Below are 55818 nucleotides of genomic sequence, written 5' to 3'. Positions count from 1 at the left end.
GATCTGGACGAGGCGGGTGGCGCAGCCTGTGCCGAAGCCATCCGCAAGGCGGGGGGAGAGGCAGTGTTCGTGCGCTGCGACGTGACCCGCGATGACGATGTCAAAGCGATGACCGAGCAAGCGGTGGCTGCTTACGGTCGTATCGACTATGCCTTCAACAATGCGGGCATCGAGATCGAACAGGGTCGCCTGGCCGAAGGCAGCGAAGCCGAGTTCGACGCCATCATGGGCGTCAATGTCAAAGGTGTCTGGCTATGCATGAAGCACCAGTTACCGCTGATGCTGGCTCAGGGTGGCGGCGCCATCGTCAATACCGCCTCGGTTGCGGGTCTGGGAGCGGCACCGAAGATGAGCATTTATTCGGCATCCAAGCATGCCGTCATCGGTTTGACCAAATCGGCGGCGATCGAATACGCCAAGAAGAAGATCAGGGTCAATGCTGTCTGTCCTGCCGTCATCGACACCGACATGTTCCGCCGCGCCTATGAAGCGGATCCGCGCAAGGCCGAATTTGCCGCGGCGATGCATCCGGTCGGGCGTATCGGCAAGGTCGAGGAAATCGCTGCGGCGGTGCTTTACCTCTGCAGTGATGGAGCCGCGTTTACCACCGGCCATGCGTTGGCGGTCGACGGCGGTGCGACCGCTATCTGAACCCGTTGACCGCAGCGCTCAGCCCGCAGTTTTGCGCCCATTGACGATCAGCAGCGTCAACACGCCCGCCACCAGTCCCCACAAGGCGGAGCCGATGCCGAACAGGGTCAGGCCCGATGCCGTGACCATGAACGTGATCAACGCTGCCTCGCGCTCGCGCGGCAGTTGCATCGCCTGGGTCAAACCGCTGCCGATCGAGCCGAGCAATGCCAGCGCCGCGATGGATAGCACCAGCGCCGGCGGGAAGGCGGCGAACAATGCGGCCAGGGTTGCGCCGAAAATGCCGGCAATACCGTAGAACAGACCGCACCAGACCGCCGCAGTGTAACGTCGGGACGGATCCGGATGGGCCTCCGGCCCGGCGCAGATGGCCATGGTGATCGCAGCCAAGTGGATGCCATGGGAACCGAAGGGGGCGAGCAGAACCGACGCGATACCCGTGACGGAAATCAGCGGCGAGGCGGGCGCCTGATAGCCCTCGGCGCGTAATACGGCCAGCCCCGGCATGTTCTGCGACGCCATGGCAATAACAAACAATGGTATGCCGATGCTGAATACCGCGGCGAAGGACAACGCAGGCGTGGTCCACACCGGTATCGCAACCTCCAGGCTCAGGCCACCGAAGTCGAGCAGGCCCAACCCACCGGACAGCACACAGCCGACAATCAGCGCCGAGAGCACCGCGTAGCGCGGCAGCAGACGCTTGGCCAGCAAATAGCTGAAGAACATCCCGAGTACGAGCACGGGCTGTACGTTCACCGCGCGAAAAATCTCGCTGCCGATATTGAACAGCACGCCGGCCAACAGTGCTGCCGCCAGCGACGCGGGCACCTTGCGCATCAGGCGTTCGAAGCTGCCGGTGAGTCCGCACAGCGCTATCAGTGCCGAACTGAAGATGAACGCGCCGATCGCTTCGCCATAGGGAACGCCGGGTAGGCTGCTGATCAGCAGCGCCGCGCCGGGCGTAGACCAGGCGATCACCACCGGCGTCCGATAGCGCAGCGACAAGCCGATGCTGCACAGCGCCATACCGATCGATAGGGCCCAGATCCAGGATGAGATTTGTGCGCTGCTGAGGCCCGCCGCTTGGCCGGCCTGAAACATCAGCACCAGCGAGCTGGTATAGCCGGTGAGCATGGCAATGAAGCCGGCCACGACGGTTGAGGCTGAGCTGTCCTTGAGAGGCCGAAGCAAGGGCGTGGTAGCGGTGACGGTCATCGGGTCTGGATCCGGTTCAGGGGCGAAAAGACGCTGTGTATCTGGAGCAAGGGCGGAGGCCGTTGCGCACGATCTTTGCTTGACGCGCAGGCTATGACAGGCAACGCACGGCGTCGCGGTACAGCCGTAAGCGGGATCAGCGTAACAGTGCCGCCGTGCCGAATACCGTTTGTCTCCCGTTTTCGTACCGGCCTGGCTGCTGATCCGAACACTGGCATCGATGTTGCTATTCACATGGTGCTTGCTGCGAAGCGTCAAAAAAACCGCAGCTGTTGGAGGAAGAGATGAGCCAGGGTATTGAATTCAATCGCTTGATGCTGGAAATGCGGGCCATGCAGACCGATGCAATGGCACGCTCAAAGCCCGTGACCGCCACTCCAGAAGTGGGCGCTCCGAGCTTTTCCGACATGCTCGGCCAGGCCGTCAACAAGGTGAACGAAACCCAGCAAGCCTCCAGTCAGTTGGCGACCGCGTTCGAGATGGGGCAGGGCGGTATCGACCTGACCGACGTCATGATCGCGTCGCAGAAAGCCAGCGTTTCCTTTCAGGCCATGACCCAGGTGCGTAACAAGCTGGTCCAGGCGTATCAAGACATCATGCAGATGCCGGTTTAAGGCAGGGTTTGAATAATGGCTGAAGCGCTTAGCAAGGTTCCAGTGCCGGTTGATTCGGACGCTCCGAAAAAGCCCCTGCTGGGTCTGTCTTTCCTGGAAAATCTTTCCGAAATGTCGATGCTGCGGCAGATCGGCCTGCTGGTCGGGCTGGCTGCGAGTGTCGCCATCGGCTTCGCCGTGGTGCTCTGGTCGCAGCAGCCGGACTATCGCCCGTTGCTCGGTAGCCTCGCCGGGATGGATGCCAATCAGGTCATGGAGACCCTGGCGGCGGCCGATATTTCCTACACCATCGAGCCCACCTCCGGTGCTTTGCTGGTCAAGGCCGATGATCTTGCCCGTGCGCGGCTGAAGCTCGCCAGCGCTGGCATTGCGCCGACCGATAGCAATATCGGCTTCGAGATTCTCGACAAGGAGCAGGGCCTCGGCACCAGCCAGTTCATGGAAGCCACCCGCTACCGCCGTGGCCTCGAAGGCGAATTGGGCCGCACCGTGTCCAGCCTCAATAACGTCAAGGGCGCCCGCGTGCACCTGGCGATCCCGAAAAGCTCGGTGTTCGTGCGTGACGAGCGCAAGCCCAGCGCGTCGGTGCTGGTAGAGCTCTATCCGGGCCGCAGCCTTGAGCCGAGCCAGGTCATGGCGATCATCAACCTGGTCGCCACCAGCGTGCCTGAGCTGACCAAGTCGCAGATCACCGTAGTGGACCAGAAGGGCAATCTGCTGTCGGACCAGCAGGAGCTCACCGAGCTGAGCATGGCCGGCAAGCAGTTCGACTATAGCCGTCGGATCGAGAGTCTCTATACCCAACGCGTACAGAGCATTCTGCAGCCGGTGCTGGGCAACGGTCGGTACAAGGCCGAAGTGTCCGCCGACGTCGACTTCAGCGCCGTCGAGTCGACTTCAGAAACCTTCAATCCGGATCAACCGGCGCTGCGCAGCGAGCAGAGCGTCAGCGAGCAACGGCAGAGCAGTCTCGGGCCGCAGGGTGTTCCGGGCGCGCTGAGCAACCAGCCGCCAGGCCCGGCGACCGCACCGGAAAATGCACTAGCCGGACAGGCCGCCGCTGCCGGCGCCATCGCCTCTGGACAACCGTTGCTCGACGCCAATGGTCAGCAGATCATGGACCCTGCGACCGGCCAGCCCATGCTGGCGCCGTATCCGGCCGACAAGCGCGAGCAGGCGACCCGCAACTACGAGCTGGACCGTTCGATCAGTCACACCAAACAGCAGCAAGGCCGCCTGCGCCGTCTGTCGGTTGCCGTGGTACTCGACGACCAGGTGACGGTCTCTGCTGATGGGCAGACTACACGTGTTCCGCGGACCGCCGAAGAATTGGCGCGCCTCACCCGGCTGGTTCAGGACGCCGTCGGTTTCGACGCCAGCCGTGGCGACAGCGTCAGCGTGATCAACGCGCCGTTCGCTACCGACTCGCTGGATGAAACTTTTATCGACGTCCCGTTCTATTCGCAGCCGTGGTTCTGGGACATCGTCAAACAAGTACTCGGGGTGCTTTTCATACTGGTGCTGGTATTCGGGGTACTGCGGCCAGTCCTGAACAATCTGACCCAAGCCGGGAAAGGCAAGGAGCTTCAGGCTGTTGGCGGCGATGCCGCGCTAGGCGAAATGGACGGTATGGATGGTGCGCTGTCCAGTGATCGGGTCAGTCTGAGCGGGCCACAGAGCATCATGCTCCCGAGCCCGACCGAGGGGTACGATGCGCAATTGAATGCCATCAAGAATTTGGTAGCTGAAGATCCGGGCCGGGTGGCTCAGGTCGTCAAAGAGTGGATCAACGCCGATGAGTGATGCACGAGTTCCCGCCAACAAGCTGAACAAGGTCGACAAGGCCGCGATCCTGCTGCTCTCGCTGGGCGAAGCCGATGCGGCGCAGGTCCTGCGTCATCTCGGTCCAAAGGAAGTGCAAAAGGTCGGTACTGCGATGGCGCAGCTGCGCAACGTGCAGAAGAACCAGATCGAACAGGTCATGGGTGAGTTCGTCGAGATCGTTGGCGATCAGACCAGCCTTGGGGTTGGTTCGGATGGTTACATACGCAAGATGCTCACCCAGGCGCTGGGTGAGGACAAGGCTGGTGGCTTGATCGATCGCATCCTGCTGGGCGGCAACACCAGCGGTCTGGACAGTCTGAAATGGATGGAGCCGCGTGCGGTCGCCGACGTGATCCGCTACGAGCACCCGCAGATCCAGGCGATCGTGGTGGCCTATCTGGACCCCGACCAGGCGGGCGAGGTGCTGTCGCATTTCGACCACAAGGTGCGGCTCGATATCGTTCTGCGCGTATCCTCGCTCAATACCGTCCAGCCGGCGGCGCTGAAAGAACTCAACTTGATCCTGGAGAAACAGTTTTCCGGCAACGCCAATACCACTCGCGCTACGCTGGGTGGGGTCAAGCGCGCCGCGGATATCATGAACTACCTCGACAGCTCGGTCGAAGGCCAACTGATGGACGCCATCCGAGATGTCGACGAAGATCTGTCTTCGCAAATCGAAGACCTGATGTTCGTCTTCGACAACCTGGCCGATGTCGACGACCGGGGCATCCAGGTGTTGCTGCGCGAAGTATCCTCGGATGTGCTGGTCATGGCGCTCAAAGGCGCCGACGAAGCGATCAAGGAGAAAATCTTCAAGAACATGTCGAAACGCGCGGGCGAATTGCTGCGCGACGACTTGGAAGCCAAGGGGCCTGTACGCATCAGCGAAGTCGAAGGCGCACAGAAGGAAATACTCACCATTGCCCGCCGCATGGCCGAAGCCGGAGAGATCGTCCTCGGTGGCAAGGGTGGCGAAGAAATGATCTAAATCTAAGTGAGCTGCAATGTCCAAGGAAAACCCCAGCGACGTAATCCGCGCGAAGGACGTCAATGTCTTCGATCGCTGGGCGCTGCCAAGCTTCGATCCGCTGGGTGCGGAGCCGCAAGAGCCTGAGGCGACTGTCGAACCGGCCGCCGAAGACCTGTCGCGCAGCGAGGATGTCCCCGTCGAGGAAGTCAAACCCTTGACACTCGACGAACTTGAGGCGATCCGTCAGGAGGCCTATAACGAAGGTTTCAGCACGGGCGAGAAAGATGGCTTTCATGCCGGCCAGCTCAAAGCTAGGCAGGAAGCCGAAGCGGTGCTGGCGCCCAAGCTGGGCAGCCTCGAGCAATTGATGACGCAGTTGCTCGAGCCCATCGCCGACCAGGATCGTAATCTCGAACACGCCATGGTCACGCTGGTCAGCCAGCTTGCTCGCGAGGTGATTCAGCGCGACTTGCTGATCGATTCGAGCCAGATCCGGCAGGTGCTGCGCGAGGCTCTGAAGCTGCTGCCCATGGGCGCCAGCAATGTGCGCATCGCCATCAATCCGCAGGATTTCGAGCTGGTCAAAGCGCTTCGCGAACGCCACGAAGAGACGTGGAAGATCGTCGAGGACAGCGACCTGCTGCCCGGCGGCTGCCGGATCGAGACCGAGCAGAGCCGGATCGATGCCAGTGTCGAAACGCGCCTGGCTCAGGCCATCAAGCAGCTGTTCGAGCAACAGCGCGAAAACGCCACCAGCCCACCGGAAGCTGACCTGCATCTGAACCTGGATACGGATTCGGAGAGCGCTGATGCGCCTTGAACGAACCAGCTTTGCCAAGCGTTTCGAAGCGTACGGCGAAGCGATCAAGCTCCCCAGCCAACCGATCCTCGAGGGTCGGTTGTTGCGCATGGTCGGCCTGACATTGGAGGCCGAAGGGCTGCGCGCCGCCGTTGGCAGCCGTTGCCTGGTGATCAACGAAGACAGCTATCACCCGACGCAGGTCGAGGCGGAGGTGATGGGCTTCTCCAGCGGCAAGCTGTATCTGATGCCGGTCGGCAGCCTCGCCGGCATCGCTCCCGGTGCGCGGGTCGTGCCGCTGGCCAATACCGGCCGTCTGCCCATGGGCACCTCGATGCTCGGCCGCGTGCTCGACGGTGCCGGCCGCGCGCTGGACGGCAAGGGTGGGATGAAAGCCGAGGACTGGGTACCGATGGACGGCCCGGTGATCAACCCGCTCAAGCGCCACCCGATCAGCGAGCCGCTGGACGTCGGCATTCGTAGCATCAACGGTTTGCTGACTGTCGGCCGCGGACAGCGTCTCGGCCTGTTCGCCGGTACCGGTGTGGGTAAATCGGTGCTGCTTGGGATGATGACGCGCTTCACCGAGGCCGATGTCATTGTGGTCGGGCTGATCGGCGAGCGGGGCCGTGAGGTCAAGGAGTTCATCGAGAACATCCTCACCGAAGAGAGCATCAAGCGCTCGGTGGTGGTGGCATCGCCTGCCGACGATGCGCCCTTGATGCGTTTGCGCGCGGCGATGTACTGCACGCGCATCGCTGAATATTTCCGCGACAAGGGCAAGAACGTATTGCTGCTGATGGATTCGCTGACCCGTTTCGCCCAGGCCCAGCGCGAAATTGCCTTGGCCATCGGCGAGCCGCCGGCGACCAAGGGCTATCCGCCCTCGGTCTTCGCCAAGCTGCCCAGCCTGGTGGAACGCGCCGGAAACGCGGAGGAGGGCGGTGGCTCGATCACCGCGTTCTACACCGTACTGTCCGAGGGCGACGATCAGCAGGACCCGATCGCCGATGCGGCGCGAGGCGTGCTCGACGGGCACATCGTGTTGTCACGTCGGCTGGCGGAGGAAGGGCACTATCCAGCGATCGACATCGAAGCGTCCATCAGTCGGGTCATGCCACAGGTGGTCAGTCCCGAGCATGTCCGTCACTCGCAGCGCTTCAAACAGCTGTGGTCGCGCTATCAGCAGAGCCGCGATCTGATCAGCGTCGGCGCCTACGTGCCCGGCGGCGATCCGGAAACCGACCTGGCCATCGCCCGGCAGGCGGAGATGGTTCGCTATCTTCGACAGGGTTTGGACGAGGCCGAACACTTGGCCCATAGCGAGGCACTGCTGGCCAGCGTATTCAACGCCAAGGCGGCGAGCTAAACCTTGTCGGCGAGCCGTGCCGCGCGCCTGGCGCCCGTAATCGACATGGCTGAGCGCGCCGAGCGCGACGCCGCGAGACTGTTCGGGCAAGGTCAGGCGCAACTGTCCCAGGCCGAAGCCAAGCTGGGCGAGTTGCGCCAGTATTTCGGTGACTACCAGCAGCAGTGGCTGAGTCAGGGCAGTCAGGGTGTCTCCGGTCAGTGGCTGATGAATTACCAGCGATTCCTTTCGCAGCTCGAGTCGGCCATAGGCCAACAGCAGCGCAGCGTCGACTGGCATCGCAACAACCTCGACAAGCTCCGCGAGCAATGGCAGCAGCGCAGTGCACGTCTGGATGGTTTGCGCAAACTGGTCGAACGCTACCTGCAGGAAGCACGAACGGCGGCCGACAAGCGTGAGCAGAAACTCCTCGATGAATTTTCGCAACGGCTGGCGGGCCGACCTAAACAGGATTGAAGCTTGCTGAGCGGGGGTTTGGGTGCTACATCTTCATCAGCCTGTTTGCTACAGCACGCCTGGTTACTGATGTCGCCGGCACCAACGGTCGAGGTGCCGTTTTGACGATGCACCAGCGCCGTCCAGCCAATATGGCAGTCAAGTTCTCGCATTGGATCAGGAGCGCTACATGACCATCAGTTCACAGCTATCGGCAGATGGACAGGAGCTGACTATCACCATTCAAGGGCGCTTCGATTTCAACACTCATCAGGCCTTTCGCGACGCCTATCAGCGTACCGGCAACACGCCCAACCGTTATGTAGTCGACCTCAGCGGCGCGACCTATCTCGACAGTTCAGCACTCGGCATGTTGTTGCTGCTACGCGACCATGGCGGCAGCGACAAAGCCGACATTCGCCTGATCAACTGCAATCCGGATGTGCGAAAGGTTCTTTCGGTTTCCAACTTCGAACAATTGTTCGCGATCGCCTGAATGCCTCGCCGGCTCTCCATACTCATCGCCGAGGATGGCGCGGCCGATCGCATGCTGCTCGCCGCCATCGTCGGTCGCCAAGGGCATCGCGTGACCACCGCATCCAATGGCGCCGAAGCGGTACGGCGCTTCGAAGGCGAACGGCCGCAACTGGTGTTGATGGATGCACTGATGCCGGTGATGGACGGGTTCGAGGCTGCTCGGCAGATCAAGCGCCTGGCCGGCAACGAGCTGGTGCCGATCATCTTTCTCACCTCACTGACGGAAAACGAGGCCTTGGTGCGTTGCCTCGAAGCAGGCGGCGACGACTTCATCGCAAAGCCCTACAACCCGATCATCCTCGAAGCGAAGATCCAGGCCATGCATCGCCTGCGTCGTTTGCAGGCCACGGTGCTGGAACAGCGTGATCTCATCGCTCGGCGTAACCAGCAACTGCTCGACGAGCAGAACGCGGCCAAGGCGATCTTCGACAAGGTGGCTCATGCCGGCTGCCTGAATGCCCCAAACATCCGCTACCGGCAGTCGCCGCGCGCCCTGTTCAACGGCGATCTGTTGCTGGCTGCGCACGCGCCGGCCGGCAGGATGTTCGTGCTGCTGGGCGATTTCACCGGCCATGGACTGCCTGCCGCGATCGGTGCCATGCCGCTGGCCGAGACCTTTTACGGGATGACCGCCAAGGGCTATTCCAGCAACGAGATCCTTCGCGAGATCAATACCAAACTGAAACTGATCCTGCCCGTGGAAATGTTCTGCTGTGCCACGTTGCTGGATATCAACCTCGAGCAAGGCTCGCTGCGGGTATGGAATGGCGGATTGCCGGACGGCTATCTGCTCAGGGCTTCGGGCGGCGAACGCTTGCCGCTGCGCTCCCGACATCTGCCGCTTGGGGTGCTGGACGCATCCTCTTTCGATGACAGCTTCGAGACTTTGCCGCTGGCGATTGGCGACCGCCTGCTGCTGATGTCCGACGGGATTCTGGAAAGCTGCAATGCTGATGATGAGTTGTTCGGTGAGCAGCGGCTGCTGGCCGTCATGGACGCGAACCTGGAGCCCTGCGCACTGTTCGATGAAATTGAGGAGGCGCTGCTCGCCTTTCACGGTCAAATACTTGACGATATGAGCCTGGTCGAAGTGAGCATGATCGATCAGGCCGTCCAGGTTGCGTTTCAGCCGCTCGATATTTATCCGCTAGGTTCGCAACAGCTGCGGGCCAAGGATTGGTCGGTCAGCTTCGAACTTCGCCCGAGCAGCTTGCGCACGGCCAATCCTTTGCCGATGACGATGCAACTGCTGCTGCAGATCTCACCCCTGCGTCATCGTGCCGGCACCATATACACCGTGTTGACCGAACTCTACGCCAATGCGCTGGAGCACGGCGTGCTGTTGCTAGACTCATCGTTGAAGTGCGATGCCAACGGTTTTGCAAGCTACTATCAAGAGCGTCAACGGCGACTGGACGCGCTTACCGACGGCTTCGTGTCCATCGACCTGAGCGTCAAATCCGAAGACGCGAAGGGCTGTCTACGCATCGGCGTGCGTGACAGCGGTCCGGGGTTCGACGTGCAGGGAGTACTGAACAAGCAGTACTGCGCCGAATGCCTGGGAGGGCGGGGTTTGCGCATGATTAGCCGACTGAGCGATCACTTCTGTTGGCAACCGGATGGTAAGGCTTTGAACGTGGAGTTTCACTGGTCCGGTCATGCATAATTCGTCGTTTTTCCAGCCAGGAGCATATCCGTGGTCGATCACCTCGACAGCCGCGTACTGGCGTCCCTCCAGGATGTGATGGAAGCGGAGTATCCGGTACTGCTGGATACTTTTCTCGCCGACTCGGAAGAGCGGCTGCGTCTGTTGCAGAGCGCCGGCCGGAGCGGTGATGCGGAAAATCTGCGTCAGGCTGCCCACAGCTTCAAGGGCAGTTGCAGCAATATGGGTGCGGCGCTGCTGGCGGAACTTTGTCGCGAGCTGGAAGAAACCGCACGGCTCGAACTGCTCGATGCTGCGTGCGAGCTGATCGAACGTATTGAGCGCGAGTTCGCCATCGTACGAATCCTCTACCGAGCCGAACGCCAGCGTTATGGCGGGTCTGGCTGATGTCGTGGCGCGCTGACGCGCTCCATGAAAGCCTTCAGGGAAGCTATCGAGCTCTTTCGTAATTGATCAGCTATGTCGCTGGCCTGGGTTTTGCTTTAGGAGATGCACGTCATCATCCTGAGCGGAAAGACCCATGGCCGTTTCCCCCGATCTGTTACTCAACATCAAGGCACCCCCCGCTGCCGTCAAGGCCGCGAATGCCTCCACCAAAGCTGCCCCTCAAGCCAGTCGGGACGAGCCTTCCAGCTTCGCCAACGTCTATGCCAAGGAGCGTCAGGCCAAGCCGGTCGAACGTCACGAAAGCGCAGCGAAGCCTGTCCGTGACAAGCCGGCAGGCGAAAAGCCGAGTCAGGAAACCGCCGAGGCTAGCGGCACCGAAAAGCCGGTCACGGCTGAGGCCGGCAACGAATTGCCTGTCGAGTCCGAGGACGGGGACTTGCAAAATGCTGAGACCGAACTCGATCCGCTCCTGCTGTTCGGCATGGGCGGGCAAGGGGATATCAGCGCGGAGCCGGCCGCGCCGCCCCTGACCGGCAATGAGTTCCTGGTTGGCCTGGCACAAGCGACGGCAGCGGCTACGGCGACAACGGAGGAGAGCGAAGGGGAAGGTGATACGGCACTGGCCGGGCAGCGTTCGGTGGAACTCCAATCTGCCGCCCAGAAGAGCCCCTTCTCGAATCTCCTCCTGCCGGATGAAGCGTCCGCAGACGTCGATGATGCGCTTCCGGCGAGCTTGATTGCGGGTGAGGAGCTCGGTGAAGATTCTGACGAGCCCTCGCTCGAAGAGGGCTTCAGCGAGCTACTCGACAAGCTTGATGTGCCGAAGGAAAGCCGCACTAGCGCCAGCGACGCTGCGATTAACCGGCTCAATCCACTGACACAGGCGATTGCTCAGCAGAATCAGATGCAGGCACAGCGGCCAGCCATGGTGCCGGGACAGCCAGTGCAGATGCAGCAATCCGGCTGGAGCGAGGCAGTGGTCGACAGGGTGATGTGGTTGTCCAGCCAGAACCTCAAATCGGCCGAAATCCAGCTCGATCCGGCGGAATTGGGGCGTATGGAGGTTCGTATCGACATGCACAAGGACCAGACCCAGGTGACCTTCCTCAGTCCTCATGCGGGTGTCCGTGACGCACTGGAAGGGCAGATGCACCGGCTAAGGGAAATGTTTGCACAGCAGGGCATGACCATGGACGTGAACGTTTCCGACCAGTCCCGCGGCTGGCAGGGCGATCGCGGCGGCGAATCGCGGGGCAGGAGCGTGACCGGCTCAGCCGCTGGCGGGGACGAGGAGAGCGTTCGCGGCACGATGGAAATCAGCACCGGTCGCACCGGTGGCGACCGCGGTCTGGTTGATTACTACGCATGACCGTTGGCGTGGGTGTGGCTAGTTCAGCGAGTCGGTTTCTGCGCTTAAGGCCCAGGTACTGCGTTGCTGCTCCCTCACTATGACTTATCGCAGCGCTTGTCTCGGAACCTCGGTCATCCGAACTTGAGTGGAACCAACTAGCCGTACAGACCGCTAGTCACAGAGAACCGGGCTTCGCGCCCGGTTTTTTTGTATCAGTGGGGCGGTGGGCTCTTGGTCGCAAATTGGCGAGCGGCGCATGGCAATCGTTTACGGCGCGCGCTGCCTGGCCGATACTTTGGCACAGCAGTTGCTCGTAACGCTTTGATGCGAGTGAAAACACTTGTGATGACGGATATTTGGCATGGCTAAGAAACAAGGACCCCCAGACGTAGCGAGTCCTGCAGCTCCAACCGAGGGGAAGGGCAAGCTGAAGCTGATTATCCTGATCGTACTCGGCGTGCTGCTGGCGGTCGGACTGTCGATAGGCGGAACGATCTACTTCATGTCCCGTGGCGCATCCGAACCGGCGCACACGGACGAGGCCAAGCATTCCCAGGCGGCGCCGCAGCGGCAGGCAGCGACCTATGAAGTGCTGGCGCCGGCCTTCATCGTCAATTTCGCAAATGTCGGCGGTCGCCAGCATTACATGCAGGTCAGCGTGGCGTTGATGTCACGTGATCAGGCTGCGCTCGACGCGTTGAAGGAACACATGCCGTTGTTGCGCAATCAACTGGTTATGCTGTTTTCCAGTCAGGAATTCGCCACCCTGGCCACGCCGGTCGGGCAGGAGATGCTTCGACAGCAGGCGACTGCTAGCGTCCAGGAGCTGGCGCAGAAGGAAATCGGCAAGCTTGCGATTGAGCAAGTGCTGTTCACCAACTTCGTATTGCAATAGGGGGCGTTGTAGATGGCTGTTCAAGACCTGCTCTCGCAAGACGAGATCGACGCGCTCCTGCACGGGGTCGACGACGGTCTGGTCGATACCGAAAGCGACGCCGAGCCGGGCAGCATCAAAAGTTACGACCTGACCAGCCAGGACCGCATCGTCCGCGGGCGCATGCCCACCCTGGAAATGGTTAACGAGCGTTTCGCCCGTTATACCCGCATCAGCATGTTCAACCTGCTACGCCGCTCGGCCGATGTGTCGGTGGGTGGGGTGCAGGTGATGAAGTTCGGTGAGTACGTGCATTCGCTGTATGTGCCGACCAGCCTAAACCTGGTCAAGATCAAGCCGTTGCGTGGCACCTCGCTGTTCATTCTCGATGCCAAGCTGGTGTTCAAGCTGGTGGACAACTTCTTCGGCGGTGACGGTCGGCACGCCAAGATCGAAGGTCGCGAGTTCACACCCACCGAATTGCGCGTCGTACGCATGGTATTGGACCAGGCGTTCGTCGATCTGAAAGAGGCGTGGCATGCGGTGCTCGACGTCAACTTCGAATACGTGCATTCAGAAGTGAATCCGGCGCTGGCCAACATCGTCAGCCCCAGCGAAGTAGTCGTGGTGTCGACTTTCCATATCGAACTCGAAAGCGGCGGTGGCGATTTCCATGTGACGATGCCGTACTCGATGATCGAGCCGATCCGCGAAATGCTCGACGCCGGCTTCCAATCGGACGTCAGCGATCAGGACGAGCGCTGGGTGAATGCCCTGCGCGAGGACGTGCTCGATGTGAACGTGCCGCTCGGTGCGACGGTCGTACGGCGCCAACTCAAATTGCGCGACATTCTGAATATGCAACCGGGCGACGTGATTCCGGTGGAAATGCCCGAAGACATGATCATGCGTGCCAATGGCATGCCCGCCTTCAAGGTCAAGCTGGGCGCGCACAAGGGCAACCTGGCGCTGCAGGTGCTTGAGTCCGTATTGCGACCCCGTTGATTCAACTCCTAACTATTATCAGCCGGTCGAGGATTAGCGATGGCAGACGAACATGAAAACACTTCAGCCGAAGAACAGGCGCTTGCCGATGAGTGGGCTTCGGCGTTGGCCGAGGCCGGCGATGCCAACCAGGACGACATCGACGCGCTGCTGAATCAAGGGCCGGCAGCGGCTCCGGCGCCACCACGTGCGCCACTGGAGGAGTTCGGTAGCAGCCCGAAGGCGGCCGCAACGGCCGGTCTCGACGGCCCTAATCTGGATGTGATCCTGGACATCCCGGTGTCCATCTCTATGGAGGTCGGCAGCACCGAGATCAGTATTCGCAACCTGTTGCAGCTCAACCAGGGCTCGGTGGTCGAACTTGACCGGCTGGCGGGCGAGCCACTGGACGTACTGGTCAACGGCACCCTGATCGCCCACGGCGAGGTGGTGGTGGTGAACGAGAAGTTCGGCATCCGTCTGACTGACGTGATCAGTCCGAGCGAACGCATCAAGAAGTTGCGCTGACATGCGAATCCTGTCCTTCCTTTCGCTGCTGCTGGCCTTGCCGGTGATGGCCGCCGAACCCACGACAAGCATGAGCACTACCGGAATGGGCACGCAGATGACCAAGCTGCTGCTCGGTCTGTTGCTGGTGATAGGTCTGATCTTTCTGCTCGCCTGGTTGCTGCGTCGGATGCAACAACTCAACCCGCGCGGCAACCAGGCCATCAAGCTGATCTCCAGCCACGCGCTCGGCCCCCGCGAGCGTCTGGTGCTGGTCCAGGTCGGCAGCGAACAGGTGCTGCTCGGCTTGAGTGCGGGTCGCATCACGCCGCTGCACGTGCTTGAAGAGCCGGTTCATCTGCCGGACGCCGAACCAGCCAATCCGGAGTTTGCCCAGCGCCTGATGGAGCTGCTCGGCAGGGACCAGAAGGATAAGCACTGATGCTTCGATTGTTGCTGACGGTCCTGCTGGTATTGGCCGCGCCGTTTGCCTTGGGCCAGGATGCCGCAGGTGTGATCACTCAGGGCGATAACCCGCTGTCGATACCGGCGATTACCTTGAGTACCGATGCGCAGGGCCAGCAGGAATATTCGGTCAGCCTGCAGATCCTGCTGATCATGACGGCGCTGAGCTTCATCCCGGCGTTCGTCATGCTGATGACCAGCTTTACCCGGATCATCATCGTCTTTTCAATCTTGCGTCAGGCGTTGGGTCTGCAACAGACGCCGTCGAACCAGATCCTCGTCGGTCTGACGATTTTTCTCACATTGTTCATCATGGCGCCGGTGTTCGAGCGGATAAACAACGACGCGGTGCAACCCTATTTGAATGAACAACTGTCCGCGCCGGACGCGATTGCGCGGGCCGAGGTGCCGTTGAAGAACTTCATGCTCGCGCAAACCCGTGAAAGCGACCTCGAGTTGTTCGTGCGGCTTTCGCGGCGGACTGACATCCAGACGCCGGACGCCGCGCCGCTGACCATCCTGGTGCCGGCGTTCGTAACCTCTGAGCTGAAAACCGCCTTCCAGATCGGTTTCATGATCTTCATCCCGTTCCTGATCATCGATATGGTGGTGGCCAGCGTGCTGATGGCGATGGGCATGATGATGCTGTCGCCACTGATCATCTCGTTGCCGTTCAAAATCATGCTCTTCGTGCTGGTCGATGGCTGGGGCTTGATCATCGGCACGCTCGCCAGCAGTTTCGGCACGCTATAGGGGGAGGGCAGGATGACACCCGAAGTCGCGGTTGACCTGTTTCGAGAAGGCCTGTGGATGACTGCGATGATCGTCGGCGTGCTGGTGGTGCCGAGTCTGCTGGTCGGCCTGGTGGTAGCGATGTTTCAGGCGGCCACGCAGATCAACGAACAAACCCTGAGTTTTCTGCCGCGTCTGCTGGTCATGCTGATGACCCTGATCTGGGCGGGCCCCTGGCTGGTACGCGAGCTGATGGAGTACACGCAGGGCCTGATTCAGAACATTCCGCTGATCATCGGGTAGTCATGATGATCAGTGCATTCAGCAAGGCGCACGCCTGTGCTTGAACTCAGCGATGCGCAGATCGGCGCCTGGGTTGGGCAGTTCCTGCTGCCGTTGTTTCGCATCGCGGCGCTGTTGATGAGCATGCCGATCATCGGCACCCAGCTGGTGCCGATGCGTGTGCGGTTGTACCTCGCGATTGCCATCGCGGTGGTGCTGGTGCCAGCACTGCCATCGGTGCCGGTCGTCGAGGCACTGAGTGCGCAGGCCTTGGTATTGATCGCCGAACAGATTTTGATTGGCGTGATGCTGGGGTTCGTCCTGCAGCTTTTCTTCCAGGTTTTCATCGTGTCCGGTCAGATGCTGGCCATGCAGATGGGCTTGGGCTTCGCGTCGATGGTCGATCCGGCAAACGGCGTCTCGGTGCCAGTGATCGGCCAGTTTTTCAACATGCTGGTGATCCTGCTTTTCCTGTCCATGAACGGGCACCTGGTGGTGCTGGAGATCCTCACCGAAAGCTTCACCACGCTGCCGATTGGCGGTTGGCTGGTCGGCACCAACCATTTCTGGGAAGTGGCGGGCAAGCTCGGTTGGGTGCTGGGGGCGGGATTGTTGCTGGTTTTGCCGGCGATCACCGCGTTGCTGGTGGTGAACCTGGCGTTCGGCTTGATGACTCGTGCGGCGCCTCAACTGAATATTTTCTCCATCGGGTTTCCGTTGACCCTGGTGCTCGGTCTGATCATCGTCTGGATCGGCATGGCTGACATCCTTGCGCAATACCAGACCTTCGTCAGCGAAGCGCTGGGCATGTTGCGCGAACTCATCGGGCTACGCTGATGCTATTGCCTTCTCAACCGTGTCCGGAGCCCTCGCATGGCTGAAAGCGAAAGCGGTGCCGATAAAAGCGAGGAACCCACGGAGAAACGCATCCGTGAATCCCGAGAAAAGGGCCAGCTTGCCCGTTCCCGCGAATTGAGCACCGTGGCAGTGACGCTGGGAGGAATTGGCGGGCTGCTGGCCTCCGGTGGTGGGCTGGCGGGGAGTCTGATGGCGATGATGCAGGGCAGCTTCGAGCTCAGTCGCGAGACGCTGTTGGACGAGGCCGCTATGGTGAGACTGCTGATGAGCAGCGGCATGATCGCGCTCGAAGCGGTCATGCCGCTGCTGATCGTGTTGCTCATCGTCTCAATTGTCGGTCCGATTTCTCTGGGTGGATGGCTGTTTTCGGCCAAGGCGATGGCGCCCAAGTTCAGCCGGATGAATCCCGGTCCCGGCTTGAAGCGCATGTTTTCGACCAAGGCGCTGGTCGAACTGCTGAAAGCGTTGGGCAAGTTTCTGGTGGTGTTGTTGGTGGCGTTGGCGGTGCTCAGCGCCTACCAGGACGATCTGTTGTCGATCGCCAAGCAACCGCTGGATCTGGCCATCATGCACAGCGTCAATGTGGTGGGCTGGTGCGCGCTGTGGATGGCCTGCGGGCTGATTCTTATCGCGGCAGTGGACGTGCCATTCCAGCTTTGGGACAACAAGCAGAAGCTGATGATGACCAAGCAGGAAGTGCGCGACGAATACAAGGACAGCGAAGGTAAACCCGAAGTCAAATCGCGGATTCGTCAGTTGCAGCGCGATGCCGCTCAGCGACGGATGATGCAGGCGGTGCCGGACGCCGATGTGGTCATCACCAACCCGACCCACTTTGCAGTGGCGTTGAAATATGACGGCGCCAAAGGTGGTGCGCCGATGCTGGTGGCCAAGGGCGGCGATTTCGTCGCGTTGAAGATTCGTGAGATCGCCAGGGAACACCAGGTGACGGTGCTCGAATCCCCGGCATTGGCACGAGCGGTGTACTACTCCACCGAGCTCGAGCACGAAATCCCGGCGGGACTCTACTTGGCGGTGGCGCAGGTATTGGCGTACGTCTATCAGCTACGCCAGTATCGTTCCGGCAAGGGCAAGCGCCCCGATCCGCTGGGTAGCCTGCCGATTCCGCCTGATCTGCGGCGGGACGAGTAGCCGAAAAAAGCGCTGGAGGCTGGAGGCCGGAGGCTTAATGCCGAAGCGGAATCCGAAGCTTGAGTGTGGGAGGCGCGCCCCGCGGCGAATGCGGGCTTGCTGGCTGCTGAAAGGCCAAAAGCTTCGGCCCGGGTCGGGCCTCCCACAAAAAGCAGTGCGTCAGGCTTTGCCCCACGGTCGAAGCTGTTTCCAGCCTTCCAGCCTTCACCTGCTCTTATTCAATTACCCCGCAGGCAACCCGCGCACCGCCGCCGCCCAGGGGCTGTGGATGGTCGGAATGGTTGTCGCCGCCCTTGTGAACCATCAATGCCAGGCCCTTGATGTCGCCGAGGCTTTTCAGGCGTGGTGCCAGCACCGGCTGATTGGCCTTGCCGTCGCCGTCGACCATCAACGCGGGTAAATCGCCCATATGCCCTTCACCCCAGGGCTCGCCATGTTTGCCGGTGTTCTTCGGATCCCAATGGCCTCCGGCGGCGCCAGCGGCTATGGTTTCACCGTCCTTGTCCGCCGGTTCACAACTGCCCTTGGCGTGGATGTGGAACCCATGCGCGCCGGAGTCCAGGCCGGACAGCTCAGGGCGTAACACCAGTCCGTACTGGCTGCTCTCGATCTTGACGGTGCCGACGGACTCGCCAACACCCTCGGCTGTGACCGCCTTCATCGGCACGCTGAGGGTTTCGGCTTGTAGGCTCATGGCCGTGCAGCCGGCCAAGGCCGCGATGATCCACTGTTTCATGGCAAAACTCCTGTGTTGTCTGCGACGGCCGTGGCCGTCAGGGGTGTCGTGCGATGGCGTCGCGACGACATGCTTCCCGTGAGACTGTCCAGCGCCCGGTCGGTTCGAACACTGCCTCACTGCAGGCGTCTGGATCGGCAGCTGTAAGCCCTCGGCGAAGTTGGACCTCTTCTTGCTATAGCCTCGGCAGGGCGCGTTTTGCGTCAATTCTTTGTTCTGTTCTGACGGGGTGTACGTGGATCGCACGCAACTCATCAATATTCGTAACGGCCTGACCGGCGCGGGACGCGGCAACCTCGGCGTTCCGCTGCTGTTGCTCGTGATGATGGGCATGATGATGTTGTCGGTGCCGCCGTTCCTGTTGGACTTGCTGTTCACCTTCAACATCGCCCTTTCGATCGTGGTGTTGCTGGTCAGCGTCTACGCATTGCGGCCGCTGGATTTCGCAGTGTTTCCGACGATCCTGCTAGTCGCCACCCTGATGCGCCTGGCGCTGAACGTGGCCTCGACGCGGGTCGTGCTGATCAATGGTCACGAAGGGGGTTCTGCTGCCGGTCACGTGATCGAGGCCTTCGGCAACGTGGTCATTGGCGGCAACTACGTTGTGGGTATCGTGGTCTTCGCGATTTTGATGATCATCAACTTCGTCGTCGTCACTAAGGGTGCCGGGCGGATCTCGGAGGTCAGCGCGCGCTTCACCCTGGATGCCATGCCCGGCAAACAGATGGCAATCGATGCCGATCTCAACGCCGGTCTGATCGATCAGGCCGAAGCCAAGCTCCGCCGTGTCGAAGTGGCCTCCGAGGCGGACTTCTACGGCTCGATGGATGGTGCGAGCAAGTTCGTCCGCGGTGACGCCATTGCCGGTCTGCTGATCCTGTTCATCAACCTCATTGGCGGTGTTGGTATCGGCATGGCGCAGCATGGCATGAGCTTCAGCGAGGCTGGTCAGGTTTACGCGCTGCTGACCATCGGTGACGGCCTCGTTGCACAGATCCCTTCGCTGCTGCTGTCCACCTCTGCTGCCATCATGGTGACTCGCGTCACCAGCTCCGAGGACATGGGCCAGCAGGTCAACCGGCAGATGTTCGCCTCGCCGAAGGCGTTGGCGGTATCGGCGGGCATCATGATCGCCATGGGCCTGGTCCCTGGCATGCCGCACATGTCGTTTCTCGGTCTTGGTGCCGTTGCGGCCGGTGGCGCCTATTGGATCTGGCATCGTCAGAAACAAGTCAAGCAACAAGCCGAGCAGGAGGTGCAGAAGCAACAGGAAATGCTGCCTGCTCAGCGTGCCGCCGAGACCAAGGAGTTGGGCTGGGACGACGTGACGCCGGTGGACATGGTGGGTCTGGAGGTCGGTTATCGGTTGATACCGCTGGTCGATCGCAACCAGGGTGGACAGTTGCTGGCGCGGATCAAGGGTGTGCGCAAGAAGCTGTCGCAAGACCTCGGCTTCCTGATGCCATCGGTTCACATCCGTGACAACCTCGACCTGCTGCCCAATGCCTATCGCTTGACGCTGATGGGGGTGAGCCTGGCCGAGGCTGAGGTGTATCCGGATCGCGAGCTGGCGATCAATCCGGGGCAGGTATTCGGCCCGCTTAACGGTATCGCAGCCAAGGATCCGGCGTTCGGCCTGGAGGCGGTATGGATTGAGGCCAGCCAGCGCGATCAGGCGCAGTCCCTTGGCTATACCGTGGTGGACGCCAGTACCGTGGTGGCGACGCACCTGAACCAGGTGCTGCACAAGCACGCCCATGAGCTGCTCGGTCATGAGGAAGTCCAGCAACTGATGCAACTGCTGGCCAAGAGTTCGCCGAAGCTTGCCGAAGAGCTGGTGCCGGGGATGATTTCGCTTTCCACGTTGCTCAAGGTGCTACAAGCCTTGCTGCAGGAACAGGTGCCGGTGCGTGACATCCGGACCATTGCCGAGGCCATCGCCAACGTCGCCGTCAAGAGTCAAGATCCCGCCGCGATGGTGGCGGCGGTACGTGTCGCGCTCTCTCGTGCAATCGTGCAAAACGTTGTGGGACTAGAGCCGCAGCTGCCTGTGATCACCCTTGAGCCAAGATTGGAACAGATATTGCTCAATAGCCTTCAGAAGGTAGGACAAGGCTCGGAAGATGGCATTCTCCTCGAGCCCGGAATGGCCGAAAAGTTGCAAAGGTCCCTGGTAGAAGCGGCACAGCGTCAAGAAATGTTAGGTAAGCCGGCGATTCTGCTGGTAGCGGGTCCGGTCCGCGCGATGTTGTCGCGATTCGCCCGGCTGGCGGTACCGAACATTCATGTCCTGGCCTATCAGGAAATACCGGATAACAAGCAGGTCACCATCGTTTCCACGGTGGGTCAGAATTAACCGAGGGTTATAGGCCATGCAGGTCAAACGTTTCTTCGCAGCCGACATGCGTATCGCCATGAAAATGATTCGTGACGAGTTGGGCGCCGATGCCGTGATCACGGGCAACCGTCGTGTTGCTGGCGGCGTCGAGCTGACCGCTGTGCTTGATTATCCGATGGATACCGCGCCCAAGCAGCCAAACCCGGCGCTCGAAGCCGAGTTGCGCAAAACTCAGGCGCGAATCGCCGACGCTCATGCCGAATTGAGCGCACCGTCGCGCGTCCAGTCAGGCCAGGATCGTCAACTGCTTGACGAGAAACCTGCCGCAATGGCGCAGTCCAAGCCGGCCGCCGCTCCGGCAGCTGCCGATTCGCGTGCGATGGAAGCCATGCAGTCCGAACTGCAGGGGCTGCGTGAGCTGATCGAAATGCAGCTGGGTTCTATCGCCTGGGGGCAGGAGCAGAATCGTCGTCCGCAGCAGGCCAGCCTCTGGCGCCGTTTGCAGCGTATCGGGCTGCCGGCCGAGCTGTCGCGTACCTTGCTGGAGAAGGTTGCGACCGTGTCCGAGCCGCGCCAGGCCTGGCGTATGGTGCTGGCGTACCTGGCGCAAGCGATCAAGGTCAGCAAGGTCGAGCCGCTGGAAGAGGGCGGTATCATCGCGCTGGTCGGTCCGGCCGGTGCGGGCAAGACCACTACGCTGGCCAAGCTCGCGGCGCGCTACGTGCTCAAGCACGGCGCGCAGAGCATCGCGCTGGCGAGCATGGACAACTATCGTATCGGTGCGCATGAGCAATTGAAGACGCTGGGCCGCATTCTCGATGTACCGGTTATTCAAATCGATCCTACCCAGCCGCTGAGCAAGACGCTGGCACCGATGGCTCGCAAGCGTCTGATCCTCGTCGATACCGCCGGCCTGCCTGCCAGTGATCCGATGATGAATGTGCAGCTCGAAGCGCTGGCTGACCGCGGCATCAAATCGAAAAACTACCTGGTACTGCCGGCCACCAGCCAGAGCCAGGTGCTCAAGGCGACCTGGCACCACTACCGCCGTTGCGGGCTGGCGGGCTGTATTCTGACTAAACTGGATGAAGCCGGGAGCCTGGGTGATGTGCTTGGTCTGACCATCAGCCAGCATCTGCCCATCGCCTACCTCGCCGACGGGCCGCGTATCCCCGATGATCTGCACCTGCCGCGTAGCCACCAGCTGGTTAGCCGTGCAGTGAGTCTGCAATCCGAAGACAATCCCAGCGAGGAAACCATGGCCGACATGTTCTCCGGTCTGTACAACGGTTCTTCACGGAAGGTCGGGTGAACGCTTTGCTCCGTGACACATACAAAGATGGCGCGTTCGGGCTGAACGCATCGATGGCCCAAGGGCTCCAGCAAGAGATAGGCGTGTGAAAATGGGTATTCATCCCGTACAGGTTATTGCAGTGACTGGCGGCAAGGGTGGCGTCGGCAAGACCAACGTGTCGGTCAATCTGTCGCTGGCCCTGGCCGAACTCGGTCGCCGAGTGGTGTTGCTCGACGCCGACCTTGGACTGGCCAATGTCGACGTACTGCTGGGTTTGACCACCAAGCGCACCCTGGCAGACGTCATTGCCGGCGAGTGCGATCTGCGTGACGTAATGATTCAAGGGCCGGGCGGCATCCGTGTCGTACCCGCGGCCTCCGGCACTCAGAGCATGGTGCAGTTGTCTACTCTGCAACATTCGGGGTTGATTCAGGCGTTCAGCGAAATCGGCAACGATATCGACGTGCTGATCATCGACACCGCGGCGGGTATCGGTGACGGCGTAGTGAGCTTTGTGCGTGCCGCGCAAGAAGTGTTGTTGGTGGTGACCGACGAACCCACTTCGATCACCGATGCCTACGCGCTGATCAAGCTCCTCAATCGCGACTACGGGATCAGCCGCTTCCGTGTGCTGGCGAACATGGCGCACGCGCCGCAGGAAGGCCGCAATCTGTTTGCGAAGCTGACCAAGGTGACCGAGCGCTTCCTTGATGTAGCGTTGCAGTACGTCGGCGCCATTCCTTATGACGAGGCGGTGCGCAAGGCGGTACAGAAGCAGCGCGCCGTGTACGAGGCTTATCCGCGAGCCAAGTGCTCGCTGGCCTTCAAGGCCATCGCGCAGAAAGTGGACACCTGGCCGCTGCCGGCGTCGCCACGTGGTCATTTGGAATTCTTTGTGGAGCGCCTGGTCAGGCCCGCCGCAGAGCCTCATGAATAACAGCGGCTGGACTCGGTATGTATAACAGCAAAGCTCAGGCTAAAGATTCGCAGTATCAGCTCATCGATCAGTACGCGCCGTTGGTCAAGCGCATCGCCTATCACCTCCTGGCGCGTTTGCCGGCGAGCGTGCAGGTTGATGATCTGATGCAGGCCGGGATGATCGGTTTGCTGGAAGCGTCAAAAAAATACGATGCGGGCAAGGGCGCGAGTTTCGAGACCTATGCCGGCATTCGCATCCGCGGCGCCATGCTCGATGAGGTCCGTAAGGGTGACTGGGCGCCGCGCTCGGTGCATCGCAACTCTCGTATGGTCAGCGAGGCGATCCGGGCAATCGAAGCCAGAACGGGCCGAGATGCTAAAGATCAGGACGTTGCGGCCGAACTTAAATTGAGTCTCGATGAGTACTACGGCATTCTGGGCGACACCCTGGGCAGCCGCCTGTTCAGCTTTGATGATCTGTTGCAGGAAGGCGAGCATGGGGAGTTCGAGGAGGATGCTGCCAGCACCCATCCGGAACCGTCCCGCGATCTTGAAGACGAGCGTTTTCAACAGGCGCTGGCCGAGGCCATCGGCAACTTGCCCGAACGTGAGAAGCTGGTGCTTTCGCTGTATTACGACGAAGAGTTGAATTTGAAGGAAATCGGCCAGGTGCTGGGCGTCAGTGAATCGCGGGTGAGTCAGCTGCACAGTCAGTGCGCGGCACGTCTGCGGGCTCGCCTCGGCGAGTGGCGCGCCCGCTGACGGGCGGTTCGCAAAACAGTATTAGAGGCCGCTTACGAGCTTCATTCATGAGGCCCGCAACAGACCGTGAGCCGGTTCTGGGATTTCGGGATCTACGGAGGTGTACTTGGACAAGAACATGAAAATCCTCATCGTCGATGACTTTTCGACCATGAGACGGATCATCAAGAACCTCTTGCGCGATCTGGGCTTTACCAACACCGCTGAAGCGGACGACGGCACCACCGCGTTGCCGATGCTGAAAAGCGGCAGTTTCGACTTCCTCGTCACGGACTGGAACATGCCCGGTATGAGCGGCATCGATCTGCTGCGCGCCGTGCGCGCCGACGAGCGCCTGAAGCATCTGCCGGTGCTGATGGTCACCGCCGAGGCGAAGCGCGATCAGATCATCGAGGCCGCGCAGGCGGGCGTAAACGGTTACGTGGTCAAGCCATTCACGGCCCAAGTGCTCAAAGAGAAGATTGAAAAGATCTTCGAGCGCGTCAACGGCTGAAGCAGTAACGCCGCGAGGGCACTATGACGCAAGCAGATCAAAGCCTGGCAGAGTTCGAAGCGACTCTGAAGGCTCACGCACCTCAATTGATCGAAAGTCTGCAACAGGGCCGCTTCGACGAAGCGACGCAGATGTTCAACGAGCTCAACCAGGCCCGCAATCATGGGCTCTATCTGGAGGTTGGCAAGCTCACCCGCGAGCTGCATAACGCCATCGTCAAGCTTGAAATGGACACCTGTGCCACGGGCGGTGACCCGTCACCGATCACCGATGCCACCGATCGGCTTTCCTATGTGGTGGAGATGACCGAAAAAGCGGCCAATCGCACCATGGACCTAGTCGAAGAATCCGCTCCGCTGGTGAATTACGTCAGTTACGAAGCGCAGAGCCTGACCGCCGATTGGCAGCGCTTCATGCGCCGCGAGATGAATGCCGAGCAGTTCAGAGATCTGGTTCGGCGTATTGACCAATATCTGCAGCGCTCGATGAACGACGGCAGCCAGCTGTCGCAGAATCTCAGCGAAATCATGCTGGCCCAGGATTTTCAGGACCTGACCGGTCAGGTGATCAAGCGGGTGACGCGGCTGATCACCGAACTCGAAAGCAACCTGCTCAATCTCGTGCTGATGGCCGGACAGGTCGACCGCGTAGCGGGCATCCAGCATGACCGCGAAGCGATGCGCGCCGAGCAAGAAAAGAAAAAACACGAAAAAGAGCCTTCCAATGGTGAAGGTCCGCAGATGCATGCCGATATACGTGAGGATGTCGTATCCGGGCAGGACGATGTCGATGATCTGCTTTCGAGCCTGGGCTTTTAGGGGAAGGTGAATATGAGCTTCGACGCCGATGAAGAAATCCTCCAGGACTTCCTGGTAGAGGCCGGCGAGATTCTCGAACTATTGTCAGAGCAACTGGTGGAGCTGGAAAGCAGCCCCGATGATACAGCCTTGCTCAATGCGATTTTTCGCGGGTTCCATACGGTCAAAGGCGGTGCCGGTTTTCTCCAGCTGCATGAGCTGGTGGAATGCTGCCACATCGCGGAAAACGTCTTCGACATCCTGCGCAAGGGTGAGCGTCGCGTCGACTCGGAGTTGATGGATGTCGTGCTGCAAGCACTGGACTCCGTCAACGAAATGTTCGCCCAGGTGCGCGAACGCACCACTGTTACCCCTGCGACCCCCGAGCTGCTGGCGGCACTGGCGCGTTTGGCCGAGCCGGCTGACGCACAAGATCCGGTGGCCGAAGCGCCAGCCGAGCCCGAGCCCGAAGTCGTGACGGCGGACAATGAATTCGAGGAGTTTCTCGGCGCGCTGGATCAGTCCGCCGAAACGCCGCCTGTCGGGGCTTCTGACGAGATTACCGACGAAGAATTCGAGTCGCTGCTCGATCAACTCCACGGCAAAGGGCAGTTTGCTGCTGAGCCGGCACCTGCCCAGCCAGCTGCCGAAACGCCTGTCAGTGACGAGATCACCGACGACGAGTTCGAAGCATTGCTTGATCAGCTGCACGGCAAAGGTCAGTTCGCCGAACCGACTGCTGCTTCCGCCGCCAAGGTTGAGGCTGAGGTCAAACCTGCCGCGCCGGGTGGCGATGAAATTACCGACGACGAATTCGAAGCGCTGTTGGACCAACTCCACGGCAAAGGAAAGTTCGAGCCGGAAACGGCCGCACCTGTAGCGGCGGCGCCGACTCCCGCAGCAAAGCCCGCGCCGGCGGTCGCACCCGCAGCGAACAAAAGCGCACCTGCCAAGCCTGCAGCTGCACCGACACCCAGCAAGCCAGCGGCACCAGCAAAAGCGGAAGCGGCGTCCAAGGCCGCCCCGGGGCCCGAGAAACCCGCGAGCGAAGCCGAGACCACCGTACGGGTCGATACGGCGCGGCTCGACGAGATCATGAACATGGTCGGCGAGCTGGTACTGGTGCGAAACCGCCTGGTCCGCCTTGGCTCCAATAGCGGCGATGAGGCCATGTCCAAGGCCGTGTCCAACCTGGATGTGGTGACGGCCGACCTGCAGAGCGCGGTGATGAAAACGCGCATGCAGCCAATCAAGAAGGTGTTCGGTCGTTTCCCGCGTCTGGTTCGCGATCTGGCGCGCAGTCTCAAGAAAGAGATCAACCTGGAGCTGGTCGGCGAAGAGACCGATCTGGACAAGAACCTCGTCGAGGCCTTGGCCGACCCGCTGGTGCACTTGGTGCGCAACGCGGTCGATCACGGTATCGAGACGCCGGAGGAGCGCGAAGCCGCTGGCAAGCCGCGCACCGGCAAGGTGGTGCTTTCGGCCGAACAGGAAGGCGATCACATCCTGCTGCTGATCACCGATGACGGCAAGGGAATGGACGCCGACATCCTACGCGCCAAGGCGGTCGAAAAGGGTCTCCTGGAGAAGGATGCCGCCGATCGCCTCAGCGATCTGGAGTGCTACAACCTGATCTTTGCACCAGGCTTCTCCACCAAATCGGAGATCTCCGATGTGTCCGGCCGTGGTGTCGGCATGGATGTGGTCAAGACCAAGATTTCGCAACTCAACGGCACGGTCAACGTCTTTTCCAGCAAGGGCCAGGGCTCCCGGGTGGTCATCAAGGTGCCGCTGACGCTGGCGATCATGCCCACGCTGATGGTGATGCTGGGCAACCAGGCCTTCGCCTTCCCGCTGGTCAGCGTCAACGAGATATTCCACCTCGATCTTTCCCGCACCAACGTGGTGGACGGTCAGGAAGTGGTCATCGTGCGCGACAAGGCGCTGCCACTGTTCTATCTCAAGCGCTGGCTGGTACGTGGTGCCGAGCATGAGGAGCAGCGCGAGGGTCATGTGGTGATCCTGAACGTCGGCAACCAGAGCATCGGCTTCGTCGTCGATCAACTGGTGGGGCAGGAGGAGGTGGTGATCAAACCATTGGGCAAGATGCTGCAGGGCACGCCCGGCATGTCCGGCGCAACCATTACCGGGGACGGGCGTATCGCCTTGATCCTGGATGTTCCGAGCATGCTCAAGCGCTACGCGCGCCGGATCTGATCAGTAGCAAGCGGTTTTATACGGACCGCTGTCGCTAGGAGTGTTTTATGGCAGTCAAGGTCCTGGTGGTGGACGATTCCGGCTTCTTCCGCCGCCGTGTATCGGAGATTCTTTCGTCAGACCCCAATATCCAGGTGATTGGAACCGCTACCAACGGGCGTGAGGCAATCGATCAGGCATTGGCATTGAAGCCCGATGTCATCACCATGGATTACGAGATGCCGATGATGGACGGCATCACCGCCGTGCGGCAGATCATGCAGCGTTGTCCAACGCCCGTGCTGATGTTCTCATCGCTTACCCACGAAGGCGCCCGAGTGACGCTCGATGCGCTGGATGCCGGGGCTGTGGACTTTTTGCCGAAGAATTTTGAGGACATTTCCCGCAATCCAGCCAAGGTCAAGCAACTGCTCTGCGAGAAGATCAATACGATCTCGCGCAGCAACCGCCGCTACGGCAGTACGCCCAGCGTTACATCTTCTGCGGCACCGACTCGTAGCGTCTCCGCTCCGGCGGGGCTGACAACGGCTACGCCGCGTGCGGCGGCACCCGCGCCAGCGGCACCGGCACCCCGCCGCAAATCGTATCGGCTGGTCGCGATTGGCACTTCGACGGGGGGGCCGGTCGCGCTCCAGCGCGTGCTGACCCAGCTTCCCGCCAATTTTCCGGCTCCCATCGTATTGATTCAGCACATGCCCGCAGCTTTCACCAAGGCATTCGCCGAACGATTGGACAAACTCTGCAAGATTCGCGTCAAGGAAGCCGAGGATGGGGATCTGTTGCGCCCAGGCCTTGCGCTGTTGGCGCCCGGTGGAAAACAGATGATGGTCGACGGGCGTGGCGCGGTGCGCATCCTGCCTGGCGACGAGCGATTGCATTATCGGCCATGCGTGGACGTGACCTTCGGCTCTGCGGCCAAGGCGTTTAGCGACAAGGTGCTGGCGGTGGTGCTCACCGGTATGGGCGCTGATGGCCGCGAAGGCGCGCGGATGCTCAAGCAGAGCGGCAGCCAGGTTTGGACCCAGGATGAGGCCAGTTGTGTCATCTACGGGATGCCGATGGCGGTAGTGAAAGCCAACCTCAGCGACGCCGTCTATGACCTCGATGAGATCGGCCGCCACCTGAGTGAGGCGTGCCTCTGATGGATGTGCTCAGCCTAATCGGGCTGGTTCTTGCGTTCGTCGCCATCGTCGGGGGCAACTTCCTCGAGGGCGGTCATGTCTCGGCCTTGCTCAATGGACCAGCCGCCTTGATTGTGCTGGGCGGGACGCTGGGCGCCGTGCTGCTGCAGACGCCGATGGCGGTGTTCATGCGCGCTATGTCGGTGGTCGGCTGGATCCTTTTCCCGCCGCGGGTCGATATGGCTCACGGCATCAGCCTGGTTACCGGTTGGAGTGCCACGGCGCGCAAAGAGGGACTGCTGGGGCTCGAGCCGATCGCAGAAACCGAACCTGATCCCTACGCGCGCAAAGGCTTGCAGCTGCTGGTCGATGGTGCTGAGCCGGAAGTGATCCGCAGCATCCTGGAGGTCGATCTGTATACCCAGGAAGCCCGCGATCTGCGCGCCGCGAAGGTGTTCGAGAGCATGGGCGGTTATTCACCGACGGTGGGCATTATCGGTGCCGTGATGGGGCTGATACACGTGATGGGCAACCTCGCCGATCCCAGTCAGTTGGGCAGTGGCATTGCCGTTGCATTCGTTGCCACCATTTACGGCGTTGCTTTTGCGAACCTGCTGGTTCTGCCGATCGGCAACAAGCTCAAAAGCGTGGTGCAGAAGCAGACCGTCTACCGTGAAATGCTGCTCGAAGGCGTCCTGTCGATCGCCGAAGGGGAGAATCCTCGCTCGATCGAAATGAAGTTGCAGGGCTTCGTAGACTGAGTGACGCAAGCCGACAGCGCGCACGTTCGCCGCTGTGGATACGAGAACGAACATGGCAAATGCTCAGGTCACCATCACTATCCGTCACTGCGCTGGCGCGCCGAGCGCACGGGTCGTCGTGGCTGCGTGTCTGTCCTTGTCGGGAATCGTCTGATCATGGCTAGACGCAGAATTCACGAGGAACCGGAGAATCACGAGCGCTGGCTGGTTTCCTACGCGGATTTCATCACTTTGCTGTTCGCTTTCTTCGTGGTGATGTATTCGATCTCCTCGCTTAACGAGGGCAAGTACAAAATCCTGTCCGATTCGCTGGTAGGCGTGTTCAATCAGGCCGACCGCGCCGTCAAGCCGATTCCGGTCGGCGAAGAGCGGCCTCGTACCACCCAGCCGAACGTATCCGAAGTCGACGACCCGCAAGCGTCGCAAGAGCCTATCGATCCGCTGCAAAGCATCATGCAGAGTATGCAGACCGCTTTTGCCGATCTGATCGACTCGAATCAGCTCACCATTCGGGGCAATGAGCTTTGGGTCGAGATCGAGCTGAATTCCAGCCTGTTGTTCCCCAGCGGCGATGCGTTGCCCAACGACCATGCATTCGCCCTGCTGGAGCGAGTCGCCGGGATTCTGGCGCCCTTCGATAATCCGATCCACGTCGAAGGGTTCACCGATAACCTGCCGATCAATACGGACAAGTTCCCCACCAACTGGGAGCTTTCTGCTGCGCGCGCCGGTAGTGTGGTGCGAATGCTGGCCGCCGATGGCGTCGATGCGTCACGCCTGGCGGCGGTGGGCTATGGTGAGTTCCAACCTATCGCGGACAACTCGACCGCAGAGGGCAGGGCGCGCAATCGCCGAGTGATTCTGGTTATCTCGCGTAACCTTGATGTACGCCGCAGCGTAAGTGGTGTCGGCAGTGGCAACGCCCAGGCAGTCGGCGCGGCTTTGCACTCTGGCACACAATCTGCAACCGCTCCTGGTCATTAGGTGCCGCTCGCGGTGTCGTCAATTCTCCGTCGTCGGCCAAGCCGACACGGCCGTTCCCGGTCTGGTTCGATCCGGATGGAAAGAGAGTTATGAGAGTCTGGGCTGTAGCCAATCAAAAAGGCGGAGTGGGTAAGACCACCACCTCAATCGCACTTGCCGGATTGCTGGCCGATTCCGGCAAACGGGTCGTGGCGCTGGATCTCGACCCGCATGGCTCGATGACCAGTTATTTCGGTCACGATCCGGATAATCTTGATCGCAGCGTGTTCGATCTGTTTCAGCATCAGGGCGTCGTGCCCGAAGGGCTGCCGTGGCAATTGCTGCTCCCGACGAGCCATGAGCGGGTGTCACTGTTGCCGTCGAGCACGGTGCTGGCGACCCTGGAACGCCAGTCGCCTGGGCAGAACGGCCTCGGCCTGGTCGTTGCCAAGAGTCTTTCGCAGCTCTGGCAGGATTTCGATTACGCCATCATCGATAGCCCGCCGCTGCTCGGTGTGTTGATGGTCAATGCATTGGCGGCCAGCCAGCAATTGATCATCCCTGTGCAGACGGAGTTTTTGGCGATGAAGGGCCTGGAGCGGATGGTCAGCACGTTGAGCATGATAAATCGATCGCGCAAGCAGGCATTGCCCTACACCATTGTGCCGACCATGTTCGACCGGCGTACCCAGGCTTCGATGAACACCCTGAAAGTGCTGCGTAACGGCTACCAGGCCAATCTGTGGCAAGCGTTCATCCCGATCGACACGCGCTTGCGCGATGCCAGTCGCGCAGGCGTCACACCTTCGCAATATGACCCCAACAGTCGCGCGGTGCTCGCCTATCGGGCGCTACTCAAGACGTTATTGGCGGCACAAGCTTCGCCGCAGGTGGCCTGATGGCGACGTACGGATCAGATTGTGGTTCAAGTTCGCCGTGGCGGCGGCCGATAGCCTATCCAGTGGGTTTGCACGAGTTGGTTTCATGAGCCGTACCGTTCTTACAGAAAGCCGTTCGCAACAGACGCTGCAGTCTTATCTCGACGCGCTCTTGCAGGATGCCGTCATGGAATTGGCCGATTCGGTCAGCCTCGACGAGTTTCAGGCCGCAGTGCTCGAAGAGCAGCAGCGCGACATTCAGCGGGTGGTTCCGCTGCGGCACGTTGCGATGCCTGAACCAGCATTTGAGCCAGCGCCGGCTCCTGTGGCGGTGACTCCTGTGCCGGTAATAGTCGAGCCGGAAGCGTTGCTTGAGTTACCGCCCGAAGCACCAGCGCAGCCATCGTCGGCACCGGTCGAGCCGATTGCCAATTTCAGATTGCAGGGGCAGGCGCCAGGCGGCCCGCCGGCGGCCCGGAACAGCCAGCCGGAATGGGGAGAGGAGCCGTTCGAGTGCCTATTGTTCGATGTGGCCGGTCTGACGCTGGCGGTGCCGCTGGTCAGTCTCGGTTCGATCTATCCGCTCGACGGGCACGATCTGACTCCGCTGTTCGGTCAGCCCTCCTGGTTTCTCGGCATATTGCCGTGCCAGGCTGGCAATCTGAAAGTGCTGGATACCGCGCGTTGGGTCATGGCGGAGCGCTATCGCGATGATTTCCGCGAGGGCCTTCAGTACGTGATTTCGGTACAAGGGTATGAGTGGGGGCTGGCGGTGCATCAAGTCAGTCGTTCGATCCGCCTCGACCCGAAAGAAGTCAAATGGCGTTCGCAGCGTACCCAGCGGCCATGGCTGGCCGGGACGGTGATCGATCATATGTGCGCGCTGGTAGACGTGGCCGCACTTGCGGAGCTGATCGCCAGCGGCGCGACTCGTCAGCTCAAGGGCGTCCCGTCGTAATTGAACAACCGAGGGTGCGCGCAAGCGCCCCAGTAACCGATAGAATCGACCGCCACAGCGGTATATGAAGAGGTGGGGCTATGAAGATGACTTCCGCACAGGGTTCCGATGATCCGGTCCTGCAGTGGGTAACCTTCCGTCTGGATAACGAAACCTATGGCATCAACGTGATGCAGGTTCAGGAAGTGTTGCGCTATACCGAAATTGCGCCGGTGCCGGGCGCTCCAAGCTACGTGCTTGGCATCATCAACCTGCGTGGCAACGTGGTCACCGTGATCGATACGCGTCAGCGCTTCGGCCTGGACACCGCGCCCGTTTCCGACAACACGCGCATCGTCATCATCGAGGCGGATCGCCAGGTGGTCGGCATTCTGGTCGATAGCGTGGCCGAGGTGGTTTACCTGCGGCAGTCGGAGATCGAAACCGCCCCCAACGTCGGTAACGATGAGTCTGCGAAATTCATCCAGGGCGTGTGCAACAAGAACAACGAGCTGCTGATTCTGGTCGAGTTGGACAAGATGATGAGCGAAGAAGAATGGGCGGAACTTGAGAGCATCTGACACATGATCGCGTCGCTGGTCGCGGCGGTCGTCGCGCTTGCGCTGTGTTGCCTGGCACTGCTGGGCTGCTGCATCTGGCTGTTCCGTCGCCAGCGACAGCAGGCCGAGCTGCAAGCGCGGGAGGATGCTGCCCGGGACAAGCGCATCAAAGCGCTCGGGGCTCGTCTGGAAAACTATCTGGAAAGCAGCGTACGCATGGGCAACGACCTGCAGGAGTTGTCTCGGATCGTTATGCCACTGCCGGAAAAGCTCAGCCAACTCGAACAACGCGATCTGAATAATTTCACCTTCTCCCAGGCCGCCAAGCTGGTCGGTATGGGGGCCAGCATCGACGATCTGACGCAATCCTGTGGCCTTTCTCAATCCGAAGCCGAACTGATGCGCAAGCTGCATGAGTCGCGCCGCAATCCGGGCTAGCGTTCGTCTGTTCGCGGTTTCGTGACCTCTGTCCGGCCGTCAGGCCGTGGCAGTGAACGATATGACCATTGCTTCCTCCAATTTGGACAAGGCTTCGCCGTGTCTGGTGCGGGCCCGTGCCCGACGGCGGGCGAGGAGGATGTGATGCTGCGCATTCTGATGCTGTGTCTGCTGGTGAGTCCTACCTGGCTTTACGCGGGGGAAGCACCGATCGAAGTCGAAGGTGCAATGACCGTCAATGTCTACCAGGCCAGGCAGCTCCATGCGCTTGGGGCGGTATTCGTCGATGTGCGTCCGAGCCGTGAATGGGAGTGGGGGCATATCGAGGGCGCAGTGCATATGGAGCTCGCGCGAGAATTCTTCGGGTTGTCGCAGAACCAGTGGCCAAGAAGCGTGCCGCTGGTGGTCTATTGCGACAGTGAAGTCTGTCCAGCCAGCGCCGAGGCGGCACGGCTGGCCGTGGCGTGGGGCTACCAGCAGGTGTTCTATTTCCGTCAGGGTTACTTCGCCTGGACCTTGGCAGATTTCCCCCAGGAAAAGGGTCGGTTCGACGATGCCAGGACCCTTAACGCTCAGGCCCATTGAGGCGCAGGGTGGATGAAGAGTCCTGTCGCTCGGTAAATCCTGGTGGGTATTTGCCTTTCAGGTACCAGGCAAATGCGATGATTTCGGCGATGGTGCGATAGAGCGCTTCTGGAATGGCATCCCCCAGCTCCAGACGCGCCAGCAGTTTCACCAGCTCTGCATTTTCGTAGATCGGCACTTCGTGCTCGCGTGCTATTGCCAGTATCGCTTCGGCCAGCTCGTCGTCGCCCTTGGCGGACAGCGTTGGCGTGGTGGCGCCATCGTAGGTAAGGGCGATGGCTTGGCGCGGTGTGTTGGCGGTCATGCGGTTTCGTCCACGAAGCGTTGATCCAGTGATGTGCGAGGCCCCTGGGGCGGCGTGCCCTGTCTGCAGGCGAGCTCCCCGATATTTAGTCCGGCCGAGACCAGCCGCTGACGCAAATGATCGAGTTCTGTCGAGATCAGTTCTGCGGTACCGCTGCGTTCTGCCCATATCTGGCTAGACAGGCTGCCCTGGAGTAGTTGCGCTTGAACCTGTAGCGGGCCCAAGGGCGCTACGTCGAACGCAAGCTCGACTTTCCAGAGGATGTCCGGCTTTTCCTTGCGGTTGTGCTGGGGCTCTTCTTCGCGCTGGAATTTCACCTGCAACGGCACGATATCGCGCTGATCACGCATCGGCACCTCGATCTGCCAGGTCGTGACTTGCGTGCCGTCCGGGCTGGTCTGGGTCTGGGCGAGGCTGGACAGCTGGTGAGTCTGCAATCGCGACACGGCGGCAGCGGCGAGCTTCAGCAGCAGCTCCAGGTCGGGCTCGTCCTCGGCGTTGGGCAATAACCGGCTCGGTAACGGAAAGGTTTGCGCCATCTGGCGGGTGTTCGGTTGTCCTAAGGCACCCAACGCATTGCGGGCGAAGGCCGGTAATGCCTGTCCGAATGCGGCACCGGCCTGTGCCGCCGTCATAGGTCCGCCGCCGGGTAGTCCGGGCAGTTGGGCGATCAGGCGCAGCAGGGCCGCCTTCATGTCCGTCGGCAGGCTGCTCTCGTGGCTGCTCAACAGGCTTCCTTCGAGAAAGACACCGCTGCGCGCCAGCGCCTGGGCAACGGTTTTGGCGTCACCGAGCTGTTGCATGTCCGGGACCAGGCCGAGCAGACGTTCGGCCGCACCGCGCAACCGTTCGGGCAGTCCACTGCCGGATCCCAGTGCGCCCAGCAATCCTTCGATCGACCCCTGACGACTATGTTGCGCAGTCAATTGCTGCCCCAGCACCAACTGATCGAGGCGACCGCTCAGTGGCATGAACGCCAGCGACTGGTCGCCCTGGACTCGGGCCGTTACCAAATTGCCCGGCGCCAGCGGGATCGCCGACTCGACGTTCAGTTTCTGCCCGGCAAGCGGCGAGTTGAGCAGGCTGATCACGACCTTGAATACCGTCTTCCCGTCCTGCTGTGCCTGCTGGCTGGCCGTCACCTTGCCTTGCACCACGCTCCCTACCGGCAGTTGGGTGAGATCGATACTGCTCTGCGGCTGGCGATTACCGGGTTGCAGCGCGGCCATCAGGCGGGTGTCGGACACGGCGGTAATGAGCATGGCTGTCCCGGGTACAGCGGCCCTGGGACTGCTGGTTTCGACCGTCGCCTGTCGTCCGTTGGTCAGTGTAAGTCGCAGCGTCAGCTGAAAGCTTTGCAGCGCCTCCTTGATGCTGACGACCTCGGCGTCGGCACTTTCCCCCGCGACAAGCAACCCCTGCATCGGCTGCAACAGCTTCAGTGCCATCTCGGCCGAAGTCGTTACCGGACGAGACGGGCCGGAAGAGGGGATTGCCTGGGTACTCTTGATCTCGGTCATTTTTACTTAAATGCTCTTACAACCTTTCGCCGTTGTGGCCTTTGGTGCAGGGGCTCGGCATGTATAATTCCGGCCGCCCGGCTCGCTAACGATGTAGCGGCCGGGCTTCTTCCATCTTGAGGTAGCCCTAGCGTGTCCAGTCCCTTTCTAGAAGCTGTAGCGCTTTCCTGTGAGCGGGACTGGCGTCTTCTGTTCGAGAGGTTAGACCTGCGGATCGCCAAAGGGGAAATGTTGCAGATCGCCGGCCCCAACGGTAGTGGCAAGACCAGCCTGCTTCGGTTGCTCTCCGGTCTGATGCAGCCGACCTCAGGCAAGGTGCTGCTCAACGGGCGAGACCTCGAAAGCCAGCGCGATGAATTGGCCCGCAATCTGTTGTGGATCGGCCATGCAGCGGGTATCAAGGGGCTGCTCACTGCCGAGGAGAATCTCTCCTGGTTGTGCGCACTGCATCAGCCTGCGACGCGCGATGCGATCTGGCAAGCGCTTGATTCGGTAGGCTTGCGCGGTTTCGAAGATGTGCCCTGTCACACGCTTTCCGCAGGACAGCAGCGCCGCGTCGGCCTGGCTCGGTTGTATCTGTCGCCCCCACCCTTGTGGATTCTCGATGAGCCCTTCACCGCGCTGGACAAGCATGGCGTGGCGCAGCTCGAACGCTATCTGGCGACCCACTGCGAGCAGGGCGGCATGGTCGTACTGACGACGCATCATTCGCTCGCCGAGATGCCGGCAGGCTTCCGCGAAATAGATCTGGGGCAGCGAGCCGCATGAGTAACGTTTTTACCCTGCTGCTGGCTCGCGAAACGCGTCTGCTGTTCCGTCGACCGGCGGAACTGGCCAACCCGCTGGTTTTCTTTGCCATCGTCATCGCCCTGTTTCCGTTGGCGGTCGGCCCCGAATCGCAATTGCTGCAAACGATTTCACCTGGATTGATTTGGGTTGCTGCGCTGTTGGCGGTGCTGCTCTCGTTGGACGGACTGTTTCGCAGCGATTTCGAGGATGGTTCGCTCGAGCAGTGGGTCGTTTCGCCGCACCCGTTGGCGCTTCTGGTTCTCGCCAAGGTGCTGGCACACTGGCTGTTTTCCGGGCTGGCGCTGGTGCTGCTCGCCCCGTTACTGGGTCTCATGCTGGGAATGCCGGCCAGTGCGCTACCGGTCCTGCTGATTTCGTTGCTGCTGGGCACACCAGTGCTCAGCCTGCTAGGAGCGGTGGGGGCGGCGTTGACCGTGGGACTCAAGCGTGGCGGCCTGCTGTTGGCACTACTTATTCTCCCACTCTATATCCCCGTGCTGATCCTCGGCAGCGGGGCACTGCAGGCAGCGTTGCAGGGGCTACCTGCGCTCGGACACCTATTATGGCTTTCCAGTCTGACTGCTCTGGCAGTTACCCTGACACCCTTTGCAATAGCGGCCGGCCTGAAAATCAGCGTTGGCGAATGACGGACTGCATCATGGATCTATCCGATAGCGGAGCGCGAGTCACCGATACGAGACGAGTGGTTTCGATAACGATGAGTTTACTGATCGCGGGCAAGAGGCGGCTGCCCTTTTTCAAGGCAGTATCGCCCTGTGTGGTGGATGTGAGGCGGGTTCTATGAACTGGACGTGGTTCCACAAACTGGGTTCGCCCAAATGGTTTTACGAGATCAGCAGCCGCTGGATGCCCTGGCTGGGCTGGGCCGCGTTGCTGCTGATCGGTGTCGGCGTCGTCTGGGGCCTGGCCTTTGCGCCGCAGGATTACCAACAAGGCAACAGCTTTCGCATCATCTATATCCACGTGCCCGCCGCTTTCCTGGCGCAATCTATCTACGTAATGCTCGCCGTCGCCGGCATTGTCGGCCTGGTCTGGAAGATGAAGCTCGCCGACGTCGCCCTGCAGCAGGCCGCGCCGATCGGCGCCTGGATGACCTTTATCGCGCTTCTCACCGGTGCGGTGTGGGGCAAGCCGACCTGGGGCGCCTGGTGGGTATGGGACGCCCGGCTTACTTCGATGCTCATCCTTCTGTTCCTGTACTTCGGCATCATTGCGCTGGGGCAGGCGATCAGCAATCGTGACAGCGCAGCCAAGGCCTGCGCGGTGCTCGCCATCGTCGGGGTGGTCAACATTCCGATCATCAAATATTCGGTGGAATGGTGGAACACGCTCCATCAGCCGGCGACCTTCACCGTTACCGAGAAGCCGGCCATGCCGGCCGAGATGTGGCTGCCACTGCTGGTTATGGTGCTGGGCTTCTATTGCTTCTTCGCCGTGGTGCTACTGATGCGCATGCGTCTGGAAGTGCTGCGCCGCGAGTCGCGAAGCAGCTGGGTAAAAGCCGAGGTGAAAGCGTTGGCGGGTAAAGCTTTATGAATTTTTCCTCGTTTTCCGACTTCATCGCCATGGGCAACCATGGCCTGTATGTCTGGACTTCTTATGGCATCAGCCTGGCGGTCCTGATTCTCAACGTGGCGTTGCCGGTAATGGCGCGTCGGCGTTATTTGCAAGACGAGGCGCGTCGTTTGCGCCGGGAGGAAATGAAGTGAATCCTGTGCGCAAGAAGCGTCTGTACATCGTACTGGCCATTCTGGCTGGCGTCGGTATCGCGGTGGCGCTGGCATTGTCTGCTCTGCAAGAGAACATCAACCTCTTCTATACGCCGACGCAGATCGCCGCGGGCGAAGCGCCGGAAGGCACGCGGATCCGTGCGGGCGGAATGGTCGAAGAGGGGTCGGTACAACGCAGCAACGATTCGCTGACGGTGACCTTTCGTGTCACTGACTACGCTCAGTCAGTGACCATTCAATACCAAGGGATTCTTCCTGACCTGTTTCGTGAGGGGCAAGGAATCGTCGCCTTGGGGCGCATGAATGCCGACGGCATGCTGGTCGCTGACGAGGTGTTGGCCAAGCATGACGAAAATTACATGCCGCCAGAAGTCACGGCAGCACTTGAGAAAAGCGGCAAGAGCAAGCCTTACGCGGGTGGCGAGCAGGAGTACGCGAAATGATTCCCGAACTCGGTCACCTGGCAATGATCCTGGCGCTGTGCCTGGCCTTGGTACAAGGCACGCTTCCATTGATCGGTGCCTGGCGGGGTGATCAGCAATGGATGGGGCTGGCGCAACCGGCCGCGTGGGGACAGTTCTCGTTCCTGGCGTTCTCTTTCGCTTGCCTCACTTACGCTTTCATGGTGGATGATTTCTCCGTGGCCTATGTTGCGCAGAACTCCAACAGCGCCTTGCCCTGGTACTACAAATTCAGCGCGGTGTGGGGGGCACACGAGGGGTCGCTGCTGTTATGGGCCTTCATCCTGGCGGGCTGGACCTTCGCGGTATCGATCTTCTCGCGCCAGTTGCCGGAAGACATGCTGGCTCGGGTACTGGGCGTCATGGGGCTCATCAGCATCGGCTTCCTGCTGTTCCTGATTGTTACGTCAAACCCCTTCGAACGGCTGCTACCGCAGGCACCGATGGACGGACGGGACCTCAATCCGTTGCTTCAGGATTTCGGTCTGGTGGTTCATCCGCCGATGCTCTACATGGGCTATGTCGGTTTCTCGGTAGCCTTTGCGTTTGCCATTGCCGCACTGCTTGGAGGTCGCCTGGATGCCGCCTGGGCACGCTGGTCGCGCCCCTGGACGCTGATCGCCTGGGCCTTCCTGGGCATCGGTATCGCCCTCGGCTCCTGGTGGGCCTATTACGAACTGGGCTGGGGCGGTTGGTGGTTCTGGGATCCAGTGGAGAATGCGTCCTTCATGCCTTGGCTGGTGGGCACGGCGTTGATTCATTCGCTGGCGGTGACGGAGAAGCGTGGTGTCTTCAAGAGCTGGACGGTTCTGTTGGCCATCGCAGCCTTCTCGCTCAGTCTGCTGGGTACTTTCCTGGTTCGCTCCGGCGTGCTGACTTCAGTGCATGCGTTTGCGACCGATCCAGCGCGTGGTGTTTTCATTCTGGCGTTCCTGCTGATTGTGATCGGTGGTTCGCTGACGCTGTTCGCCCTGCGCGCGCCGGTGGTAAAGAGCCAGATCGGTTTCGGCCTGTGGTCGCGGGAAACGCTGCTATTGGTCAATAACCTGTTGCTGGTCGTCGCCACCTCGATGATTTTGCTGGGTACCTTGTATCCACTGCTGCTCGATGCGCTGTCGAATACCAAGCTTTCGGTCGGTCCCCCTTATTTCAATGCGATGTTCCTGCCGCTCATCGGCGCGTTGATGCTCGCGCTCGCCGTAGGTGTGCTGGTGCGTTGGAAGGACACGCCGGTGAGATGGCTGGTCGGCATGCTGATCCCGGTGCTGATCACCAGCGCCGTCCTCGGTGGGCTGGGCTCGATGCTATTCGGCGATTTCCACTGGGCCGTACTGGCAGTATGTCTGCTGGCTGCCTGGGTGGTAGCCGCCGGGGTGCGCGACATACTCGACAAGACCCGTCATAAAGGCCTGTTGAAGGGGATCAGAAGCCTGGCGCCGAGCTACTGGGGTATGCAGTTGGCGCATTTCGGTCTGGTGGTCTGTGCGCTGGGAGTGGTGCTGACGAGCCAGCAGAGCGACGAGCGAGATTTGCGTCTGGCTCCCGGAGAGTCGCTGCAGTTGGGTGGTTACAGCTTCGTTTTCGATGGTGCCGAACATTTCGAAGGTCCCAACTTCACCTCCGATAAGGGCACCATTCGCGTCTTCGAGGGCGACAAGCAGGTGGCGACGCTGCATCCGGAGAAACGTCTCTACACCGTGCAGCAGATGCCGATGACCGAGGCGGGCATCGATGCAGGCTTCACTCGCGATCTCTATGTGGCTCTCGGCGAGCCCCTGGATAACGGCGCCTGGGCGGTGAGGGTGCATATCAAGCCGTTCGTTCGCTGGATCTGGATGGGCGCATTGCTGATGTCGCTGGGGGGCGTGCTGTCGGTCAGCGACAAGCGCTACCGGGTGAAGGTCAGGACCCGCGTCCGCGACGCGCTCGGCTTGGCCCGGCAAGGAGCCTAATTAATGAAACGAGTATTGATGTTGCTGCCGTTGGCGATCTTCCTGCTGGTCGCCGTGTTTCTATATCGTGGGCTGTTCCTCGATCCGACCGAGCTGCCGTCGGCGTTGATTGGTAAACCGATACCGTCGTTCACGCTGCCTTCGGTCGAGGATCCACAGCGGCTGATCAGCGCCGCGGATATCAAGGGCAAGCCAGCACTGGTCAATGTCTGGGCGACCTGGTGCGTCGCCTGCAAGGTCGAACATCCGGTACTGAACAAGCTTGCGGAGCAGGGCGTGGTCATTCATGGCGTCAACTACAAGGACGACAATGCCGCGGCGCAGAAATGGCTTAAGGACTTTCACGACCCCTACCAGCTGAACATCAGTGACGAGCAGGGCAGTCTGGGCTTGGACTTGGGCGTGTATGGCGCCCCCGAGACCTTCATCGTCGACAAGCAGGGAATCATTCGCCACAAATACGTCGGCGTCATCGATGAGCGCGTCTGGCGCGAGCAACTCGCCGCGCTGTATCAAGAACTGGTGGACGAATGAAGCAGCTGATCCAGGGGATTGTGCTGGCGCTGTGTCTGGTTGGCGGCGTGCAGGCGGCAATCGACTCCTATGAATTCAAGAGCGATGCTGAGCGGGAGCGTTACCGCACGTTGGTCGAGGAGCTGCGTTGCCCCAAGTGCCAGAACCAGAACATTGCCGACTCCAACGCGCCGATCGCTATGGACCTGCGTCGCGAAATCTACCGCATGGTAGAGGAGGGGCAGAGCAACGAGCAGATAGTGGATTACCTCGTCGCCCGTTACGGCGATTTCGTCCGCTACAAGCCGCCCGTCAATGCCAAGACGCTCTTGCTCTGGTATGGCCCTATTGCTTTGCTAGTACTCGGTTTCGGCGTGCTGGCGTTCATCTTGATCCGCCGCCGTCGAAACTCTGCCGGCTCGGTGTCGAACACTCTTTCCGAGGCCGAGCGTGCGCGTCTCGCCATGTTGTTGGATAAAAAAGAACCATGATCGATTTCTGGATAGGTGCAGGCCTGCTGTTGTTGGCCGCCCTGGCGTTCCTGTTGCTTCCCCTGATGCGGGGGCGTCGGATACAGGCGGAAGAGGACCGGACGGCCCTGAATGTCGCGCTCTACGAAGAGCGGCTCGCTGAGCTGGCCGCACAGCAGTCGGCAGGGACGCTCACCCCGGAGCAGTTCGAGGTGGGACGAGCCGATGCGGCGCGTGAGCTGCTAGACGACACCGAGGGTGACGATACTTCTCGGCGCAGCAACCTGGGCCGAGCGGTGCCGCTGATTGCGGCGATTCTCATGCCGTTGCTGGGGTACGGCCTGTACTTGCATTGGGGGGCGAGCGACAAGCTGGAGCTGGCGCGCGAATTCGCCGAGCAACCTAGAACCATGGAAGAAATGACGACGAGGCTGGAGCGCGCAGTGAAGGCACAGCCCGAGTCCACCGAGGCCTGGTATTTCCTGGCTAGAACTTATATGCGCCAGGATCGTCCCGCCGATGCGGCCGCAGCCTATGAGCAGCTCATCAAGCGCGCGGGTCGCCAGCCGGAGCTTTTGGGCCAATGGGCGCAGGCACTCTATTTTGCCGAAGACCGCCAATGGTCGACGCAGATGCAGCAGCTGACTGACGAAGCGCTCAAGGGCGATCCTCACGAAGTCACCAGCCTCGGGTTGCTGGGCATTGCAGCCTACGAAGAGCAGCGTTTCGATGAGGCGATAGGGTTCTGGGAGCGCCTGGTCGCAACGCTGCCCGCCGAGGACCCCTCGCGTGAAGCTATTCAGAGTGGCATTGCCCGAGCCCGAGAACAGCTCGGCGAACCGGCTTCGCCAAGCGCGAAGAAACCGGCAAGCGAAACCACTGCCGCTGTCGGTCCCGAACTGACAGTCGATGTGCAGCTGGGCGCCGCGTTGAGTGATGAGGTGCGGCCCACTGACACCGTATTCGTTTTTGCTCGCGCGCTGTCCGGCCCGCCAATGCCATTGGCTGTGAAGCGCCTGACCGTGGCCGATCTGCCCGCTACGGTCAGTTTGAGCGATGCCGATGCAATGACTCCGCAACTTCGCTTGTCCAACTTCGAACAGGTCAAACTGTTCGCTCGTATTTCCAGAGATGGAAACGCCACACAGGGCGAATGGCAGGGCAGCAGCGAACCGCTGGCACCGAGCACCGGCGGCTCGGTCAAGCTGACCATCGATCAACCTGAAACGCCCTGATCGCCAGGGTTCAGGAGGCCAGTGACAATGACGGATTTGGTTTCGACAGCGGTATATCGCTTGCCCAGGGCTGGCGGCGTAGTGATGCTGGCATTGCTGTTGGGAGCCTGCGCGGGTAATCCCTATCAAACATCTGAGCCGGCACGCCGACCGACCCCGCCGGTGTCGGAGCCTCGCGAACCGGTCACGAGTCCACCGCCGGTGCGTACGCCTCCGGCCCCGCGCCCGCCCGCTACGCAAAAAAGCCATCCACGTTATGCTCCGCCGCCACATGCCGCTGCGCATTGGGACAATCGCCTAGGGGTCTATGTCGTGGAAGGGCGGGACATGTTCTACCGTGAGCGGCTCTACTACCGCTGGGACGGCGACTGGTATTGTGCTGGCCGGCCCGATGGGCCTTGGGAGCCGGTCGCGCCTCCAAGCGTTCCTACGGGGCTGCGTGGCTTGCACTGATGCGCCGCAGCCTCGATTTTCATGACAACGTTAAAGACGTTTCGCAGGTTGCCGATAAAGGTTCAGACACCGCCAGCAGTGCCGTGTGGCCGTGTAGGTTCGGCCTTGTAACCAGTTCATCCGGAGCGGATTCATGAGTGCAGCAGTCAAACGTCTTGAAGAAACCCGCAGCGCGTTACGCGATGCGATGGCACAGCAGGACTGGACGGCGATCAGCGTCCTGGATCTGCAATGCCGGCAGGTCGTTGAGGCAGCGATGGTTGAGCCTCGTGAGGACGAGCCGGCACTTCGGCAGCGGCTGCAAGAGCTGGTAAATCTCTACCAGGAGCTGGTCGTCACCTGCCAGACCGAGCAGCGGCGCGTCGCGGACGAACTGCTACAGCTCAATCAATCTCAACGCAACGCCAACGTATATAAGCTGTTTGGTTGAGATCAGGGGGAGTTCTGCTCATCAGAACAGAAGTCGGTGGGGAACGTCAGCGTGGCCGCATACGTCCGGCAACTTTAATCCGGCAACTCGTCTTGGTGGCCACGGCATTCGAAACGTGTCCGTGGACTAGGCGAACGACCGCTCCGCTGATCGCTGCACTTCGCTCCCCTCTGCCTTGCCTACAATCAGTCGATTTTTGATCTTTTGTCGTTGAATCACGTCATAAATTTGACTCGGCGGGTTTTTTTTAATTAACTACTGGCTATCTGCCGATGGCGTAACCGTTTTTATCAAAGACGAGCGCGGCCCCCCTTTCAGCCTCTAGAGCTATAAACAAGATGTGGCGTGAAACCAAAATTTTGTTGATAGATGACGATCAGGATCGTCGCCGCGATTTGGCGGTCATTCTTAATTTTCTGAGCGAGGACCATCTGGCCTGCGCCAGCAACGAGTGGCAGGGTACGGTCGAGGCATTGGAGTCGAGCCGCAGCATTCTCGGCGTGATGCTCGGTGACGTTTCGGCCAGGGGCGGCGCGGTAGAGTTGCTCAAGCAGCTCAGCAAGTGGGACGAAAATCTGCCGCTAATGTTGATTGGTGAGCCCGTACCGACGGACTGGCCGGACGAGATTCGTCGGCGCGTGTTGACCAGCCTCGAGATGCCGCCGAGCTATAACAAGCTGCTCGATTCGCTTCATCGGGCCCAGGTCTATCGAGAAATGTATGACCAGGCGAAGGCGCGAGGACGGCAACGCGAGCCCAACCTGTTCCGCAGCCTGGTGGGCACGAGTCGCGCGGTCCAGCACGTCCGCCAAATGATGCAACAGGTCGCCGATACCGAAGCGAGCGTATTGATCCTCGGCGAGTCGGGAACCGGTAAAGAGGTGGTTGCGCGTAACCTTCATTACCATTCCAAACGCCGTGGTGGACCTTTCGTTCCCGTCAACTGCGGGGCGATTCCGGCCGAGTTGCTGGAAAGCGAACTGTTCGGCCATGAGAAGGGCGCATTTACCGGGGCGATCACGTCCCGTGCCGGTCGTTTCGAACTGGCAGAAGGCGGAACGCTGTTCCTCGACGAAATTGGTGACATGCCGCTGCCTATGCAGGTCAAGCTGCTACGGGTTCTGCAGGAGCGCACCTTTGAACGAGTGGGCAGCAATCGTACGCAGAATGCCGATGTCCGGATAATCGCGGCGACCCACAAGGATCTGGAAAAGATGATTGTGGACGGTAGCTTCCGCGAGGATCTCTATTATCGCCTTAACGTTTTCCCCATCGAAATGGCCCCGCTGCGCGAGCGCATCGAGGACATCCCGCTGCTGATGAACGAGCTGATCTCACGCATGGAACATGAAAAGCGTGGTTCCATTCGCTTCAACTCGGCTGCGATCATGTCGCTCTGTCGTCACGATTGGCCGGGCAACGTGCGCGAGCTCGCCAACCTCGTCGAGCGCATGGCGATCATGCATCCCTATGGCGTGATCGGCGTGATGGAGTTGCCGAAGAAGTTTCGCCATGTCGATGACGATGACGAGCAGTACGCCATCAGCGTTCATGACGAAATGGAGGAGCGTGCTGCAATCAATGCGCCCATTGTCGCCGCCGACGCCCACGCCATGCTCCCGGTGGAAGGCCTCGACCTGAAGGATTATCTGGGTAATCTGGAGCAGGGGCTCATCCAGCAAGCGCTCGAGGATGCGGGTGGAGTGGTTGCACGCGCTGCCGAGCGCCTGCGTATTCGGCGGACGACCCTCGTCGAAAAAATGCGCAAGTACGGCATGAATCGCCGCGAAGACGACACGGACGAATAACGTTTCCCCCACGCCGCTAACCGCGGCGGCGTGATATCCCCGCCGATCCTTCTTCAATACCGCTAGAGTTTGTTCCCGTTCTGCTGCACGCGACGTGGCAGCAACAGGTCCTGGGCATGATCCTTGCTGTCGTCACTTCACCGACCATCTTTTGACGGATACGAGTGCCAGTGCCTTCAGCGTTCTCCTCATCAGCGTTAAACCAGTGCCCGAGCGAGACCTCAGCAAGCGGTGAGCTCGAGCAATCGCTTGAGCTGTTTACCCGCATGTCAGGTCGGTTGGGCGCGTCCCAGCAATTCCTGCAGACGCGTGTGGCCGAATTGAAAGACCAACTGGCTGAAACCAGTGCGCAGCGCCGGCGCGAGTTCGAAGAGAAAGAACGCCTGGCCAATCGTCTGCAGAGTCTGCTGGACCTATTGCCTGGCGGCGTCATCGTCATTGACGGCCAGGGCGTAGTCCGCGAAGCCAATCCGGTAGCGCTGGAGCTGCTAGGCGGGCCGCTCGAAGGGGCGCTCTGGCGCGAGGTGATCACCCGCAGCTTCGCTCCGCGTAAGGACGATGGCCATGAAATCTCGCTGAAGGATGGACGTCGCGTGTCCATCGCTACGCGTTCGTTGAATGGCGAGCCTGGGCAGTTGGTGTTGCTGACCGACCTGACCGAGACGCGACGATTGCAGGAACAGCTGGCGCGTCACGAGCGTTTGTCGGCGCTGGGGCGGATGGTGGCATCGTTGGCTCACCAGATCCGCACGCCGCTTTCCACCGCGTTGCTTTATGCCAGCCACCTGGAGCAGGGCGGCTTGTCCGTCGAGCAGCAACAGCGCTTCGCCGGCCGCCTGAAAGACCGCCTGAACGAACTGGAGCATCAGGTCCGCGACATGCTGGTGTTCGCTCGCGGCGACCTGCCTCTGGAGGATCGGCTGGCTACGGCCGAACTGCTGGCTGCGCTGCGTGCAGCGGCCGCAGCGAAAGTGGAGGGTGTTGCTGTTCGCTGGCAATGCGATGTCTCGAGCGGCGCGCTTCTGTGTAATCGCGACACGCTGGTCGGTGCGCTGCTCAACTTGATGGAGAACGCGCTGCAGGCTTGTGACAAGCAGCCAAGACTGAAAGTGCATCTCTATGCGCGTGACGCAGTGCTGCGTATCAGCATCAGCGACAATGGTGCAGGAATGGATGCGACAACCCTGTCCCGACTCGGGGAACCCTTTTTTACCACCCGAGCGACTGGAACCGGGCTGGGTGTGGCGGTGGTCAAATCGGTGGCGCGGGCTCACTCAGGTGCGCTTGAGTTGCGTTCCCGGCCAGGTAGAGGAACCTGTGCGACCCTTCAGCTGCCGTTGCTTCCGGCGTCCTTGCCGGCAATTTCGGAGTGAAGCCCATGGCTGCGAAGATTCTGCTGGTCGAAGACGACCGTGCTCTACGCGAGGCGCTAGGCGATACGCTCGAGCTCGGTGGCTATTCCTATCACGCGGTCGATAGCGCCGAGGCCGCGCTGCGGGCGCTGGAGCAGGGTGGCTTCGGCCTGATCGTCAGTGACGTGAACATGCCTGGTATGGACGGTCATGCCTTGCAGGGGCTGGTCCGCCAGCGATACCCGCAGCTACCGGTCCTGCTGATGACGGCGTTTGGTGCTGTTGAGCGAGCGGTCGAGGCGATGCGTCAGGGGGCGGTGGATTATTTGGTCAAGCCGTTTGAGCCGCACGTTCTGCTCGGACTGGTCGCTCGCCATGCTTGTGGCCAACTTGGTTCAGCCGACGAGGATGGCCCGGTGGCCGTCGAACCGACAAGTCAGCAGCTGTTGGCACTGGCGGCCCGAGTCGCGCGTAGCGATTCGACCGTGCTGGTTTCCGGTGAGTCCGGTACCGGCAAAGAGGTGTTGGCCCGCTATATCCATCAGCAATCAGCGCGCGCCGACAAGCCTTTCATTGCGATCAACTGTGCGGCAATACCGGACAATATGCTCGAGGCGACTCTGTTCGGTCACGAGAAAGGTGCTTTCACTGGCGCCATCGCCACGCAGCCGGGCAAGTTCGAGCTGGCCGAAGGCGGCACGCTGCTGCTCGACGAGATTTCCGAGATGCCGCTGGCGCTTCAGGCCAAGTTGCTGCGCGTGCTGCAGGAGCGCGAGGTCGAACGTGTCGGCGGTCGTAAACCTATACCGCTGGATATCCGTATCGTCGCTACGACCAACCGTGACCTGGCTGATGAGGTTCGTAACGGGCGTTTCCGTGAGGATCTTTTCTATCGGCTCTCCGTGTTTCCGCTCGCCTGGCCGGCGCTGCGGGACCGACCGGCGGACATCGTGCCGCTGGCCGAGCGATTGCTGGCCAATCATGCGCGGAAAATGCGTCAGCCAAGCGCCATGCTTACGGCCGAGGCGTGTGATTGCCTTCTCGGTCACGCCTGGCCGGGCAATGTCCGCGAGTTGGACAACGCCATTCAGCGCGCATTGATTCTGCAGCAAGGCGGCCTGATCCGCCCCGAGGATTTATGTCTGACGTCCACGGCCGGCTTCGCTGCGCTGGCCAGAAGTTCCGCAGCCAGCATCGCGCCGGTGTACCCATCTCAGGCTGCCTCGACAGGATCTGCCGAGACGGCTGGTGCGCTGGGTGAAGATTTGCGTCGTCGCGAGTTCGAGGTGATTCTCGAGACCTTGCGAGCAGAGCGCGGTCGCCGCAAGGAGACCGCTGACCGGCTGGGGATCAGCGCACGCACCCTGCGCTACAAATTGGCTCAAATGCGTGATGCTGGCATGGACCCGGAAACCGCCTTACGAACCGGCTGAATCGCTTCGATGCGATCGTTACCGGCGGCTCTGATAAGCTCCAGCCATCATCGCTATGAGGGGCTGGATATGGATGAAGGGTTCTGGAAACGACGCTGGGCACGCAACGAAATCGGTTTTCACCTGAACGAGGTCAATCCTTATCTACGCCGCCACTGGCCCGGTTTGCATCTGGCCGAAGGTGCCCGGGTGCTGGTGCCGCTGTGCGGCAAGAGTCTCGACATGGCCTGGTTGTCCGAGCAGGGCTTTGCGGTGCTTGGCATCGAGCTGAGCGAGCGCGCGGTCGAAGACTTTTTCGCCGAGCAACAGCTGGCAGCCGAGGTGAGCATCCAGGGCGAGTTCAAGGTCTATCGCGCCGGCGCGCTGGAAATCCGCTGTGGCGATTTCTTCTCGCTAAGCCATCATGACGTGGCCGACTGCCAGGGACTGTACGATCGTGCTGCGTTGATTGCGTTGCCCCCAGACATGCGTCAGCGCTACGTCGAACACCTGACGGATATCCTCGCGCCGAGCTGTCAGGGTTTACTGATTACCCTGGATTACGAACAGGAACAAATGGCTGGCCCGCCATTCGCTGTGAGTGACGCCGAAGTTCGGCAGTCCCTTGGCTTGCATTGGAACCTCGAGCTGCAGGAACGGGCAAACGTGCTGGACGACGACGGCAACTGGAAGTTTCTCCAACGCGGGCTAACGCGCCTGGATGAAAGTTGCTATCGGCTCGGCGGGCGGCAATAGAACGCCCCCGCTATGTTGGCGAGGTGTTCTCGAACGCTTCGCAGAAGCTTTGGGTGCTTCACGAGCCTGAATTCGATATTCGCCTGGTTGGCATCTCCTGGAACGGCACCGGCTGAGTACGAGCGTTGAGAGGAGGGCGTCGCTTTTGCATTCCAGGGCTGAGGGCGGCTGGCGCCGCCCTCGTTTTTTTCGATCCGTTCGTTCAACCGCGCTGGCGCAGGGCCTCGATGCGGTCTTCCAGCGACGGGTGCGTCATCAGCAATCCCGCCAGGCCGTTACGCAGGGCACCGTTGATGCTGAAAGCCTTGAGGCTGTCCGGCATATCCACCGGCACGCCCTGTTCCGCGCGCAGCCGCTGCAGCGCGCCGATCATCGCGCTGGTGCCGGCCAGCTGTGCGCCTGCTTCGTCAGCACGGAATTCACGCTTGCGCGAGAACCACATGACAACGATGCTGGCAAGAATGCCCAGCACCAGTTCCGCAAAGATGGTCGCAATGAAGTAGCCGATACCGTGACCGTCTTCGTTCTTCAGGATCACACGGTCGACGAAGCTACCGAAGATCCGCGCGAAGAACATGACGAATGTGTTCACCACACCCTGAATCAGTGCCAGGGTCACCATGTCGCCGTTGGATACATGACCGATCTCATGAGCCAGTACGGCTTTGACCTCGTCCGGCGAAAAGCGCTCGAGCAATCCCTGGCTGACGGCGACCAGTGCGTCGTTCTTATTCCAGCCGGTGGCGAACGCGTTGGCTTCGTAGGCGGGGAAAATACCCACTTCCGGCATTTTGATGCCGGCGTCGCGGGAAAGCTGCTCGACGGTTTGCAACAGCCATTGCTCATGGCGCGTGCGGGGTTGGCTGATGATCTCGGTACGCGTGCTCATCTTCGCCATCCACTTGGAGATGAACAGCGAAATCAGTGCACCGGCGAATCCGAAGACGGCACAGAATGCTAACAGGCTGCCGTAGTTCTGACCCGTGTAACGATCCACTCCGAGTAGCTTCAGGGTGATGCTGGCAACGACCAATACAGCCAGGTTAGTGGCCAGGAACAAGAAAATGCGCATCATGTTGCGGCAGACTCCAAGGGGAACAATAAGGAACGATAGGCTATATAAGGGGCGGGCCGGCGCTATTCAACCGGGCGACTATTTCAAGCTATGTCGCCTGTACCGCCGATGCGCTCAGGGTTGGCTGGATAGGGTGCTGGTGAATAGCTGGCGGGTCAGTTGAGCGAGCCGTTCGCCATGCCCCTCTTGTAGTGCTTGGCGGAGCTGATAAGCCAGGCTCGAGTGAACCCGGCGTACGCTGGGGGGAAGGGATTCGACACCATTCGCGGTGTCGTCGAGCGTACGGGTCAAGCACAGGAATGCCTTTTCGGTCAGCACGGCCTGGTCGACAGCGAGAAACTGAATAGTGCTTTCGAATCGCACATAGCCTTCTTCGGCCAGCCACAGCAGCGCGCCCAGACAACTCTGATGCCGCTTGCTGGGTAGGCCGAACTCGTCGGGCTCTTCGTGACCGATGAGGTCTTCTACATACAGGGTTATCTTCCGTGGGAACGCCTGATAGAGCATCAGGAGGCCGGCCGCGGCGTCCCGGTAGAAGTCATCGATCTGCAAATCCATCGAAGCTACTGGCTGTAAGTTTTGAGGAAGCTGCCAATGCGACCGATCGCCTGCTCGAGATCATCGACCCGGGGCAGGGTGACCACGCGGAAATGATCCGGCCATGGCCAGTTGAAGGCGGTGCCCTGAACGATCAATAGCTTCTCGGAGAGCAACAAATCGAGCACGAACTTCTCATCGTTGTGAATCGGGCAGATCTTTGGGTCGATCCGAGGGAAGGCATAGAGCGCGCCCATCGGCTTCACGCAGCTGACGCCGGGAATGTCGTTGAGCAGTTCCCAGGTTCGGTTGCGTTGCTCGAGCAGCCGGCCCGGCGGCAGCACCAGGTCGTTGATGCTCTGATAGCCGCCGAGGGCTGTCTGGATGGCATGTTGCGACGGCACGTTGGCGCACAGGCGCATGTTGGCGAGGATATCGATGCCCTCGATGTAGCTCTGCGCCTTGTGCTTGGGCCCTGTGATCACCACCCAGCCGGAGCGGAAGCCGGCGATTCTGTAGGACTTGGACAGGCCATTGAACGTCAAACAGAGAACGTCAGGCGCCAGGGACGCCGTGCAGACGTGTACCGCATCGTCGTAGAGAATCTTGTCGTAGATCTCGTCGGAGAACAGCACCAGCTTGTGCTGACGAGCCAGTTCGACCATGCCCTCCAGTACTTCGCGCGGATAGACGGCCCCGGTTGGGTTGTTCGGATTGATCAGCACCAGCGCCTTGGTATTGGGCGTGATCTTGGCCTTGATGTCGGCCAGATCCGGCCACCAGTTGGCTTGCTCGTCGCACAGGTAGTGCACCGGTTTACCGCCCGCCAGGCTCACTGCTGCGGTCCATAGCGGGTAATCGGGTGCCGGAATGAGCACCTCGTCGCCGTTGTTGAGCAGCGCCTGCATGGACATAACGATCAGCTCCGACACGCCATTGCCGAGGTAGATATCCTCGATGGTCACGCCTTCCACCTGCTTCTGCTGGTAGTACTGCATGATCGCCTTGCGGGCGCTGAACAAGCCTTTGGAATCGCTGTAACCTTGCGCCGTTGGCAGGTTGCGGATCACGTCCTGAAGGATTTCCTCCGGCGCTTCGAAACCGAACGGCGCCGGGTTGCCGATGTTCAGCTTGAGGATGCGATGGCCTTCCTCTTCCAGGCGTTTGGCGTGCTTGAGCACTGGCCCACGGATGTCGTAGCAGACATTGGCGAGCTTGTTCGATTTGCTGACCTGCATGATCCTGAGTGTCCCGAAGTGAAGACGCGCCTGGCTTGTGGATGACAGGCGGCGTTTGGCATGAACCCCGGCGCCTTGGCAGCCTGCAACCTCGCTGCCAGACTAGGCGTCTAAGAGCAACGCATCATACGTGCGGCCCGACCACCGGAAAAGGTACAGATCCGCCCTTTTTAAGAGAGGGTCTGTTTCCGCTTCGTTTGCGGTCGCGCCGGAGCCTGTTTTTGCGCGAGGCAAGGCATGAGGAGGGAAGTTTGGTTATTCCAAATGAACGACGAATAACGCCGCAGCGCGCAAAAACAGGCTCCGGCTCTTCGGGTTGCGCGGCAGGTTTCGTCATGCCGCGTTGCGGGATTTGACAAGGAACAACCATTACCTGCAGCAACGCGGCTTGCGAACGAAACGGAAACAGACCCTTAAGAGGTGTACCGATGGACAAGCTTGAGAAACCGCTTGAAATCTGGCGTGAAGAGCTCTCCGACGAGCAGTTTCAAGTCTGCCGACTGGGAGCCACCGAGCGCCCATTCACCGGCAAGTACAACGATACCAAGACGCCCGGCACCTATCATTGCGCCTGTTGCGATGCGCCGTTGTTCGACTCGGATGCCAAATTCGATTCCGGCTGTGGTTGGCCGAGCTACTTCCAGCCCGTCAGTGACACGGCGATTGCCAGCGTCGATGATTTCAGCCACGGCATGCATCGTATCGAGGTCAAATGCGCGCGGTGCGATGCTCATCTTGGTCACGTGTTCCCCGACGGCCCAGCGCCGACCGGTATGCGTTACTGCATCAATTCTGCTTCGCTCAATCACAAGCCGCGCGCCGTCTGACGGCGTTTCGCAACGCCTCCACGAGATACCGCCATGCGCGATCCGTTGTTCGAAATTCCATGCGTCACCATTGACGGTCAGCAGAAGACCCTTGCCGACTTCGATGCGAAGCTGTTGTTGGTGGTCAATACGGCCAGCAAGTGTGGTTTCACGCCCCAGTACAAGGGGCTGGAGGCGCTCTGGGATCGCTATCGCCAGCAAGGTTTGGTGGTGCTCGGCTTCCCCTGTGATCAGTTCGGCCACCAGGAGCCGGATGACGAGGAACAGATCGCTGCTTTCTGCGGGCGCAACTTCGGCGTCAGTTTTCCCCTGTTTGCCAAGGTTAAGGTCAATGGCGGCGAGGCCCACCCGTTGTTCGTGCAGCTCAAGAAGCGCGCCCCGGGCTTGCTCGGCAGTAAGGCAATCAAGTGGAATTTCACCAAGTTTCTGATCGCTGATGATGGACGCTCGGTTGAGCGTTTCTCTTCGCGCACTCCGCCGGAGGCGTTGACAGCGCACATCGAAGCTCATCTGTAACCCTTCGCAGCAGCGCCTGAAGAGGCGTGTCTGCATGCCCATAATGGAGTCGTTGAAATGGATGCCGAGCTGAAGGCCTTTCTGCAGCGCGCCGATGCACTGATGGCGCGCCTTGAACCCCTGCTGCCTGCGCCACGTGAGCCAGTGGATTGGAGCCGTAGCTTGGCGGCGCGCTGGCACCGCGAGGGGCAGGGCGGTTATCTGCAGGCGCTGAGCGTGTCGCTCGATCTGAATTTGGCGGATTTGATCGGTATCGATCGACAGCGAGAGCTGCTATCGAACAATACCCGTCAGTTCGTTTCCGGCTTGCCAGCGAACCATGTCCTGCTCTGGGGCGCGCGCGGGACAGGCAAATCTTCGCTGATTCGGGCTCTGCTGGCTGAGCATGCGTCAGCAGGGTTGCGCCTGATCGAAATCGAGCGTGACCATCTGGCTGATCTGCCGAAAGTCGTCGATCAGCTCGCCAGCCAATCTCAGCACTTCGTGGTGTTCTGCGATGACCTTTCATTCGAGGCGGGTGAGGGCGATTACCGCGTTCTGAAAAGCGTACTGGACGGCTCGCTGGAGCGTGCGCCGGAAAACGTTCTGCTGTACGCCACGTCGAATCGCAGGCATCTCGTGCCTGAGCGTCAGAGCGATAATGAAAACTGGCAAATGATCGATGGCGAACTGCATCCCAACGAAGCGGTGGAAGACAAGATCGCCCTGTCGGATCGCTTCGGCCTTTGGTTGTCGTTCTATCCCTTTAGTCAGGAGCACTATTTGGACGTGGTGCGGCACTGGATCGGTTCGCTGGCCGAGCAGGCCGGACTGAGTTGGCGCTGGGATGACGCGCTGGAGAAAGACGCGATTCGCTGGGCCACCGCACGGGGCAATCGAAACGGTCGTTGTGCCTATCAGTTCGCTCGGCAATGGGTGGGCATCCACCTGCTCTGAGGGAACGACAGGGCAGCGCATGGTGCGCTTGAGCCCGCTCCGGGGCTCGATAAGCCATTTGCCGCGAAGGGGCCGCTCGCTACAGCCGTACGGTGGCCTTGTGTGAGGTCGCTGCCTCCGAGCGACGCGTGGTCTTGCCCACGCAGGCGCGCATCGGAGTCAGCTGGGCTGCACCGCCTTTTTGCCCATTTCGATGAGTTTGGCGGTCATTCGCTGTTCGCCGGGAAGCAGGCTCTGTACTGAGGCGATCGTTTTTACCCGTGCGAAGTGCTCCACCAGCTTCGGCCAGCGATTGGCATCGATCAGCTCGCCGCCATACTCCATATTGATCAGTTGGCAGGTGAGGGCGATATCGGCCATCGAGAGTCGATCGCCAACAAAATAAGATCGTTGGCCCAACTGCTGTTCGAGATAGTCAAAGTGCGGTGGCAGCTTTTGGTTCAGTGCGATTTGCACGCTTTCTTCATTGCACGGATGGCCAGCGCTCGGCTTCAGTACGCGGTTGCGGAACACTCCGAAAGTGGTCAGAGGCGCCAGCTCGTAATCAGCATATTTCTCCAGCCAGCGAATCTGCGCGCGCTCCACTGAGCTGTTTCCGTACAGCCGCGCGGTCTGTTCGTAGGTCTCTTCAAGGTACTGGCAGATCACGCTGGAGTCGGCGAGGCACAACTCTCCATCCTTCATGGCCGGAATGCGGCCAAGCGGGTTGAGCTGCAGATACCACTCGGGTGGGGTGAAAGGCATGACGACTTCGAGCTGGTAATCCAAGCCTTTCTCCAGCAGGCAAAGGCGGACTTTGCGAACGAATGGCGACAGGGGAGCACCGAAAACGGTTAGCGACATACAGATTCTCCGCGACAGGGATAGTGGCAGCCGGGTGCGAAGGTCAGTATTGCGGCGAGGTACGCAAGATCGCTGGTGCGTCTTGCAGCTCAAATCACTGCCAAGCCACGTCCCGGCTCACGCCTAGTAAATGTTGTTCTTTTTCCAGTCATCTTCGCTTTCGAGGTTTTTCAAACCTTCGGTCAGCTCGCTGGGTTCGTCAAGGTTTGGTTGCAGTTGTGTCTGCTCCAGCTTATTGGCATGCGCATAGCTCGCTTCGAGCTGCGCCAGCTGGGCCTGATACTCGGCCGGGTTGGGTTGCTTGCGTACGTGCTGAATACCCCGTTCGAAGGCTAGGCGTGCCTTGTGCGCACTGCCTTGCTGCAGAGCCTGCTGACCGACGTTGGTGAAGTACTCGACGTGCAGTATCACCATCATCCGCTGGATTTGCTGAATCCAGCGTTTGGCGGCTATTGAATCCAGCTGATTCTGTTTGTTGGCCCATATTATCTGAGCGTGCAGATCTTCCAGCAGCAGGCGTATTTCCTTGGCCTGGGCCTCGGTGACCACCTTCACCGGCGCGTTCTGTAACGGAATCTCCTCGCCCTGGGCAACAGCTTTGCGCAGCGCGTCGATGCGAGTGCTGACGGTCGCGTTCTTCTTGTCCAGCGGCAATAGCCGTTCGCCTAGATGCAGCTCCAGGCGCGCCAGCAATAGCTTGAGCGCGGGTGTCATCATCTGCCCTGGAAAACTCTCGGACAGATTGGCGCAGCGGCGCATGCGATCACTGAGCTCGGCTCGCATGCGAGCCTTTTCCAGATTGTTTTTTTCGACGATCTGGTTGATGACGCCAATTGCTATCAGTACGAACAGGCCAGCGATGACCAACCCTGCAATCAGAACTGGGGACACGAGACGCACCTCTCTTCGGGCGGTTTTATGGCGAGTGTAGAGCGTTGGATGTCAAGCTGATAGCTCAATGCACCTCAGCAGATTCAAGCTCGAAAAAATTTTCACATGACGCTTGACGACCCTACCAGGGGTCCATAGAATGCGCGCCACTTGCAGCGTGAAGCACATCGCAGACGCTGGAAGCCGGAATGAAAGCTGTAGTTTCCGGGCTGCGTCCCCTTCGTCTAGTGGCCTAGGACACCGCCCTTTCACGGCGGTAACAGGGGTTCGAGT

The 55818-nt window shown here is 60.5% G+C and carries 61 protein-coding genes (1 of these 61 only partly in view); 52 read left to right on the top strand and 9 right to left on the bottom strand.

The window, feature by feature from the left end; all coding sequences use genetic code 11:
- Positions 1-651: the 3' portion of an SDR family oxidoreductase gene (locus UF78_RS13555; protein ID WP_045162745.1), read on the top strand. The gene continues 111 nt to the left of window position 1, outside the view; 651 of the gene's 762 nt are visible here — the last part of the coding sequence; the start codon falls outside the window, past its left edge; its stop codon occupies positions 649-651.
- Between the two features lie 18 nt (positions 652-669).
- Here UF78_RS13555 and UF78_RS13550 read toward each other — a convergent pair whose 3' ends face one another.
- Positions 670-1869: a benzoate/H(+) symporter BenE family transporter gene (locus tag UF78_RS13550; protein ID WP_045162744.1), complete on the bottom strand. Its 1200-nt coding sequence runs from the start codon at positions 1867-1869 to the stop codon at positions 670-672.
- A gap of 284 nt (positions 1870-2153) precedes the next feature.
- On the opposite strand from UF78_RS13550, the gene fliE reads away from it, so the two are divergent.
- The 18 genes from fliE to flhB all read left to right on the top strand — a co-directional run bounded on the left by fliE (position 2154) and on the right by flhB (position 17678).
- The gene (fliE, locus tag UF78_RS13545) at positions 2154-2483 is read left to right on the top strand and encodes a flagellar hook-basal body complex protein FliE (RefSeq protein WP_045162743.1); all 330 of its coding nucleotides are present in this window, start codon (positions 2154-2156) and stop codon (positions 2481-2483) included.
- Positions 2484-2498: 15 nt separating this feature from the next.
- A complete protein-coding gene (fliF, locus tag UF78_RS13540; RefSeq protein ID WP_045162742.1) occupies positions 2499-4286 on the top strand; it encodes a flagellar basal-body MS-ring/collar protein FliF in 1788 nt (595 codons plus the stop codon).
- Positions 4279-5298, top strand: a complete 1020-nt coding sequence (gene fliG, locus UF78_RS13535) for a flagellar motor switch protein FliG (protein ID WP_045162741.1) — start codon at positions 4279-4281, stop codon at positions 5296-5298. Before fliF ends, fliG begins: the two co-directional genes overlap by 8 nt.
- Positions 5299-5314: 16 nt before the next feature.
- Complete coding sequence (fliH, locus tag UF78_RS13530; RefSeq protein ID WP_045162740.1) at positions 5315-6100, top strand: flagellar assembly protein FliH; 786 nt, start codon at positions 5315-5317, stop codon at positions 6098-6100.
- Complete coding sequence (gene fliI / locus UF78_RS13525) at positions 6090-7448, top strand: flagellar protein export ATPase FliI (protein ID WP_045162739.1); 1359 nt, start codon at positions 6090-6092, stop codon at positions 7446-7448. Before fliH ends, fliI begins: the two co-directional genes overlap by 11 nt.
- Before the next feature lie 3 nt (positions 7449-7451).
- The gene (gene fliJ, locus UF78_RS13520) at positions 7452-7904 is read left to right on the top strand and encodes a flagellar export protein FliJ (protein ID WP_045162738.1); all 453 of its coding nucleotides are present in this window, start codon (positions 7452-7454) and stop codon (positions 7902-7904) included.
- 169 nt (positions 7905-8073) lie between these two features.
- A complete protein-coding gene (locus UF78_RS13515) occupies positions 8074-8379 on the top strand; it encodes an STAS domain-containing protein (protein ID WP_045162737.1) in 306 nt (101 codons plus the stop codon).
- Positions 8380-10086, top strand: a complete 1707-nt coding sequence (locus UF78_RS13510) for an ATP-binding SpoIIE family protein phosphatase (protein ID WP_045162736.1) — start codon at positions 8380-8382, stop codon at positions 10084-10086. It begins immediately after the preceding gene.
- A gap of 78 nt (positions 10087-10164) precedes the next feature.
- Complete coding sequence (locus UF78_RS13505; RefSeq protein WP_045162791.1) at positions 10165-10473, top strand: Hpt domain-containing protein; 309 nt, start codon at positions 10165-10167, stop codon at positions 10471-10473.
- Between the two features lie 133 nt (positions 10474-10606).
- On the top strand, positions 10607-11842 hold the full coding sequence (locus UF78_RS13500; RefSeq protein WP_045162735.1) for a flagellar hook-length control protein FliK: 1236 nt from the start codon (positions 10607-10609) through the stop codon (positions 11840-11842).
- Positions 11843-12185: 343 nt separating this feature from the next.
- Positions 12186-12719: a flagellar basal body-associated protein FliL gene (gene fliL / locus UF78_RS13495; RefSeq protein WP_045162734.1), complete on the top strand. Its 534-nt coding sequence runs from the start codon at positions 12186-12188 to the stop codon at positions 12717-12719.
- Between the two features lie 12 nt (positions 12720-12731).
- Positions 12732-13703 (top strand): flagellar motor switch protein FliM, encoded by a 972-nt coding sequence (gene fliM / locus UF78_RS13490; protein ID WP_045162733.1) that lies wholly within the window; start codon positions 12732-12734, stop codon positions 13701-13703.
- A 39-nt stretch (positions 13704-13742) separates the two neighbouring features.
- Complete coding sequence (gene fliN, locus UF78_RS13485; RefSeq protein WP_045162732.1) at positions 13743-14210, top strand: flagellar motor switch protein FliN; 468 nt, start codon at positions 13743-13745, stop codon at positions 14208-14210.
- A 1-nt stretch (position 14211) separates the two neighbouring features.
- Positions 14212-14631, top strand: coding sequence for a flagellar biosynthetic protein FliO (gene fliO / locus UF78_RS13480; protein WP_045162731.1), 420 nt, complete (start codon positions 14212-14214; stop codon positions 14629-14631).
- Positions 14631-15407, top strand: a complete 777-nt coding sequence (fliP, locus tag UF78_RS13475; RefSeq protein ID WP_045162730.1) for a flagellar type III secretion system pore protein FliP — start codon at positions 14631-14633, stop codon at positions 15405-15407. Before fliO ends, fliP begins: the two co-directional genes overlap by 1 nt.
- A gap of 12 nt (positions 15408-15419) precedes the next feature.
- Positions 15420-15689 (top strand): flagellar biosynthesis protein FliQ, encoded by a 270-nt coding sequence (fliQ, locus tag UF78_RS13470; protein WP_019340606.1) that lies wholly within the window; start codon positions 15420-15422, stop codon positions 15687-15689.
- A 36-nt stretch (positions 15690-15725) separates the two neighbouring features.
- Positions 15726-16505: a flagellar biosynthetic protein FliR gene (fliR, locus tag UF78_RS13465; protein ID WP_045162729.1), complete on the top strand. Its 780-nt coding sequence runs from the start codon at positions 15726-15728 to the stop codon at positions 16503-16505.
- 36 nt (positions 16506-16541) lie between these two features.
- Entirely contained in the window at positions 16542-17678 is a 1137-nt protein-coding gene (flhB, locus tag UF78_RS13460; protein ID WP_045162728.1) for a flagellar biosynthesis protein FlhB, read from the top strand.
- 214 nt (positions 17679-17892) lie between these two features.
- Here flhB and sodC read toward each other — a convergent pair whose 3' ends face one another.
- Positions 17893-18414, bottom strand: coding sequence for a superoxide dismutase family protein (gene sodC / locus UF78_RS13455; protein ID WP_045162727.1), 522 nt, complete (start codon positions 18412-18414; stop codon positions 17893-17895).
- Between the two features lie 235 nt (positions 18415-18649).
- Here sodC and flhA point away from each other — a divergent pair, with 235 nt between their 5' ends.
- The 15 genes from flhA to UF78_RS13380 all read left to right on the top strand — a co-directional run bounded on the left by flhA (position 18650) and on the right by UF78_RS13380 (position 33476).
- Positions 18650-20770 carry a flagellar biosynthesis protein FlhA gene (flhA, locus tag UF78_RS13450; protein WP_045162726.1) on the top strand — a complete coding sequence of 707 codons (2121 nt, stop codon included), beginning with the start codon at positions 18650-18652 and terminating at the stop codon, positions 20768-20770.
- Positions 20771-20786: 16 nt separating this feature from the next.
- The gene (gene flhF, locus UF78_RS13445; RefSeq protein ID WP_045162725.1) at positions 20787-22064 is read left to right on the top strand and encodes a flagellar biosynthesis protein FlhF; all 1278 of its coding nucleotides are present in this window, start codon (positions 20787-20789) and stop codon (positions 22062-22064) included.
- A gap of 91 nt (positions 22065-22155) precedes the next feature.
- Positions 22156-22983 (top strand): flagellar synthesis regulator FleN, encoded by an 828-nt coding sequence (fleN, locus tag UF78_RS13440; protein WP_045162724.1) that lies wholly within the window; start codon positions 22156-22158, stop codon positions 22981-22983.
- A gap of 17 nt (positions 22984-23000) precedes the next feature.
- Positions 23001-23726, top strand: a complete 726-nt coding sequence (gene fliA, locus UF78_RS13435) for an RNA polymerase sigma factor FliA (RefSeq protein ID WP_045162723.1) — start codon at positions 23001-23003, stop codon at positions 23724-23726.
- 118 nt (positions 23727-23844) lie between these two features.
- Entirely contained in the window at positions 23845-24219 is a 375-nt protein-coding gene (locus UF78_RS13430) for a chemotaxis response regulator CheY (protein WP_172830728.1), read from the top strand.
- A 23-nt stretch (positions 24220-24242) separates the two neighbouring features.
- Positions 24243-25037 carry a protein phosphatase CheZ gene (locus UF78_RS13425; RefSeq protein ID WP_045162722.1) on the top strand — a complete coding sequence of 265 codons (795 nt, stop codon included), beginning with the start codon at positions 24243-24245 and terminating at the stop codon, positions 25035-25037.
- Positions 25038-25049: 12 nt separating this feature from the next.
- Positions 25050-27233, top strand: a complete 2184-nt coding sequence (locus UF78_RS13420) for a chemotaxis protein CheA (protein ID WP_045162721.1) — start codon at positions 25050-25052, stop codon at positions 27231-27233.
- A gap of 47 nt (positions 27234-27280) precedes the next feature.
- Positions 27281-28375, top strand: coding sequence for a protein-glutamate methylesterase/protein-glutamine glutaminase (locus UF78_RS13415; protein WP_045162720.1), 1095 nt, complete (start codon positions 27281-27283; stop codon positions 28373-28375).
- Positions 28375-29115 (top strand): flagellar motor protein, encoded by a 741-nt coding sequence (locus UF78_RS13410; RefSeq protein WP_045162719.1) that lies wholly within the window; start codon positions 28375-28377, stop codon positions 29113-29115. The genes UF78_RS13415 and UF78_RS13410 overlap by 1 nt, the downstream gene beginning before the upstream one ends.
- 156 nt (positions 29116-29271) lie before the next feature.
- The gene (gene motD / locus UF78_RS13405; RefSeq protein WP_045162790.1) at positions 29272-30099 is read left to right on the top strand and encodes a flagellar motor protein MotD; all 828 of its coding nucleotides are present in this window, start codon (positions 29272-29274) and stop codon (positions 30097-30099) included.
- Between the two features lie 89 nt (positions 30100-30188).
- Positions 30189-30977: a ParA family protein gene (locus UF78_RS13400; protein WP_045162718.1), complete on the top strand. Its 789-nt coding sequence runs from the start codon at positions 30189-30191 to the stop codon at positions 30975-30977.
- An 85-nt stretch (positions 30978-31062) separates the two neighbouring features.
- Positions 31063-31914: a CheW domain-containing protein gene (locus UF78_RS13395; RefSeq protein ID WP_045162717.1), complete on the top strand. Its 852-nt coding sequence runs from the start codon at positions 31063-31065 to the stop codon at positions 31912-31914.
- An 80-nt stretch (positions 31915-31994) separates the two neighbouring features.
- Positions 31995-32474 (top strand): chemotaxis protein CheW, encoded by a 480-nt coding sequence (locus UF78_RS13390; RefSeq protein ID WP_019340623.1) that lies wholly within the window; start codon positions 31995-31997, stop codon positions 32472-32474.
- A 3-nt stretch (positions 32475-32477) separates the two neighbouring features.
- Complete coding sequence (locus UF78_RS13385) at positions 32478-32891, top strand: DUF2802 domain-containing protein (RefSeq protein WP_045162716.1); 414 nt, start codon at positions 32478-32480, stop codon at positions 32889-32891.
- 144 nt (positions 32892-33035) lie between these two features.
- Positions 33036-33476 (top strand): rhodanese-like domain-containing protein, encoded by a 441-nt coding sequence (locus UF78_RS13380; protein WP_045162715.1) that lies wholly within the window; start codon positions 33036-33038, stop codon positions 33474-33476.
- Here UF78_RS13380 and UF78_RS13375 read toward each other — a convergent pair.
- Together UF78_RS13375 and UF78_RS13370 are read right to left on the bottom strand one after the other, a co-directional pair.
- Complete coding sequence (locus tag UF78_RS13375) at positions 33457-33780, bottom strand: EscU/YscU/HrcU family type III secretion system export apparatus switch protein (protein ID WP_045162714.1); 324 nt, start codon at positions 33778-33780, stop codon at positions 33457-33459. The two genes, UF78_RS13380 and UF78_RS13375, sit on opposite strands and share 20 nt — an antisense overlap.
- Positions 33777-35300: a flagellar hook-length control protein FliK gene (locus UF78_RS13370; RefSeq protein ID WP_045162713.1), complete on the bottom strand. Its 1524-nt coding sequence runs from the start codon at positions 35298-35300 to the stop codon at positions 33777-33779. Before UF78_RS13370 ends, UF78_RS13375 begins: the two co-directional genes overlap by 4 nt.
- Positions 35301-35432: 132 nt before the next feature.
- On the opposite strand from UF78_RS13370, the gene ccmA reads away from it, so the two are divergent.
- The 15 genes from ccmA to UF78_RS13300 all read left to right on the top strand — a co-directional run bounded on the left by ccmA (position 35433) and on the right by UF78_RS13300 (position 48682).
- Positions 35433-36068, top strand: a complete 636-nt coding sequence (ccmA, locus tag UF78_RS13365; RefSeq protein WP_045162712.1) for a cytochrome c biogenesis heme-transporting ATPase CcmA — start codon at positions 35433-35435, stop codon at positions 36066-36068.
- Positions 36065-36736, top strand: coding sequence for a heme exporter protein CcmB (ccmB, locus tag UF78_RS13360; RefSeq protein WP_045162711.1), 672 nt, complete (start codon positions 36065-36067; stop codon positions 36734-36736). Before ccmA ends, ccmB begins: the two co-directional genes overlap by 4 nt.
- 154 nt (positions 36737-36890) lie before the next feature.
- Positions 36891-37646 carry a heme ABC transporter permease gene (locus UF78_RS13355; RefSeq protein WP_045162710.1) on the top strand — a complete coding sequence of 252 codons (756 nt, stop codon included), beginning with the start codon at positions 36891-36893 and terminating at the stop codon, positions 37644-37646.
- Complete coding sequence (ccmD, locus tag UF78_RS13350) at positions 37643-37819, top strand: heme exporter protein CcmD (protein ID WP_045162709.1); 177 nt, start codon at positions 37643-37645, stop codon at positions 37817-37819. The genes UF78_RS13355 and ccmD overlap by 4 nt, the downstream gene beginning before the upstream one ends.
- Entirely contained in the window at positions 37816-38283 is a 468-nt protein-coding gene (ccmE, locus tag UF78_RS13345; RefSeq protein WP_045162708.1) for a cytochrome c maturation protein CcmE, read from the top strand. The genes ccmD and ccmE overlap by 4 nt, the downstream gene beginning before the upstream one ends.
- Positions 38280-40253 (top strand): heme lyase CcmF/NrfE family subunit, encoded by a 1974-nt coding sequence (locus tag UF78_RS13340; RefSeq protein ID WP_045162707.1) that lies wholly within the window; start codon positions 38280-38282, stop codon positions 40251-40253. The genes ccmE and UF78_RS13340 overlap by 4 nt, the downstream gene beginning before the upstream one ends.
- A gap of 3 nt (positions 40254-40256) precedes the next feature.
- On the top strand, positions 40257-40787 hold the full coding sequence (locus tag UF78_RS13335; RefSeq protein WP_045162706.1) for a DsbE family thiol:disulfide interchange protein: 531 nt from the start codon (positions 40257-40259) through the stop codon (positions 40785-40787).
- On the top strand, positions 40784-41257 hold the full coding sequence (locus UF78_RS13330) for a cytochrome c-type biogenesis protein (protein ID WP_045162705.1): 474 nt from the start codon (positions 40784-40786) through the stop codon (positions 41255-41257). Before UF78_RS13335 ends, UF78_RS13330 begins: the two co-directional genes overlap by 4 nt.
- On the top strand, positions 41254-42471 hold the full coding sequence (gene ccmI / locus UF78_RS13325; RefSeq protein WP_045162704.1) for a c-type cytochrome biogenesis protein CcmI: 1218 nt from the start codon (positions 41254-41256) through the stop codon (positions 42469-42471). The genes UF78_RS13330 and ccmI overlap by 4 nt, the downstream gene beginning before the upstream one ends.
- 84 nt (positions 42472-42555) lie before the next feature.
- Positions 42556-42924 (top strand): hypothetical protein, encoded by a 369-nt coding sequence (locus UF78_RS23115; protein ID WP_230623645.1) that lies wholly within the window; start codon positions 42556-42558, stop codon positions 42922-42924.
- Positions 42925-43057: 133 nt separating this feature from the next.
- On the top strand, positions 43058-43354 hold the full coding sequence (locus tag UF78_RS13320) for a hypothetical protein (protein ID WP_045162703.1): 297 nt from the start codon (positions 43058-43060) through the stop codon (positions 43352-43354).
- 338 nt (positions 43355-43692) lie between these two features.
- Positions 43693-45162, top strand: a complete 1470-nt coding sequence (locus tag UF78_RS13315) for a sigma-54 dependent transcriptional regulator (RefSeq protein ID WP_045162702.1) — start codon at positions 43693-43695, stop codon at positions 45160-45162.
- Positions 45163-45428: 266 nt separating this feature from the next.
- The gene (locus UF78_RS13310; RefSeq protein WP_080890621.1) at positions 45429-46535 is read left to right on the top strand and encodes a sensor histidine kinase; all 1107 of its coding nucleotides are present in this window, start codon (positions 45429-45431) and stop codon (positions 46533-46535) included.
- 5 nt (positions 46536-46540) lie between these two features.
- Positions 46541-47947 carry a sigma-54-dependent transcriptional regulator gene (locus UF78_RS13305; protein WP_045162700.1) on the top strand — a complete coding sequence of 469 codons (1407 nt, stop codon included), beginning with the start codon at positions 46541-46543 and terminating at the stop codon, positions 47945-47947.
- Between the two features lie 69 nt (positions 47948-48016).
- Complete coding sequence (locus UF78_RS13300; protein WP_045162699.1) at positions 48017-48682, top strand: thiopurine S-methyltransferase; 666 nt, start codon at positions 48017-48019, stop codon at positions 48680-48682.
- Between the two features lie 202 nt (positions 48683-48884).
- On the opposite strand, the gene htpX is transcribed toward UF78_RS13300, so the two are convergent.
- From htpX to UF78_RS13285, 3 genes are all read right to left on the bottom strand, one after another.
- Positions 48885-49757: a protease HtpX gene (gene htpX, locus UF78_RS13295; RefSeq protein WP_045162698.1), complete on the bottom strand. Its 873-nt coding sequence runs from the start codon at positions 49755-49757 to the stop codon at positions 48885-48887.
- Positions 49758-49871: 114 nt separating this feature from the next.
- Complete coding sequence (locus tag UF78_RS13290) at positions 49872-50315, bottom strand: hypothetical protein (RefSeq protein ID WP_045162697.1); 444 nt, start codon at positions 50313-50315, stop codon at positions 49872-49874.
- Positions 50316-50320: 5 nt separating this feature from the next.
- Entirely contained in the window at positions 50321-51532 is a 1212-nt protein-coding gene (locus UF78_RS13285; protein ID WP_045162696.1) for a pyridoxal phosphate-dependent aminotransferase, read from the bottom strand.
- A 428-nt stretch (positions 51533-51960) separates the two neighbouring features.
- Here UF78_RS13285 and msrB point away from each other — a divergent pair, with 428 nt between their 5' ends.
- From msrB to UF78_RS13270, 3 genes are read left to right on the top strand one after another with little or no spacing between them, the layout of a single operon-like run.
- On the top strand, positions 51961-52359 hold the full coding sequence (gene msrB, locus UF78_RS13280) for a peptide-methionine (R)-S-oxide reductase MsrB (protein ID WP_045162695.1): 399 nt from the start codon (positions 51961-51963) through the stop codon (positions 52357-52359).
- Between the two features lie 33 nt (positions 52360-52392).
- Positions 52393-52875: a glutathione peroxidase gene (locus UF78_RS13275; protein ID WP_045162694.1), complete on the top strand. Its 483-nt coding sequence runs from the start codon at positions 52393-52395 to the stop codon at positions 52873-52875.
- Between the two features lie 57 nt (positions 52876-52932).
- Positions 52933-53811, top strand: coding sequence for an ATP-binding protein (locus UF78_RS13270; protein WP_045162693.1), 879 nt, complete (start codon positions 52933-52935; stop codon positions 53809-53811).
- A 159-nt stretch (positions 53812-53970) separates the two neighbouring features.
- On the opposite strand, the gene UF78_RS13265 is transcribed toward UF78_RS13270, so the two are convergent.
- Both UF78_RS13265 and UF78_RS13260 read right to left on the bottom strand, forming a co-directional pair.
- Positions 53971-54654 (bottom strand): glutathione S-transferase family protein, encoded by a 684-nt coding sequence (locus UF78_RS13265; RefSeq protein WP_045162692.1) that lies wholly within the window; start codon positions 54652-54654, stop codon positions 53971-53973.
- 123 nt (positions 54655-54777) lie between these two features.
- Positions 54778-55545: a hypothetical protein gene (locus UF78_RS13260; protein ID WP_196298668.1), complete on the bottom strand. Its 768-nt coding sequence runs from the start codon at positions 55543-55545 to the stop codon at positions 54778-54780.
- Between the last annotated feature and the right edge of the window lie 273 nt (positions 55546-55818).

The sequence above is a fragment of the Stutzerimonas stutzeri genome (genome assembly GCF_000952685.1).
Classification (GTDB): domain Bacteria; phylum Pseudomonadota; class Gammaproteobacteria; order Pseudomonadales; family Pseudomonadaceae; genus Stutzerimonas; species Stutzerimonas stutzeri_E.
The sequence above is the reverse complement of the archived record's forward strand: the minus strand, read 5'-3'. Positions and strand labels throughout refer to the sequence as shown.

Coding starts and splice junctions, on each gene's coding strand:
- UF78_RS13550 (WP_045162744.1), bottom strand. CDS start 1,869: ATGACCGTCACCGCTACCACGCCCTTGCTTCGGCCTCTCAAGGACAGC.
- fliE (WP_045162743.1), top strand. CDS start 2,154: ATGAGCCAGGGTATTGAATTCAATCGCTTGATGCTGGAAATGCGGGCC.
- fliF (WP_045162742.1), top strand. CDS start 2,499: ATGGCTGAAGCGCTTAGCAAGGTTCCAGTGCCGGTTGATTCGGACGCT.
- fliG (WP_045162741.1), top strand. CDS start 4,279: ATGAGTGATGCACGAGTTCCCGCCAACAAGCTGAACAAGGTCGACAAG.
- fliH (WP_045162740.1), top strand. CDS start 5,315: ATGTCCAAGGAAAACCCCAGCGACGTAATCCGCGCGAAGGACGTCAAT.
- fliI (WP_045162739.1), top strand. CDS start 6,090: ATGCGCCTTGAACGAACCAGCTTTGCCAAGCGTTTCGAAGCGTACGGC.
- UF78_RS13515 (WP_045162737.1), top strand. CDS start 8,074: ATGACCATCAGTTCACAGCTATCGGCAGATGGACAGGAGCTGACTATC.
- UF78_RS13510 (WP_045162736.1), top strand. CDS start 8,380: ATGCCTCGCCGGCTCTCCATACTCATCGCCGAGGATGGCGCGGCCGAT.
- UF78_RS13505 (WP_045162791.1), top strand. CDS start 10,165: ATGGAAGCGGAGTATCCGGTACTGCTGGATACTTTTCTCGCCGACTCG.
- UF78_RS13500 (WP_045162735.1), top strand. CDS start 10,607: ATGGCCGTTTCCCCCGATCTGTTACTCAACATCAAGGCACCCCCCGCT.
- fliL (WP_045162734.1), top strand. CDS start 12,186: ATGGCTAAGAAACAAGGACCCCCAGACGTAGCGAGTCCTGCAGCTCCA.
- fliM (WP_045162733.1), top strand. CDS start 12,732: ATGGCTGTTCAAGACCTGCTCTCGCAAGACGAGATCGACGCGCTCCTG.
- fliN (WP_045162732.1), top strand. CDS start 13,743: ATGGCAGACGAACATGAAAACACTTCAGCCGAAGAACAGGCGCTTGCC.
- fliO (WP_045162731.1), top strand. CDS start 14,212: ATGCGAATCCTGTCCTTCCTTTCGCTGCTGCTGGCCTTGCCGGTGATG.
- fliP (WP_045162730.1), top strand. CDS start 14,631: ATGCTTCGATTGTTGCTGACGGTCCTGCTGGTATTGGCCGCGCCGTTT.
- fliQ (WP_019340606.1), top strand. CDS start 15,420: ATGACACCCGAAGTCGCGGTTGACCTGTTTCGAGAAGGCCTGTGGATG.
- flhB (WP_045162728.1), top strand. CDS start 16,542: ATGGCTGAAAGCGAAAGCGGTGCCGATAAAAGCGAGGAACCCACGGAG.
- sodC (WP_045162727.1), bottom strand. CDS start 18,414: ATGAAACAGTGGATCATCGCGGCCTTGGCCGGCTGCACGGCCATGAGC.
- flhF (WP_045162725.1), top strand. CDS start 20,787: ATGCAGGTCAAACGTTTCTTCGCAGCCGACATGCGTATCGCCATGAAA.
- fleN (WP_045162724.1), top strand. CDS start 22,156: ATGGGTATTCATCCCGTACAGGTTATTGCAGTGACTGGCGGCAAGGGT.
- fliA (WP_045162723.1), top strand. CDS start 23,001: ATGTATAACAGCAAAGCTCAGGCTAAAGATTCGCAGTATCAGCTCATC.
- UF78_RS13430 (WP_172830728.1), top strand. CDS start 23,845: ATGAAAATCCTCATCGTCGATGACTTTTCGACCATGAGACGGATCATC.
- UF78_RS13425 (WP_045162722.1), top strand. CDS start 24,243: ATGACGCAAGCAGATCAAAGCCTGGCAGAGTTCGAAGCGACTCTGAAG.
- UF78_RS13420 (WP_045162721.1), top strand. CDS start 25,050: ATGAGCTTCGACGCCGATGAAGAAATCCTCCAGGACTTCCTGGTAGAG.
- UF78_RS13415 (WP_045162720.1), top strand. CDS start 27,281: ATGGCAGTCAAGGTCCTGGTGGTGGACGATTCCGGCTTCTTCCGCCGC.
- UF78_RS13410 (WP_045162719.1), top strand. CDS start 28,375: ATGGATGTGCTCAGCCTAATCGGGCTGGTTCTTGCGTTCGTCGCCATC.
- motD (WP_045162790.1), top strand. CDS start 29,272: ATGGCTAGACGCAGAATTCACGAGGAACCGGAGAATCACGAGCGCTGG.
- UF78_RS13400 (WP_045162718.1), top strand. CDS start 30,189: ATGAGAGTCTGGGCTGTAGCCAATCAAAAAGGCGGAGTGGGTAAGACC.
- UF78_RS13395 (WP_045162717.1), top strand. CDS start 31,063: ATGAGCCGTACCGTTCTTACAGAAAGCCGTTCGCAACAGACGCTGCAG.
- UF78_RS13390 (WP_019340623.1), top strand. CDS start 31,995: ATGAAGATGACTTCCGCACAGGGTTCCGATGATCCGGTCCTGCAGTGG.
- UF78_RS13385 (WP_045162716.1), top strand. CDS start 32,478: ATGATCGCGTCGCTGGTCGCGGCGGTCGTCGCGCTTGCGCTGTGTTGC.
- UF78_RS13380 (WP_045162715.1), top strand. CDS start 33,036: ATGCTGCGCATTCTGATGCTGTGTCTGCTGGTGAGTCCTACCTGGCTT.
- UF78_RS13375 (WP_045162714.1), bottom strand. CDS start 33,780: ATGACCGCCAACACACCGCGCCAAGCCATCGCCCTTACCTACGATGGC.
- UF78_RS13370 (WP_045162713.1), bottom strand. CDS start 35,300: ATGACCGAGATCAAGAGTACCCAGGCAATCCCCTCTTCCGGCCCGTCT.
- ccmB (WP_045162711.1), top strand. CDS start 36,065: ATGAGTAACGTTTTTACCCTGCTGCTGGCTCGCGAAACGCGTCTGCTG.
- UF78_RS13355 (WP_045162710.1), top strand. CDS start 36,891: ATGAACTGGACGTGGTTCCACAAACTGGGTTCGCCCAAATGGTTTTAC.
- ccmD (WP_045162709.1), top strand. CDS start 37,643: ATGAATTTTTCCTCGTTTTCCGACTTCATCGCCATGGGCAACCATGGC.
- UF78_RS13340 (WP_045162707.1), top strand. CDS start 38,280: ATGATTCCCGAACTCGGTCACCTGGCAATGATCCTGGCGCTGTGCCTG.
- UF78_RS13335 (WP_045162706.1), top strand. CDS start 40,257: ATGAAACGAGTATTGATGTTGCTGCCGTTGGCGATCTTCCTGCTGGTC.
- UF78_RS13330 (WP_045162705.1), top strand. CDS start 40,784: ATGAAGCAGCTGATCCAGGGGATTGTGCTGGCGCTGTGTCTGGTTGGC.
- ccmI (WP_045162704.1), top strand. CDS start 41,254: ATGATCGATTTCTGGATAGGTGCAGGCCTGCTGTTGTTGGCCGCCCTG.
- UF78_RS23115 (WP_230623645.1), top strand. CDS start 42,556: ATGCTGGCATTGCTGTTGGGAGCCTGCGCGGGTAATCCCTATCAAACA.
- UF78_RS13320 (WP_045162703.1), top strand. CDS start 43,058: ATGAGTGCAGCAGTCAAACGTCTTGAAGAAACCCGCAGCGCGTTACGC.
- UF78_RS13315 (WP_045162702.1), top strand. CDS start 43,693: ATGTGGCGTGAAACCAAAATTTTGTTGATAGATGACGATCAGGATCGT.
- UF78_RS13310 (WP_080890621.1), top strand. CDS start 45,429: ATGTCAGGTCGGTTGGGCGCGTCCCAGCAATTCCTGCAGACGCGTGTG.
- UF78_RS13305 (WP_045162700.1), top strand. CDS start 46,541: ATGGCTGCGAAGATTCTGCTGGTCGAAGACGACCGTGCTCTACGCGAG.
- UF78_RS13300 (WP_045162699.1), top strand. CDS start 48,017: ATGGATGAAGGGTTCTGGAAACGACGCTGGGCACGCAACGAAATCGGT.
- htpX (WP_045162698.1), bottom strand. CDS start 49,757: ATGATGCGCATTTTCTTGTTCCTGGCCACTAACCTGGCTGTATTGGTC.
- UF78_RS13290 (WP_045162697.1), bottom strand. CDS start 50,315: ATGGATTTGCAGATCGATGACTTCTACCGGGACGCCGCGGCCGGCCTC.
- UF78_RS13285 (WP_045162696.1), bottom strand. CDS start 51,532: ATGCAGGTCAGCAAATCGAACAAGCTCGCCAATGTCTGCTACGACATC.
- msrB (WP_045162695.1), top strand. CDS start 51,961: ATGGACAAGCTTGAGAAACCGCTTGAAATCTGGCGTGAAGAGCTCTCC.
- UF78_RS13275 (WP_045162694.1), top strand. CDS start 52,393: ATGCGCGATCCGTTGTTCGAAATTCCATGCGTCACCATTGACGGTCAG.
- UF78_RS13270 (WP_045162693.1), top strand. CDS start 52,933: ATGGATGCCGAGCTGAAGGCCTTTCTGCAGCGCGCCGATGCACTGATG.
- UF78_RS13265 (WP_045162692.1), bottom strand. CDS start 54,654: ATGTCGCTAACCGTTTTCGGTGCTCCCCTGTCGCCATTCGTTCGCAAA.